This window comes from Acuticoccus sp. I52.16.1, from assembly GCF_022865125.1.
Classification (GTDB): domain Bacteria; phylum Pseudomonadota; class Alphaproteobacteria; order Rhizobiales; family Amorphaceae; genus Acuticoccus.
Window position 1 is genome coordinate 1 of sequence record NZ_CP094829.1, and the last position, 54,979, is coordinate 54,979.

Consider the following 54,979-nt stretch of genomic DNA (forward strand, 5'->3'; position numbering starts at 1 on the left):
GCTCCACCACTCATCTCCACCGCCAAGGCCGCATGACGATGGCCTCCCTCGCTACACCCCAATTCTCCACCTCATTGACGGACGTGACCCTCCAAACAGAAACAAAAGACGGTATGCTATCGAGATCTGGTCCGATCAAGGAATAGACCGGCAATGCCGATACGACGCGAACAACGGGGGTTCTACCCCATCGATTGGCCGGAGCTGAGCCATGTTATTCGCTTCGAGCGTGCGCAGGGATGTTGTGAACGGTGCACGAAACCGCATGGTGCGCGCGTTTGGCATCTTGGCGAGATGCGCATTTCGGGACACGTCGGTCTCTGGTGGACAGGCGAGGCTTGGCGCGACGAGAACGGGAAAAAGGTCAAGTTGGCGCCGCTTTCGGCGCTCCAGAAGCAGGCGCTTCAACAAGTGTGGCTCTGGCCCGAACTGGTCTCTCCGGAGAAGGATGCCGCGATGATCGGTCTGCGTCGCTCGACGGTGTCTCTCGCGTGCTGCCATCTTGACCACGATTCATTCAACAACGCGCCGTCAAACCTCGCCGCACTTTGCCAGCGCTGCCATTTGAAGCACGATGCCAAAGACAACCTGTCCCGCCGGCGCCTGAACCGATGGTCCCGATTGACAAACGGCATGCGTTCATTCGCGTTTGCTTGATCGTTGACCAACAGAGCCAGATTGACGGGACCGCCGGCCTGACATGAAAGCAGGCTCGCTAGTCGATCTCGTCATCATCGCGCATGAAGCGCCCGGCGACGGGAATATCCCCCGCCATCAGCTTCTCTTTGGACAGCAAGCCCGCGTCCTCGAGGGCTTCCATATCCGGCAGGTCCCGCAGAGTGTCGAAGCCAAAATGCGACAGGAACGACGGCGTAGTGACATAGGTGTAGGGGGCGCCTGGAGTCGGACTGCGCGGCCCCGCCGCGATAAAGCCCAGCGAGCGCAGGTGGCCGATGACATCACGGCTGACGTCCTTGCCGAAAAAAACGCTGAGCTCGCCGCGTGTGATCGGTTGGAAATACGCGATGCACATCAAGACCAGCGCATCTGACTGCGATAGCGCCTGCGTCTCGTCACCAAGGCCGGTGGCGGCACGAATGGCGGTAGCAAAACCCGTTCTGGTGCGGAACTGCCAACCGCCGGCGACCGCGACAAGCTCGTAGGCTCGGCCACGCAGCTCGCTGCGGATATCGTCGATGATCAGATCGAGGTTGCACTCGCGGCCGACGACACGTGCCAGAACCTCGCGGCCCACGGGCTCGGGCGAGGCGAAAATCACCGCTTCGACACGGCCCATCCATTCCCGCCAGCGTAGATCTGGCGGCAAATCTGCAAGTTCGACGTCGAGATCCCGTTTGGTCCGCTGGCGGCGCGTCATGATCTACAGCCCATAGAGCCGAAAGGTCGGCCGTCCGGTGAGCTCGCGCACGCCCCCCAGTGCGACCAGACGTTGGAACATCCGTCGGCTTGAGCGAGCGCTCGCCGCCTTGCCGGATCTGGCAGGCTGCGCGTCCTCACTGAGCAGGATCGCCACCATTCTATCGGCATCCCTGCTCCGCAGCTGCGGTGCCACCTGGAGAAGTTGTTCGGCGCGCCGGGCCAGATCGAGATAGCGGTCGGCCGCCGCCGCGGCGCCCCGGGCATAGGCGAGGTTGCAGGCATCGAGCCAGGCGCTATCGCCATCGCCGTGCGCGGCGGCGTTAGGGAAATCGCCGCGCTTCAGGTACGCCGCAAGCAACGGCACGGGCGACGGCCAATTCAGACGATGCGCCAGGACCGCGTCCGCGAGCCAGAGCGCAAGCGGCCGGCTATCGGGCCGAACCCGCAGACTGTTCGCCGCGACCGCGGCCGCGATTCGGACCGCGCTCCCCTGCCCTTTCCGCTGGTCAGAGGCAAAGGCAATGGCGTTCTGGAGCGCATCATCGCAGGTGTGCCCGAGCAACGTCGCGAGCTTCATCTCCCACTCGCTGGGGGACATCGCAGAACGCTCGCCCAGCCAACGCCAGACCTTGAGCAAGCGCCCGGCCGGTCCTGGATCATCGCCAGCACGGCGCAGATACCAGTGGTCGCGCAGAATCGCCTCGTCCTCTGTCCGGCCGCCGAGGTTGGCTAACATCGCTGCACAGGTCAGCGACAAGCGCTGCCGCCATAAAATGCCGAGCGGGTGTTCGTGGCGGGCGACCGGATGCATGGCGGCGAGGGCAGCGCCGCAGAGAAAGCTCGCGTCGTCAACGGCTTCGCCTGACGTCGGCGGGCGCGACCAGTTGGGAACCGGCGGGAAGTGTGGCGGCGGTTCGGGCATGATTCGCGCACGGGCCATCTGTGAGCCTCTCTCATTGCGGCGCTTTGCGCCCTACCGAGTGGCATATAGCGCCGCGTTTGGCCGCGGTCGTTCGTATCAAAAAACAGTCCTGTTGTGATACGAATGGTCCCTTGTCCGGCCCGCCTCATGAGCTAAATCGACTTCGCGTCGCTCTGCAGACTCGCGGGTTAGCGTCCACGGAAGTGGTGGAGTTTCGGGCGTGGGTTGGGGGTGGCCATCGGGACGTGCGGGTACGGTGGAGTTTGCCGACTTCAACCGATCCACAGAGGACCCGATGACCGAGGACAGGATGGCGCTGATGGAGGCGCTGCAAAAGGCCGACGGCGGGCCAACCTAATCTTCGCCCCAGGGGCTGTAGAGCGCGACTCCAAACCCAAGATTGCGGGTCGCCAGCGTCAGACCGTGCACCAGAGCAGTCGCCGCGATCAGCGCATCGGCAAGATGTAACGTGCGCCCACGCTGCGCCTGTCCGGCGCGTAGGGCAGCCGCCGCTCTCGCTTCGGGCACACCGACCGGTAAAACGCGGTCTTGATAAAGCGAAAGGAAACGCTCCACCGTCTCGGTCAGAGTTCGCCGCCTCGTTCCGTCTCCGAGCCGCTCCAGCCCATAGCGCAGTTCATGCAGCGTGATCACGGAAATGAATCCGTCCTCCAGCGTGTCGAGATAAGCAACCACCTGCGGGTTGCGGTTGAGCTTGGTAAGCTCGGAGATCACGTTGGTGTCGAGGAGCACGCCCGTCACGAAGGCTCATCGAAAGGATTGGGACGTGGTGGCTCAATACGCGAGGGGAGTTCGAGTTCGCCCAACTGAGGCCAGTTCTGGACCAACCAGTGGCCGAGCCGCTGACGCGGCGCCTGAAGGCGCTGCCACTCGGCTTCTGAGACTACCATGTAGCCGCGGCGAGTACCGATGCGCTGTGGCCCTTCCTCTCCGGCGCGCCGCAGCACTTCGGACAGACGCGCCTTGGCCTCGGCGATCGTCCAGATATGGGTCATGAATGCCATCCCCGATCTAGTCCATACTAGTCCATATCGCAAGCAAGCCTACACCCGCCCTATGCCGAGCGCCACCTCACCCGCCATTCCGCCGATCTCGTTGCCAAGGGGCGCAGCTCTGGCCGAATAATTGACGAGAAGCATGGCTCACATCAAGCACGACGTTTTGCGCAAGACCTAGCGTCTTCATGTGCCAGACACCGCTTCAAATGCGAATCAGCCAAAGGTCAGCCTGCCCATCGCGGCGCTTTTCGATGCGTTTTCGGACGAAAAGCGCCGCACCTGTCGCCCTCTTCTGAGGAACGATAATGTTGCCTTATCAGTCGTTTCGCTCTTTATAGAGGAGATGACCGATTCGCGCGCCCAAGACCCCGCAAAAGCCCTCCCCGCTCCGTCGGCAACGCAGGGCGCCGGCGCGGCGCCCCCCTCCCCCGCCCGGCATGCGCTACCGCCGGCACACCTCGAGCATCTCGTCGAGCGGGCGCGCGGCTACGTCGAAGCCGCGAGCTCGGCCAACACACGCCGCGCTTACGCCGCCGACTGGAAACATTTTACCGGTTGGTGCCGGCGGCAGGGCCTCGACGTGCTGCCGCCCGATCCGCAAACCGTCGGCCTCTACATCACTGCCTGTGCCTCCGGAACGGTAAGCGGCGACAAGAAACCCAACGCCGTCACGACGATCGAGCGCCGCCTCTCGGCATTGAGCTGGCACTATGCGCAACAGGGACAGCCGCTCGACCGCAAGGACCGCCATATCGCAACCGTGATGGCCGGCGTGCGCAACAAGCACTCCTCCCCTGCCCGCCAGAAGGAGGCGATCCTCCCCGAGGATCTGATCGCCATGCTGGAAACGCTCGATCGCGGCACGCTGCGCGGCCTGCGCGACCGGGCCATGCTCCTGCTCGGCTTCGCCGGAGGTCTGCGCCGCTCCGAAATCGTCGGTCTTGATGTCGGCCGCGACCAGACCGATGACGGCCGTGGCTGGATCGAGATTCTTGACAAGGGGCTGATCGTCACCCTGCGCGGCAAAACCGGATGGCGCGAGGTCGAGATCGGCCGCGGCTCGGCGGAGACCACGTGCCCCGTTGCAGCGATCGAGACCTGGCTGAGACTCGGCCGCATCGCGCACGGGCCGCTGTTTCGTCGCGTCACGGGCCGCGGCAAGCTGCTCGCGAGCGACAGGCTCAACGATCAGGAAGTCGCACGGGTGGTCAAGCGCGCGGCGCTGGCCGCCGGTATCCGTGGCGATCTCTCCGAAGGCGAACGGGCGCAAAAGTTCGCCGGCCATTCCCTGCGCGCCGGCCTCGCCTCCTCCGCCGAAGTCGAGGAGCGCTACGTCCAAAAACACCTCGGCCACGCCTCCGCCGATATGACCCGACGCTACCAACGCCGCCGCGATCGCTTCCGCGTCAACCTTACAAAAGCCGCCGGACTATGACCGACCACCCACCAGCCCAGTGATGCCCGGGCGCTCGCCTGAGGAGATAGTGATCGCATTGGACAACGGATGATCCTGGCTAGCAGCGCAAAGCAATAGCTGGGCAGGTCACATGTTACCTATTGGGTGCTCAGACCTCACCGCCAACTCGACGCACCGTGCCTGCAACGAATGATGCTTTGTCTGACAATAACTAGTGGATTGATCGGATCAAAAGAGTCCGGCTTGTGGATTCCATATTGGATTGCGGCGTGCGAGTCTGGCGCATGCGCACCGGTATCTCCTTCACGTTATCTTCGCGCGACCGCCAGAGATTGCTGGCGATCGTCGCGTCACCGCGGAGCCCGCAGAAGCATGTCTGGCGGTCGCGTATCGTGCTTTTGAGCGGCGACGGTCTCGGCACTTCGGCGATCATGGCTGAGACGGGCAAGTCCAAGACCTGCGTGTGGCGCTGGCAGGAGCGGTTCATGAGCGAAGGCGTCGATGGCCTGCTTCGCGACAAGTCGCGTCCGCCAGGCAAGGCTCCGGTCGCGCCCGATCACGTCGCCGAGATCGTCCGCCTGACGCTTGAGCCGCCGCCGTTCGAGGCCACCCATTGGACGCTGCGGGCGATGGCGAAGGTGGCCGGCGTGGCGGCTTCGACCGTGCAGGGCATCTGGAAGGCGCACGGACTCAGCCCGCACCGCTGGCGGCACTTCAAGCTCTCCAACGACCCGGCCTTCGCCGAGAAGCTCACCGACATTGTCGGCTTGTATGTCGATCCGCCGGCTCATGCGGTGGTGCTGTCGGTCGATGAAAAATCGCAGATCCAGGCGCTCGACCGCACCCAGCCCGGCCTCCCGATGAAGAAGGGCCGCGCCGGCACCATGACCCACGACTATAAACGCCACGGCACCACCACGCTGTTTGCCGCACTCAACGTGCTCGACGGTACGGTCATCGGGCAGAACATGCAGCGCCACCGCCATCAGGAGTTCATCCGCTTCCTCAACCGCATCGAGCGCGAGGTGCCGCCCGATAAGGCCATCCATGTGATCCTCGACAACTACGCCGCGCACAAGAAGGACAAGGTCCGTGCCTGGCTCGACCGCCATCCGCGCTGGACCTTCCACTTCACGCCAACCTCGTGCTCCTGGCTCAATGCCGTCGAAGGCTTCTTCGCCAAGCTCACCCGGCGCAGGCTCAAGCACGGCGTCTTCTATTCCGTCGTCGATCTTCAGGCCGCCATCAACCGCTTCGTGAGCGAATACAATGCGGCGAACCCAAAACCATTCGTCTGGAAAGCCGATCCCGATGATATCATCGCCGCTCGAAACAGAGGGTTCCAAACGTTGGAATCAATCTACTAGATCTAATCTCGGTGGCTGAATGTGAGCATAAACCTAGAAAAACTTTGGTTAACGCTGTCGCCGGCGCTGCAGCGCCAGGTTGCGGCCCGTGCGGGATCTCGATCTCGACGAGGGTCTCGCCCTGCCCGAGTGCCGTTTCCATCAGACCGGTGAAGAAGGCATCGGCCGGAATCTCGCGCCAACCTTTCGGTCCGGTCGCCCGGAGTGTTGCGCAGAGCAGCGTGAGGATCAGCGGCACCTCCGAGGCAGGATCGTGAAATTCATCATCGGAACGAGACTCCGGCCGCCGGCGATCAGCTTCGCCCGGTCGCCATGTTCGCGGAGCGCGGCTTCGACCGTCTCGCTGCAAACGGGAGCGCCACGACGACAGAGGCGATCCGTCGAGCAATACAAAATAGTCAAGAGAGCCTGAGAGTTCTCGCCAGGCGCTACGGCATCAATCAGAAGACCGTCGCCAAATGGAAGAAGCGTGGCTCTGTCACCGACCTGCCGAAGAACCAGCCCGGTGCGCGGCGCGTCGATGATCGCCGCGTGATCTCGGGCATCATCCACGTGCTGAGGAGCGGCTGCCGCTGGCGTGATGTGCCGGCGGTCTACGGCCCGCCAAAGACGATCTACAATCGCTGGCACCGGTGGTCTCAGCGGCGCTTCTGGCAGAGCCTCTTCGAGGCCTTGCGCGAGGTCAGCCCCGACGATGCCCATTGCATCGATAGCACCACGCAATGGCCCACCGCTCTTCCGCCGGCGGAAAAGGGGGGCGTCTTGCCAGGATATCGGCCGCTCGCGCGGCGGTCGCAGCACCAAGATCCACCTACTGACCGACGGTCGCGGTCGGCCGATCGCGTTCCAGCTCACCCCCGGCCAGCGCGGCGATGTGCGCGTCGCAATTCCGCTGCTTGAGAAGGTGCCTGCCGGTCGCATGTGCCTCGCCGAATGGCGAGCGCGCACCGGCGGCGTCGCGGATTGGCTTGGAAACGGGATGATGTCCAGCTGGCTGTGGCGCGGGCTCAATCAGCGCGGCCTTCCGGTGGTCTGCATTGATGCGCGACATGCCCATGTAGTGCTCTCGAACGGCGATCGCTCGCATGGAGGCCGGTAACTTCGGTGACATAAAGTCGGTGGGGGAGGGAGTCTCGGAGCGACGAATCGATTACGGCCCGGGTTATCGACCTATTTCGGACGGGACGGCCAGGACCTCGTCCGCCGGTGGGTCTCAACGTCTACGTCATCAAGGGCGCGCTAGGCGACACGGTCTCGCTGACGACGATCTTCAAGGGAGTGACGTGGTTCATCCTGACCGACCTCGTCACCCTCACGATCATCATCGCCCTCCCCGCTCTCAGCGCCTAACTGCCGAGCCTCATCGACGTCTGAGCGGGCACGCCCCCTCCCCGCCACCGTTTCGCGCGCGAAACGCCACACCTCGCCGCGAATGTCTTTCGACCGCTCACGCCTCGCCGTGATGGCGATACCAGCTGGCGCAGAACTTTGCGAAATGGGGTTTCGGCCGCTTGATGGCGGTGCCTGATTTCGCACACCAGGCCTCCCACTCCTGCCGCAACAGGTAGGGATCCCAGGCTGGCGCATGTTTGCGGGCGATGTCCTGCCATTCGGCGCCGAGATCGATGGGGGGCGCCTCCCCTCCCCTGCCGTGAGCACCCCTCGCGCCCGCCGACTTGCGCGGCATCGTCCCGCGATTGTGGAAGGCGACGGTGTCCTCGGCCTCGTCGAAGACCACCCGGTAGTCGGGCAGGTGATCGCTGCGGGCGAGTTCCTTGATGGCGCGGCGGAACTCCTTCAGGGTGGAGCGTGAGCCGGATTTCTGGTGGAGGCGCGTCAAGGGCCAGGGCTTCCAGCTGTCCTGCTGGCCCACCGCCTTGCGCGCGAGCTCGTAGACCCGGCGCTCAACGGGCCGCTTGAGGCGGAAATAGTCGCGATGAAGGGTCAGCACCGCCCGCCGCTCGATGGCCTCCAGCACCATGTCGGACAAGGTGATGCGCAGGCTTCGCGGCTTGCCGCTGATCTCGTCGGTCTCGAGCGCCGCCCGGTCGATGATGCCCATCCACTCGTCCTTGCGCGTGCCTTCGAAGACGACGTTGGTGCGAAAGCGCGTGCCGTCGAGCCGGTCGAGGCTGTCGCACAGCGCATCGTAGTCGCGCCCGCCGGTGCCGCGCTGGGTGTAGACGAGGAAGGCATAAGGGTCGATCTCCACAGTCTTGGGCAGCGGGTCCCCGTCCTCGTGCTTCGCCATGATCTGGCTGATGGCGTAGATGATGAGGTCTTTGTCGTAGATCGTCGGCAGCCCTTTGACGGACGGGCGGAATTCGATCCACTTGTTGCCGTAGGTGTAGCGGCGCGGCTCGCGGTCGGGCTTCTTGGTGAGCGAATAGAACGGGTGCTCCATCGAGGCCATGTCGTCCTTGAGGATCACGTCGGAAAGATCGCAGACGAACAGATCGCCCTGCGGCGAGCGTGGCGCCTTGAGCGGAGCCGGCCCGTCGCGATCGACGCGCGGGTCGTCTTCCGTCAGCGCCAGCTGTCGGGAATCACCCACCTCGTCATAGAGTGCGCCCATGATCTGCCCTCGCCCCTCTCGCCCTCAATGCCGATTGTGACTTGCCTCGCCGGCGGTACTGCCAGTCCAAAGTGCCGGGCGATCCATCGGGAATCACCCACCGCCAGAATTCGGGAATCACCCCCCACCGGCCCGGCATCGACCGAACCGCCTAGCAAGCCTAGCCTATTTTGTCGGGAAACGCACACCGCTTTATCGGGAATGACCCACCGCCCCTCTGTGCCGGACGATCCCTGCCCGTTTTCGGGCATGCGACAGCCGGTCAAAACTTACCCTGGCGGCGCTCGCACGACCCTTCCTGCCAGTCTAAAGGACGCAATCCCCGTCGGGAATCGCCCACCTCGCGGCGTGGCGGCGCGGCCGAGCGATTCGGGAATCACCCACCGAAATTACCTGAGGCGCGGCCGTTTGTCGGGAATCACCCACCGCCCAGGCGGACCTTCCTATGCAAAACCGGGCACACAGCCGCCATCAGCCGCAAGTTTCGCGATAAATGGCCCCCGAAGGGCTGCAAAATGCACCCGCAGAGACCGCCTTCGCCTCGGGAATCACCCACCTTGCTCCATTTGCGCGCGTCGCGAAGGAATCGGGATTCACCCACCGCGACTCGGGAATAACCCACCCTCATTTCGGGTTTCACCCACCCTGAATCGGGAATCGCCCACCGCAACGCCGCGAGAGAAGCCAAATTCCCGAATTATTTCAGTCAATTGGATTCAACCAGCCGACCCTAAACACTTAAACCCATAGGAAACACAATAAACACAGGAAGGCAAAGCCGCCGGTTCAGCCTTCCTGCCGCAACATCTGGCGCACTTTCTCGCGCAGTTCCTGGGACAGCTCCGGGCCGCGCAGAACCATTTCCTCGGCCGTTTCGCGACAGAGAAGGCCAGGACGGAGATATTCCTGCCGCGGTTTGGACCGAGCGGCCGCCGCTGGACGCGTGGGCGACAGGAGACGAGCCAAAACGTCAGTTTCCTCATCTGCCGTCCGCGGTGCGGCAGTCGCCAGCGCGTCGCGCACGCGATCGATGGCATCGCCATTGCCGTCGAGGAGCTTCACCAACGCGAGGCCCTGCCGCTCCGTAATGGCAGCGGGAAATTTCAGCACGCCGTCGAGCGCCTCCACCAGCAGCATGAAGCTGCCGATCTTGGAGCGGCGGGGACGGCTCGCCGAGGCAAAAAGGTCCGAAAGGGCCGTGCGGGTATCGGGATAGACGCCCGTCTCGGCGGAACGCACCGCGATCCGCGCCCGCTCATAGTAGGAGAGCGCGGCGCGGATTTCGTTTTCCTCCACCATAGCCTGATAGGCCAGCCGGGCCGACTGAGGATGGCGAATGGCGGCCAGAACATCGCTGGCTCCGAGGTTGCGCAGCGCCATCACCCGACGCCAGCCAGAAATGAGGCCCCAGCGTCCGCCCGCCCTCGCCTCACCGAGATCGGCCACCTCGATAGCGGTCTGCTGACCCCGCCGCCGCAAGCTTTCCGTGAGCGTGGCCATCTCCTCATCGTCGAGGACGATGCGGTCGCGCACCAGGTAACCGACGTCGATGTCGTCGAGCGGTATGTTGAGCAACAGGCGGCCTTCGGACCGCGCCGCCTCGAGGCCCTGACCCATCTCGTTGAGGGCAGCAATGGCCGCAGCCTCACCGGCCACACCGGCGATGGGCGGCCGTCGCCGCGGTGTTGCGTTGCTGTCGGTGGCACTGGCGGGGACAACCGGATCGGCGCTCTTGGTCTCCGGGGCGCGTTCGTCCGCAGTCGGAGGTGCCAGACGGGCTGGGGTGAGACGCTTACGCTTGGCCACGACGGCTCCTCCTCAAAACGGCTGGATGGCAGGCAGGCGTTTCGCATGCGAAACGCTTCGGGGTCGCTGAGCGGGTGGAAAGGCTCATTCGGCAGCCTCCCGCCCCGCGACCTCGTCGCGGCGCCAGGCGCCGAGGATGAGGCTCTTCAGCATCGCGTAAGTGGCGTCGAACGTTTCGCGACCGCGGGCGTAGGTCTCGCGGTTGAAGTCGCGATAGTCGGCTTCGTAAATGCCGCGCACCTGCTCGCCCGCCTGGCCGATGAGTGCGGTAAAGTCCTGCCGGTGCGGGCTCAAGGTGCGGCCGAGATAGGCCTGCATCAGCGAGGCGAGCTCGCCCTGCTGTGCCGCGTCGAAACGGGTGACAACGGCGCGCACCGCATCCCACTGGAACATCGTTTCGGGACGCCCCAGCGCTCGGGCCGCGCGGTTCTCGCCGTCCTCGATGGAGCTGAACGTGGAATGCAGCATGTCGAAGAAGCGGCCCGTGGAGTCGAACTCCAGAAACGAGGCACCCAGCGGCACTAGGAGGATGTCCGCCGCCGAGAGGCCGTTGATGGTGAGATAGCCGAGGGCAGGGGGCGTATCGAGGAAGATGATGTCGTAGTCGGTGAGGAGATGATCGTCGGCCAACGTCTCGCCCAGCGCATCCCACAGATTCCAGCCGCCCGCCGCCATGCGCCAGACCGGGATCTGGAACTCAGCCCAGTAGAGGTTTAGCTGCGCACCGATTAGGTCGATGTTGGGCCAGTGGGTCTTGCGCACCAGGTCGGCCGCCTTCACCGTGAGCGCGTCCTTCAGCGTCTCGTCCAGCGTCAGGCGTGCGTCGCCGCGCTTGGCACGCCGCTCGTTCTCGGCCTCCACGAAGCGCGCATAATGGCGTGCCACCAGGGGGAACACCGTGTCCCATTCGTCTGCCACCTCGCCGCCGAAGATGGAGGTCATCGAGCCCTGGCTGTCGAGGTCGATGGCCAGCACGCGGTAGCCGTCGAGTGCGGCCGACATGGCAAGGTGCGCCGCCGTCGAGGTCTTGCCGACGCCACCCTTGAAGTTGGCCACGGTGACCACCTTGGCCGGTAGGCCCTTCGGCCGGTAAGGCAGGTATTTCTTGGCCTTCGACCCTTCTGCGCCGAAGAAGGCGCGCAACTTCAGCACCTCGTCGAGCGAGAACCATTTCGCCCCGCCTTCCGATTCCGAATAGCCTTGCGGCAACTCGGGGTTCGCCCGCAGTACGCGGCGAAAATGCGCCGGCGCCACGGGAATGAGATAGCGTGTGATCTCCCAGGTGGAGAACGGGCGTAGCCGGCGCTCGCCACGCTCGTTGATGCCGCGTGAGATGAGGTCCTTGCGGCCCGCCGCGCAGGCCCGCGCGATGGCAGCGAAACCCTCGGTCGTTGCCGGATCCCCTAGATCACGCAGCGCCGCGTCCGGATCGATCCTGAAATAGGGCGGGGTGTCGGTCATGTCGGGGGCCTCGTGCATGTGCCACGTTTGCGCGCAGATACCGTGTGTCGCGGTACACCGTTAGAAAGCACGAACCTCTTTCCAAGGTGTGAACCGCTGGCGGAGGACGCGCCCCGCCGGCGCAGAAATCGCCGAAGCTTGCAACCGAGTATGACCGGATATATAGCCGGCAGGCACGATGGGGAGGGCTCATGGGCAAGGCACAGCAACGCGCCGTCGAAAGCTATCGCACGCGCCTCGGTGAGCGCGGTCTTATGCGCTTCGAAGTCATCGGCCGCGACACCGATCGCGAGCTCATCCGCAGCCTTGCCCGCCAGCTCTCGGAGGATACCGACGCGGCGGCCCGCCTGCGCGACACGGTGCGTCGCACGGTGCTGGGCGAAACGCCGCAAAAGGGCGGCATCCTGGCAGCGCTGCGACGCTCGCCCCTCGTCGGCGCCGATCTGGACGTCCAGCGTGAGCGCAGCGAAGGTCGCACCGTCGAGATCTGATGCGCTTCCTTCTCGACACCAACATCATCAGCAACGCCGTCAAGCCCCAACCCTCCGAGCCGCTTCTCGCGTGGCTCGGCGATCAGAGCGACCAAGACCTCTTCATCGCAACGCTCACCGTGGCCGAGCTGCGCCGCGGCGTCCTCGAAAAGTCGGCAGGCAAGCGGCGCCGCGCGCTGGAGGCCTGGTTCGACGGACCCGACGGTCCGCGCGCGCTGTTTGCCGGGCGAATCCTCGCCTTCGACGAAGCGGCCGCGTTTGTGTGGGCGGAGTTGATGGCAGAGGCGAGCGCCAGGGGCTGCCCACGCAGCGCGCTCGACACCATGATCGCCGCCATCGCCCTCGCCAACGACTGCACCGTCGTCACCGACAACGAAAAGGATTTCGATGGCATCCCGTTCATCAACCCGCTGCGCCCCGCGCGCTGAGCGGGGAGGGAGGGGAGATCGGAATTAAGCGGTGCTGCGGGGGAGGCCATGATGCGCTCCCGCAGGTGTCACGCTGTGCCATTCCCCCGGCCCTCATGCTCCGGGACACCGGAACAAAGAGACTCAAGCTGAAGGGCCACAGCACCCTCGTCGAGGCGCGCCGCCTCAAGCTCCCTCGAGCGGCGCGGTCGGTCTGCAGACCAAGATTACTGACGAGCAGTTTGAAGTGTCGTCCGGCGCGCGAATTTGCGCAAGCAACTCATAGCAAGGAGGCCCGCAAGGGCTACGCATGTTGTTGACGTTTTCATAATAATTCGACACGTTTATTAAGAAATGCTCGGAGGCTGCTGACCTTTCTCGTGCTGATGGGGGCCGCCATCCTCGCTCGGTACCGGAATCGCTGGTTCGGTCGCTGTCATCGAAAGCGCAATGTTCCGCGCGTCTTGCGCGATACTGACGAGCGTATATCTCCTCAGAAGGGTGGCGGAGCCTGAGGAAATTGTTGGGGTCGTTCTCTAGTAGATTGATTCCAACGTTTGGAACCCTCTGTTTCGAGCGGCGATGATATCATCGGGATCGGCTTTCCAGACGAATGGTTTTGGGTTCGCCGCATTGTATTCGCTCACGAAGCGGTTGATGGCGGCCTGAAGATCGACGACGGAATAGAAGACGCCGTGCTTGAGCCTGCGCCGGGTGAGCTTGGCGAAGAAGCCTTCGACGGCATTGAGCCAGGAGCACGAGGTTGGCGTGAAGTGGAAGGTCCAGCGCGGATGGCGGTCGAACCAGGCACGGACCTTGTCCTTCTTGTGCGCGGCGTAGTTGTCGAGGATCACATGGATGGCCTTATCGGGCGGCACCTCGCGCTCGATGCGGTTGAGGAAGCGGATGAACTCCTGATGGCGGTGGCGCTGCATGTTCTGCCCGATGACCGTACCGTCGAGCACGTTGAGTGCGGCAAACAGCGTGGTGGTGCCGTGGCGTTTATAGTCGTGGGTCATGGTGCCGGCGCGGCCCTTCTTCATCGGGAGGCCGGGCTGGGTGCGGTCGAGCGCCTGGATCTGCGATTTTTCATCGACCGACAGCACCACCGCATGAGCCGGCGGATCGACATACAAGCCGACAATGTCGGTGAGCTTCTCGGCGAAGGCCGGGTCGTTGGAGAGCTTGAAGTGCCGCCAGCGGTGCGGGCTGAGTCCGTGCGCCTTCCAGATGCCCTGCACGGTCGAAGCCGCCACGCCGGCCACCTTCGCCATCGCCCGCAGCGTCCAATGGGTGGCCTCGAACGGCGGCGGCTCAAGCGTCAGGCGGACGATCTCGGCGACGTGATCGGGCGCGACCGGAGCCTTGCCTGGCGGACGCGACTTGTCGCGAAGCAGGCCATCGACGCCTTCGCTCATGAACCGCTCCTGCCAGCGCCACACGCAGGTCTTGGACTTGCCCGTCTCAGCCATGATCGCCGAAGTGCCGAGACCGTCGCCGCTCAAAAGCACGATACGCGACCGCCAGACATGCTTCTGCGGGCTCCGCGGTGACGCGACGATCGCCAGCAATCTCTGGCGGTCGCGCGAAGATAACGTGAAGGAGATACCGGTGCGCATGCGCCAGACTCGCACGCCGCAATCCAATATGGAATCCACAAGCCGGACTCTTTTGATCCGATCAATCCACTAGGAGAACGCTCATGTTCACCCGTTGCGCTCTGATGGGCGCTGTTGCCGCCGTTGCGTTTGCGGTCGCGCCCGTTGCTCACGCGGAGTTCAAGCTCGACAGCCGCTATCAGGATGCTGACGGCGATCTTGTTGCCGACATCCCCACCGATACGACGCAGCTCGTCGATCCCGACACCCTCATCTTTGCGTATACACCCGTCGAGGATCCGGCCGTGTACGCCGAGGCTTCGAAGCCATCGAGGCGACGGGCGCCGGCCCGCTTCAGCGGCTCAACTACGGAACTTGGCCGCAGATCGCGCCCGCCTTCTGGGGCATCTCGGTGTTTCGCTGGGATATCAACATCCGCGAGAGCGCGGTGCTCGGCCTCGTCGGCGCGGGTGGCCTGGGGCTGAAGCTGCAATCCTCGCTGAATGTGCTCGCCTGGCCGCAGGTGACGATGATCCTCCTCGTGATCTTCGCGACCGTGATCGTGAGCGAGTGGGTCAGTGCAGTAGTACGACGGGCGATCACCTGATGGCGACGCCGCTCAACCTCCTCGTCGTAGTCGGCTCGGTCCGGGACAGTGCGCCGCCGCGCCCGGCGCGGCTCGGGCTGCGCGTGGCGCGCGCGATGAGTGCCCACCTCGTTGCCGCCGGGCATTGCCCCGAACTGGTGGACCCTCTCGACATCTCCATCCCGAAGCCGTTCAAGCCGCATTTCGCCTATCCAGCGGGGCAAGCGCCGGCCGCGCTCGAGACGCTGGCTGGGCGGATAGGGCATGCCGACGGCTATGTCATGGTGAGCCCCGAGTACAACCACTCGATGAGTCCGGCACTCGCGGATCTCCTCAATCATTTCGGCAGCTCGCTCTTCTCGTTCAAGCCGAGCGCGATCGTGACCTATTCCGCCGGGCAATGGGGTGGCACGCGGGCGGCCGTCGTCATGCGGACGTTCTTGTCGGAGCTCGGCTGTCTGCCGGTCTCCGCCATGGTGCACGTTCCCTTCGTCCAGGACGTGTTCGACGAGGAGGGGCTTGCGAAGGAGGGCGTGGACGGCGCCCGATGGGATAGCTATTTCGGCCGCGTCTCGTCCCAGCTCGCCTGGTGGGCCATCGCCGCGAAGCACATGCGGCAGGAGCCCGGCGACGCCGTCGCGACGCCCGCATTCACGACCTCGCCGAGCCAGCGCAACGCGCCGCCGTCATGACCGAATTCGAAGCGCTGGTCGGATCGCGCCGGCGACTGCGTCGCCGCAATCAGATCGAGCGCTGATTGACCCGTTTCGACAGCGCCTCGGCGGTTTCGACCCGCTCCGAATAGCGGTCTGTGAGGGTGGCCGAGCGGCCGCGGGTCAGGACGGTGAACTTGAAGAGCTCCTCCATCACGTCGACGATCCGGTTGTAGTAGGGTGAGGCTCGCATCCGGCCCGCCTCGTCGAACTCGTTGAACGCCTTGGTGACGGAGGACTGGTTCGGGATCGTCACCATGCGCATCCAGCGGCCGAGAATGCGCATCTGGTTGACGGCGTTGAAGCTCCGGGAGCCGCCGCAGATAATTTCGATCGCGGTCACCTCCGCGTTCGTACGAACGTAGATGCCGAGCTGGTTGAACTTGTCGATCAGCCATCCGAAGAGGTCATGATCGAAATGCTTCAGCATGCGCTCGCCATGCTGCAGGATCGTCACCTTTGCGCCGGCACGTGCCGCGACATGCGAGAACTCGGCCGCAATGTAGCCGCCGACAAGCACGATCCGCTTCGGCAACGTCTCGAGCCCCAGGAAGCCCGCGTTGTCGATCGGGTTGCTCCTCGCCGGGGATACCGAGCCCGCACTGGCTCCGCCTGCCGCGATCAGGATGTGGCGCGCCTCGACCGCCTCACCGCCGATCTCAAGCGCGTTGCGGCCGGTGAAACGGAGGCGCCCGTGAAAGGCGTCGACCCCTTCTCGGTGAATGCCTTCTCGCGCTTGTCCGGCACCGGACCGGTGAAGCCGCGCTTGAAGGTCATTAGACCCGGCCAGTCGAGATCGGCCGCGCCTTCGACGTCGCGGCCCTTCATGCGCCGGGTGTGATCCGCCGCCTCGGCGTCGCCGATCATCATCTTCTTGGGGTCGCAACCGCGCAGGGCGCAGGTGCCGCCGTAGGGCCGGAAATCGTCCGACGCTCCATCCCGCCGCGCGCACTCGGTTCGCTGCCACCATGGCGGCCGTTCCAGTTCCGATGATCGCAAGGTCGTATCTCTCCGTCATCTCGTCTCCTCGGATCGCGGGCTCGGGGCTCATCCGGCGCAGCAGGAAAGCCTCGCAACATCCTTACCGAAGCTCTGGGCGGCGAGCTTCAGCCCCTCGACGGTGGTGAGATAGGGGAAGATTGTCTCGCCGAGCGCCTGCGTCGTCATCCCGGCCTTCACGGCCATGGCCAGCGTCTGTACGCTGTCGGCACCCTCGGGCGCGAGGATCTGCCCACCGAGGATGCGGTCGGTCTCGGAATCCGCCACCAGCTTGATGAGCCCGCGCGTGTTCCGGGCGGCGAGCGCCCGCGGCACCTGATCGAGCGGCACGATCGAGGTCTTGACCCGATGGCCCGCGGCGCGCCCCTGCGCCTCCGTCAGCCCAACGCCCGCCACCTGCGGATCGGTGAACACAACCCACGGCATCGCACTGTTGTCGTAGGTAAGACTGTCCCCGTTCAACGCGTTCTTCGCCGCGAGCTTCCCGCCATAGGCCGCCATGTAGACGAACTGGTCGCGCCCGGTGACGTCGCCCGCGGCGTAGACGCCGGATCGCGTCGTCCGCATGCGGTCGTCGATGACCACCGCGCCGCGGCCGTCGCGCTCGATACCAGCCTCTGCCAGGTTCAGATCGACGGTGTTGTGGCGCCGGCCGGTCGTCGAAAGGACCTGCGCTGCTGTCAGAGCTTCATCCCGGCCGCGGGCGAGGACGGTGAGCGTGACGCCGTCACCGCCGCGGGCGATGCGACGGTAAGAAAGGCCGGTGCGAACCACGACGCCCTCGTCGCGCAGATACCCTGTCAGCGCCTCCGAGATCTCGGGCTCTACTTCGGGCAGGAGGCGCGAGCGCGCCACGAGCGTCACCGCCGTTCCCATACGCGCGAACATCTGCGCGAGCTCGCAACCGATGTAGCCCCCGCCGATCACGAGGAGGGATCGAGGAAGCTCGGCGAGCTCAAGCGCCGTTGTGCTGGTCAGGACCGGCACGTCCTCGAGGCCGGCGATGTCCGGCATCGCCGGAGACGCGCCGGTGGCGATGATCGCCTTGCCGGCGCGGAGCGGCGCGCCGTCGACCAGGAGAGCGCCGCCATTGAAACGCGCCTGACCTTCAATGTAGTCTATCGTCTCGTAGTTCGGCAGCAGGTCCGCGTACTTCTTCTGTCGTAGCGTCGTGACGAGATCGTCCTTCGCCGCGATGAGCGACAACCAGTCGGTCACGCGGGCTTCGGCCGAAAGTCCGGGGAAACGTGCGGCGGCTCCGGCGCCGTGCAGTGCCTCGGCGGCCCGGATCATCGTCTTCGACGGCACGCAGCCGACATTCACGCAGGTGCCGCCGATCGTGCCGTGGCCGATCAAGGCGACCCGCGCACCGAGTTCCGCGGCGGTGATGGCGGCGGAAAACCCGGCTGATCCCGCGCCGACCACTGCGAGGTCGTAGCCGCCCTTGCGCGGCGTCGAGCAGCAATCTTCCATGTCAGCGTCCTTCGTTCTTCGACTGAGCGATGGGCGCGCAGCAATCGGCCGCTCGGCGCTGCCGCCATATCCCGTAGCCGATCGGCCCAATCGACAGGACCAGCGCCGGCAGCAACACGTAATCGAGCCAGGCAGACAGGCCCACGACCCCGAGACCGATCACGAGGACGGGCGTGAAGCAGCAGATGGCCGCGATGACTACCCCGACGACGCCGGTCCTGATGAGCGTCCGATCCTTCATGTCGACGTCAGACCTTTACGCTGGCGGGATAGCCGGCGCCGGCCGAGGCGGCGCCGATCGCCTCGGGGGTGGCGACGGCAGGATCGAACACGACGGTGGCGGTCCTGGCTTCGAAATCGATCTGCACCGATTGGACGCCCTCGACGCCTTCCATGGCCCGCTTCACCGTCACCGGACAGAGCTCGCAGGTCATGTTCTCGACGGTGAACGTGGCGCTCCGGAGTTCCGCCTGTGCCGACGCCGTCTGGGCGGAAGCAGACGTGCCGAATGGCGCGACGAGCGGCGCGACGCCGAGGATAAGCGCCACCGCGGCGCGGACGAGATGGGATTTCATATCGAATCCTCCTGGTTCAGTAGAGAAAGGGGGCCCACCAGCCGATCGTGATTGCGGCCAGCACCAGAGCGGTGGCAAACCACAGCGCCGTCTTGGTGAAGAGCGCCGAGCCGGGACGCGCACAGTAGGAGCCGGGCTCGCACGCCATCCTCGGCCGGACGTAGACCTGCCAGAACCCGAGCCCGATGAAGACGAGTGCGATGGCCGCAAAGACGGGCTTGTAAGGCTCCAGGGCCGTCAGATTGCCGATCCACGCGCCCGAGATCCCGAGCGACAGGAGCACGAGCGGCCCGATACAGCAGGTGGACGCCAACACCGCGCCGAGGACGCCTCCGGCCGCGAGCCAGCCCTTCCGCCGATCCGGGACATCGCCCGCCAGTGCTGCGCTCTGCTGCTTCGTCATGGCCATCGCTGCGCCCTCTCGATCCGGTGCTCGTCCTTGTGTAAGGTCTGTACCAACTACAGACTCAAGAGGGTTTTTCAGAATTGTCCGATCACGTGTCCGGGAGGGGATTACAGCGCGCTGAGCTGGCCCGGCGAACCGGCTGCAACCTCGAGACCATCCGCTACTACGAGAAGATCGGCATGATACCCGACCCGCCGCGCACGCCGGCGGGGTACCGCGTCTATGACACGAGCCATGTCTCGCGGCTGAAGTTCATCCTGCGCGCCCGGGAGCTTGGCTTCTCGATCGATGAGACACGTGGGCTTCTCGACCTCGTGGATGGCGGCGACCAGACCTGTGCGGAGGTCAAGGAACGCACCGAGCGCCACCTCGCCGATGTGCGTGCGAAGATCGCGGATCTGAAGCGGATTGAGAAAGTGCTATCGGCGACCGCGAAACGCTGCTCCGGCGAGGACGTGCCGGAATGCGCCGTGCTCGAGACGCTCGACGGCTCATGAAGCGCAGCGTTGCGGCCCAAAACGTCGGCCTTGGCGAGCCGCGGCCGTAGGTGGCGACACCTGCTCCCGCATCGCAGCGTAGTCACCAACCAATTCGGCCAGGGCCGACCCTCGGGATCAGCTCAATCTCGGCTGCGCCCGTCTGCCGAAGCTGCCGAAATACCTGATTGCAGATACGCACGCCCCGGTGGGCTCTGCGCCAGCAATTACAGGCCGCCGAGGACCCGCTAGATCGAGCGCTGGTTGACGCGCTTTGACAGCTGCTCTGCGCTTTCCACCCGCTCCGAGTAGCGATCGGTCAGATAAGCCGAGCGGTCGCGGGTGAGATGGGTGAACTTCACGAGTTCCTCCATCACGTCGACGATGCGGTTGTAGTAGGGCGACGGCCGCATGCGGCCGTTCTCGTCGAACTCGTTGAAGGCCTTCGCCACGGAGGACTGGTTCGGGATCGTTACCATGCGCATCCAGCGGCCGAGGATGCGCATCTGGTTGACGGCGTTGAAGCTCTGGGAGCCGCCGCAGACCTGCATCACCGCGAGCGTCTTTCCCTGGGTGGGCCGGATCCCGCCCAGGGACAGCGGCAGCCAGTCGATCTGCGCCTTCATCAGTCCGGTCATCGCCCCGTGCCGTTCCGGCGAGGACCAGACCATTCCTTCCGACCACATGGCGAGCTCGCGCAGCTCCCGGACCTTCGGGTGGTCGGGCTCCTCGGCGTCGGGAAGCGGCAACCCGCGCGGGTCGAACGTGCGCGTCTCGGCGCCGAACCAGCGCAAGAGCCGCCCCGCCTCCTCGGCGGCGAAGCGCGAGAAGGAGCGCTCCCGCAGCGAGCCGTAGAGGAGGAGGACGCGGGGCGGATGGGCCGGCGCCCCTTCGCCCGCGAGCGCGGCGACATCGATCGGCTGCAGCGCGTCCGGGTCGATGTTCGGCAGATCCTCGATCGGCACGGCGTGGTCCGTCATGCGCCGGCCGGGAAGTGGTGGCGCGTGCGATTGGCGAAGGCGACGAGGGACAGCATCACCGGCACCTCGACGAGGACACCGACGACCGTCGCGAGCGCCGCACCCGAGGAGAGGCCGAACAGGCTGATCGCGACCGCGACCGCGAGCTCGAAGAAGTTCGACGTGCCGATCAGGGCGCAGGGGGCCGCCACGTTGAACGGCACCCGCCAGGCCCAGGCCGCGGCATAGGCGATGGCGAAGATGCCGTAGGACTGGATAAGGAGCGGTAGGGCGATCAGCGCGATCAGCACGGGCTGCTCCAGGATCACCTGACCTTGAAAGCCGAAGAGGAGCACCACGGTGGCGAGGAGACCGATCACCGAGAAAGGTTTCACGGCGGCCGTGAAACGCGTAACGGCAGCCTCTGGGTCACGGCTTCCCCGCGCCAGCCAGCGCCGTGTCAGCGCGCCGGCGGCGAGCGGGATCAGGATGTAGAGGCCGACCGAGAGGAGCAGCGTTTCCCATGGCACCGAAAGGTCGGTGACGCCCAGCAGCAGCGCCACGATCGGCGCAAAGGCGAAGATCATGATGATGTCGTTCACCGACACCTGCATCAGCGTGTAGGTGGCATCGCCGCGGGTGAGCTGCGACCAGACGAACACCATCGCCGTGCACGGTGCCGCGCCGAGCAGGATGAGGCCGGCGATATATTGCTGCGCGTCGGCCGGTGCGATCCAGTCGGCGAACAGGACCTCGAAGAAGAGGACGGCGAGGCCGGCCATGGTGAAGGGTTTTATCAGCCAGTTGACGATGATCGTCAGCACGAGCCCCTTCGGCCGGTCGCCGATATGGGAGAGGCTGGCGAAGTCGACCGCCACCATCATCGGGTAGACCATCGCCCAGATCAGCACCGCGACGACGAGGTTGACCGACGCGACCTCGAATCCGGCGAGGGTCTGGAACAGGCCGGGCAGCGTATTGCCGAGGATCAGCCCGGCGGTGATCGCCAGCGCGACCCAGATGGAGAGCCATTTCTCGAAGATGCCGATGCAGCCGGGCGCCTCGCCGAGCGCCGGGGCCGTCGTCTCGGAGGCGCTCATCGGGCAGCCTCAGCCGGCGTGATGCGATGCCCCTCGGCATCGACGACCGGCTCGCCGTCTTCCTTCGTGAAGGCCCCGTGTTGCGGGCTCGGCAAAATGTCGAGCACCGTTTCCGATGGCCGGCAGAGGCGCGTGCCGATCTCCGTCTCCACGATCGGCCGGTTGATCAGGATCGGATGCTCGAGCATCAGGTCGATCAGTTCGTCGTCGGAGAATTTGGGGTCGTCGAGCCCGAGCGCGTCGTACGGCGTTCCCTTGCGACGCAGGAGATCGCGCACGGGAATGCCCATTGCGCCGATCAGCGCCACCAGCCGCTCCCGGCTCGGCGGCGTCTTGAGATACTCGATGATCTGCGGCTCCTCGCCGCTGTTGCGGATCAGCGCGAGGACGTTGCGGGACGTCCCGCAGGCGGGGTTGTGATAGATCGTGATGGTCATGTCGTCTCTCTGCGCGCGCGGATCTCGGTGAGATCGCACGCCGTCATGTCGCCCCCGCAACAGTTGCGGGTGAGGAAGCCGATGAGGTCGTTCATGGTGGCGAAGCTGGCGCTGTAGATCAGCGAGCGACTTTCGCGCCGCACGGCAACGAGGCCCGCGTTCTTCAGCTCCTTCAGGTGGAAGGACAGCGTCGCCGAGGGGAGGCCGAGGGCCTCGCCGATCGAGCCCACGGCCCGTCCCTCCGCGCCTGCCTCGACGAGCAAGCGAAAGATCGCAAGTCGTGTCTCCTGAGCGAGAGCGGACAAAGCCGCCAGGGCGTCTTCATTCTCCATATCTCGATAAATATAGAGATATGGAGAATGTCAATGCCATTCGTCGACCTGACAGCTCAGTCGGTCGGCGGGCTCATTTGCCTGTTGTCGATCGCATCGCCGGCAACTTGCTCGAAATCGACCTGCTCGAAATATGGCACCAGACCGTGTGTGAAGAGGTATCCGCCCACCGGGTTCATGCCGCGCACATATTCCTGGACGAACTCCGACATTCCGGGGACGAGTTTCTCGTGCCGGTTCTTCAGGTAGATGAAGAGCGGTCGCGCGAGAGGGTACTCCAGCCTCGAGATTGTCAGGAAGGCGGGTGCGATGCCGTTGATCGTCGCGGCACGGAGCGTCGCTTCGTGCTCGAACAGATACCCGTAACCCATGATGCCAAGCTTGTGCGGGTCTTTCTCGATGTCGGCGACGATCGCCTCATCATCCTCGCCTGGACAAGCGCTGGACCCTAGGGATGAACGTCGAGAGAAGAGGGGCGACGCGCTCCGGGTTCACCCGTCGCGCGGTGCTCGGCAGCCTATCTGCGCTTCTGGTTCCTTTGCCGGCCCTGAAGGCGGCGGAGACGCTCCGCTTCGGGCTGACGCCGGTCTTCTTGAGCGACGACCTGCAGCTCCTGGCGGACCTCAAAGCCTATCTTGAAACCGCCACAGGCTCTCCCGTCGAGCTCGTCACCCGCCGGACTTATCAGGAGATCACCGCGCTTCTCGTCGCCGGTCAGCTCGATGCGGCATGGATCTGCGGCTTTCCCTACGTGGCCTTTCGCGATCGGCTGACGCTGGCAGCGGTCCCGCTCTGGAGGGGGAAGCCGCTCTACCAGTCCTACCTCATCGCGGAAGTCGGGCGGTCCGTTGCCGGCATCGGCGACCTCGCCGGCGACCTCCACGCCTATTCCGATCCGGACTCGAACTCAGGATTCCTCGTCACCCAGGCGCTCTTTGCCGAACGCGGGTTCGACCGGGGGACGTTCTTCCGTCGCGCGATCTTCACCTAAGGCCATCGCAACGTCGTGCGCGCAGTGGCCGCCGGGCTCGCCCAGTCGGGCTCGGTCGACGGCTATGTGCTCGAGGTCCTCACGAACGTGGAGCCGGAACTCACGCGCCGGGTGGAGATCGTCCGGCGCTCCGAGTGGCTCGGGTTCCCTCCGATCGCTGCCCCGCGCGCGCTGGAGGGAACGGACCGCCTGGTTCGGGTCCGCGAGGCCTTCACCACGATGGCGTCCGCAGAGCTCGGCCGGCGGGTCCTCGCGACGCTCCAACTCGACGGCTTCGTCATGGCCGCGGACGCGCTGTTCGACCCGATCGCGGAAAAGGTCGCTCTCGTCGGCTCGCATTCATGAACTGGCTCCGGCGAATTCCCCTCACGATCAAAGTGCCGCTCCTCGTTGTCGCGCTGATGATCGCGATCAGTGCGGCGATCTCCGAGCGCGTGATGAGCCGTCTCGCTGAGACCCAGGAGCGCCACCTCGGCGAACTCGCCTCGGCCTATCTCGACGGCCTCGCCGGCTCTCTCGTTCCCCATGTTCTCAGAGACGACATCTGGGAGGTGTTCGACACCATCGATCGCTCGCTGGCGCTCTACGAGAGCGTGCGCCCGGTGGAGACAATCGTCACTGGGCGGGACGGCATCGTCCTCGCGGCGACGGATCCTCGCCGGGTGCCGTCCCTTGGGCCGCTGCCGGCGGCGTTCCAAGCGCTTTCCGAGGGCGGTGCGGAGATCGACGAGACGACCGGGCACGCGCGGCTGCGTCGGACGATCCGCTATCAGGGGACAGAGATCGGCGACATCTACACGCTCGTCGATATCGCGCCTCTCCTTGCCGAGCGCGGCAGGGTCGCCCGGATGCTCGTTGCGACCAATGCCGTCCTCACCCTCCTCTTCGCGGCGTTCGGCTATTTCGCTGTCACCCGCATGATCGCGCCGATGCGCATCCTGACGCGGCATATGGCCGGCAGCGCCGGCGCCCCGCCGTCGCCCATCGCGCCGCAGCACATGCCGACTGAGGGGACGGAAGGCCATCGCCTGATGACCGCCTACAACAGCCTCGTCGCCGCCGAGCGCGATCGCACGCGTCTCGCGGCACGCCTGGCGACGGAAGAGCGTCTGACCAGCCTCGGTCGGCTCGCTTCCGGGATGGCGCACGAGATCAACAACCCGCTGGGCGGGCTGTTCAATGCGCTCGACACCGTGAAGCGGCATGGTGACAAGCCGGCGGCGCGGACGCGGGCCGTGGCGCTGATCGAGCGAGGACTCTCCGGCATCCGCGACATCGTCACCGCAACGCTGGAGACCTACCGCCCGGACCGCGCCAGCCGTCCGTTCGGGGCCCGTGATCTTGACGATATCCGTCTCCTGACCGAGGCCGCCACGCGGCGGCGGCAGATCCGCGCCGAGTGGTGCTCGCAGCTCAGTGGCGACGTCCACCTCGCAACCCCTTTCGTCCGGCAGGCGGTTCTGAATCTCGTCCTCAACGCCATCGAAGCATCGCCACCCGGCGGACGGATCGCCGTCACGACGAGCGCTTCCAATGCGGCTCTTTGCATTGCCGTGGCCGACAGCGGGCCTGGCCTCTCGGCAGCTGCCGAACGGATCCTCGCCGACGCGAAAGCTGTGGCGCCGATCGGCGAGCCGGGCGGACTCGGCCTCTGGATGGTGCGGCGCGTGGTCAGCGAGGCCGGCGGCACGATCGGTTGCGGCACCGGCGCCTTGGGCGGCGCCGTCGTCACACTCACCCTTCCCATCAGAACGACTGGCGTGCGGGAGCCGAGCGATGAAGCGGCATGACGCGACGAAGGTTTGGGTGATCGAGGATGATCCCATCATGGGGCAGTCGCTGGTCGACGCGCTGGAGCTGGAAGACTTTGCCGTCGAATTGTTCGAGGACGGGGAGACGGCGCTCCGAGCCTGGGCCGCAGGGGCGGCCCCCGACATCGTCGCCTGCGACATACGCTTGCCCGGATCCTCGGGCGAGGAGGTCTACACCGCGCTCAGATCGGCGGGGTTCGCCGGGCCGGTTCTCTTCATGACGGCCTACGGCGAGATCGACCAGGCCGTCCGCCTGATCCGCGGCGGCGCCAGCGACTATGTCACGAAGCCGTTCGAGATGAAGCTGTTCCTGGAGCGGCTCGCGGGTCTCGCCCCGCAGGCTCGTGGCGCGACGCCGCTCGGTGTCTCGGAGGCGATGCTGGAGATCGACGATCTGATCCATCGCATCGCCGATCAGGACGGCCCGGTGCTCATCACCGGAGAGACCGGCGTTGGCAAGGAAGTCGCCGCCAGACGCCTGCACGAGGTATCGCGGGCGGACAAGCCGTTCGTCGCCGTGAACTGCGCAGCAATCCCGGCGGAACTCCTCGAGAGCGAGCTGTTCGGCTACGAGCGAGGCGCTTTCACCGGTGCGAGCGCTCGCCATGCCGGCTACGCCGAGCGAGCCCGTGACGGCGTCCTGTTCCTCGACGAGATCGCTGAGATGCCGCTGGCGCTGCAGCCCAAGCTGCTCCGCCTCCTCGAGGCGAAGAGCTTCCATCGCCTCGGCAGCGAGAAGGCGACGCCATTCAAAGCCCGGGTGGTCGCAGCCACGAACCGGAACGTCCGCCACGCGGCGCAGGCCGGCCAGTTCCGCGAGGATCTCCTCTACCGCCTCGACATGTTCGCGATCGACATCCCGCCGCTGCGCGAGCGTCCCGACGATGTCGAGTGGCTGCTCGAGGAACTCGTCGGCCCCGCCAGCGCAAACGCCCGCCGCGCCATTCGCCCGCTGAGCGCCCTCGCGATCGAGGCGGCGCGGTCCTATTCGTGGCCGGGCAACGTGCGCGAGCTGCGCTTCAAGCTCGAACGGGCGGTGGTGTTCGCGCAAGGACCGGCGCTGATGCCGGCGGATCTGTTCCCGCCCGCTCGCATAGCTCCCCGCGCGCCGAGTGGGCCGCTCGCCAACATCCGCGACGCGGCGGAGCGCCGCGCGATCGACGGGGCCCTGCGCGATGCCGGCGGCGAGATGCAGGAGGCGGCGAGGCTCCTCGGCATCTCCCGGACGACGCTGTGGGAGAAGATCCGCCGGTTGGGATCGGGCGAATAAACGGCGGGAAGCTGCGCCCGACAGTAAACGACTTGAATGTTCGGAAATCCGAACATCGCCCGCATGATTTCGGGAATTCGAACGAGCGAAGATTGTCGAAAATTACGATTCGGAAGCTATTACAAGAGCTTGCCGAACCTTTTGGTGTTGGCCCGCGGCTCGCAGAAGAGCGGGAAAACGGCAACACAGGAGGGAACGCATGACGCATTGCCATCGAATGGTCGACCTCGGGCGCCGGCAGTTCTTGCGAGGCGGCGCGGTCGCGGCGGTCGCTGGGGCCACGGCGACCATCGCCGGCCCGGCACGGGCGCAGGGGCAAACCGCCGCGAGGGTGGCCTATCCGGAGAACCGCCTCGCCAACCTCTCCGACCTCACCGTCAACGAGCCGCCCTACGTTGCTTATCCGGACGACAATGCTCCGGGCGTCCTCTTCAAGCTCGGCACCAAAGTCGCCGGCGGGGTGGGGCCGGACGGCGACATCGTCGGATTCTCCGCCACATGCCCGCACAAAGGCTTTCCGCTCATCTATTCCGGCCAGAGTCGCACGTTCAATTGCCCGGGCCATTTCTCGGTCTTCGACGCCGAGAAGGGGGGGCAGCAGACCTGGGGGCAGGCGACGCAGAACCTGCCGCAGTACGTGCTCAGGATCGACGATGCCGGCGATATTTTCGCCGAAGGCCTCGACGAGCTTCTCTACGGCCGCACCTCGAACGTTCTGGAGGGCTGAACATGGCGTTCAAGCGCAACATCGACCGCCTGCCGATCCCGCCCGCCAACGCCAAGAAGCACAACGTCGTCTGCCACTACTGCATCGTCGGGTGCGGATATCACGCCTACACCTGGCCAGCGAACAAGCAGGGAGGCACGGGCCCAGACGAGAACGCCTTCGGCGTCGACCTCGCCGTGCAGCAGCCGGCGGAGAGCGAGGCCTGGTACGCCCCCTCGATGTACAACCTCGTCAAGCAGGACGGAAAGGACGTCCACCTCGTCATCAAGCCGGACCACGCTTGCGAGGTGAACTCCGGCCTCGCCTCGCCGCGCGGCGGGCGCATGGCCGAAATGAGCTATTCCGAGCAGCGCAACACTGAGCTGCAGCGCCTCACCGATCCACTGGTCTGGCGCTACGGCCAGCTCCAGCCGACAGCCTGGGACGACGCGCTCGACCTCGTCGCCCGTGTCACCGTGGCCACGATCGCGGAATATGGCGAGGATGGGCTGTTCGTTTCCGCGGCCGACCATGGCGGCGCCGGCGGGGGCTACGAGTTCACCTGGGGCACGGGCAAGCTCTATTTCGACGCGATGAAGATCCGCAACATCCGGATCCACAACCGTCCTGCCTATAACTCCGAGGTCCATGCCACCCGCGACATGGGCATCGGCGAGCTCAACAATTGCTACGAGGACGCCGAGCTCGCCGATACAATCTTCGTCGTCGGCGCCAATCCGCTCGAGGCGCAGACCAACTACTTCCTGAACCACTGGGTCCCGAACCTCAGGGGCATGTCCGGCGGCAAGAAGACCGAGCAGCTCCCGGACGAGCCGCACGCCCCGGGTCGTATCGTCTTCGTCGATCCGCGGCGCACCGTGTCGGTCAACGCGTCGGAGCTCGTGGCCGGTGCGAGCAACGTCCTCCACCTCGCGGTAAACCCTGGCACCGACATGGTGCTGTTCAACGCGCTCTTCACCCTCGTCGCCGACAAGGGTTGGGTCGATCAGGCGTTCATCGACGCCCACACGGCCGAGGCGTCCAGGACGCAAGGCGCGCCCGAGCTTCCGCGAAAGCCCTCGACCAAGGGCGAGGTCGCCGAACTCACCGATTTCCGGCGGGCGCTGGAGGCCAATCGCACCACGCTCGAGAGGGCCGCCGAGATCACCGGCCTCAGCCCCGAGGACATCGAGAAGGCGGCCGCATGGATCGCCGAGCAGAAGGAGGGCGGTGCGCGGCGGCGGACGATGTTCGCCTACGAGAAGGGCCTCATCTGGGGCAACGACAATTACCGAACCAATGGCGCTCTGGTTAACCTCGCCCTCGCTACCGGCAATATCGGCCGGCCCGGCGGCGGTTGCGTGCGTCTCGGCGGCCACCAGGAGGGCTACGTGCGCCCGTCCGACGGCTTCATCGGCTGTCCGGCGCCCTATGTCGACCGCCTGCTCATCGAGGGGCAGGGCGGCGTCCACCACGTCTGGGCGTGCGATCACTACAAGACGACGCTCAACGCCTTCGAGTTCAAGCGCGTCTACAAGGAGCGCACGGACAAGGTGAAGGACGCCATGAGCAGCGTCCCCTACGGCGATCGCGAGGCGATGGTGGAGGCCATCATGGGCGCGATCCGCGATGGCGGCCTCTTCGTCGCCGACGTCGACATCGTGCCGACGAAGATTGGCGAGGCGGCGCACGTCGTGCTCCCCGCCGCGACGTCGGGCGAGATCAACCTCACCTCGATGAACGGTGAGCGGCGGATGCGCCTCACCGAGCGCTACATGGACCCACCCGGCCAGGCGATGGGCGACGGCATCATCGCCGCCCGCCTCGCCAACGCCATGGAGCGCGTCTTCCGCGAGAAGGGTATGTCGGAGGCAGCCGACAAGTTCGCCGGCAAGTTCGACTGGCAGACGGAGGAAGACGTCTTCATGGACGGCTATCACCAGAACGCCGAGGGCGGCGAGCACGTCACCTACGAACGGCTGCGCGCGATGGGCACCAACGGATTCCAAGAGCCGGCCACCGGGTTCGAGGGTGGCCAGATCGTCGGCACCAAACGGCTCTACGAGGACGGCAAGTTCTCGACGGACGAAGGCCGCGCCCGCTTCTGCGTCGCCGAATGGGGCGGGCTCCGCGCGCCGGGCAAGGAGGAGGAGAAGGCGAAGTTCGACTACCTCATCAACAACGGCCGCGCCAACCTCGTCTGGCAGTCGGCCTATCTCGACACCGGCAACGAACTCGTCATGGACCGCTGGCCCTATCCGTTCATCGAGATGAACCCCGGCGACATGGAGAAGGTCGGCGTGAAAGAGGGGGACCTCGTCGAGGTCTGGAACGACGCCGGCTCGACGCAGGCGATGGTCTATCCGACTCCGACGGCCCGTTCCGGTGAGACGTTCATGCTGTTCGCCTACCCAACCGGGGTACAGGGCAACGTCGTGAACGACGGCGTCAACGAGCTGGTGATCCCCAACTACAAGAAGACCTGGGGCAACATCCGCAAGATCGCCGATGCGCCGCGCGGCGTCGCGCACGTGTCGTTCAAGCCGAAGGAAGCCTCCTTCAGCTGATGTGCGGCAGGGCGCTCGGCCTCCGGGCGCCCCTTTCTTGAGGACGCGTCCCATGCTTCTCGACCACACGGCAGGATCCGTCCGCGCCGTTCGCCAACCTCTTCTCGATGTCGCCGCGGTGTCCAGTTTCATTTGCGCGCAGGTCCCGCGGATGGGCGGCCGCGAGATCGTCTCCCTTGCGCGAGCACGGGGGCGCGTCGCCGCGGCCGATATTGCGGCGCCGATGGCCTTGCCACTGTTCGACCACGCGGCGGTCGATGGCTACGGCCTCGGCGCGGCGAGCCTGAGCGCGGTCGCCACGCCCATCCCCGTCGATCGCCCGATCCGCGCCGGCGATCCGCCCGGAGGTCCCGTTCTCGGATGCGTGCGCATCCTGACCGGCGCGCCGGTGCCACCCGGAATGTCGGCCGTCGTCATGCAGGAGCACGTGGAGCGCTCCGGCGGTGCGATCAGCCTCTCGCAGCCGGTTCGGCCCGGGGCGAACATCCGCCGGGTCGGCGAGGACCTCGCGTCGGGTGACGTCGTCGTTCGCGCCGGTCAGGTCCTCGATGTCCGGCACGTGGCCTTGCTCGCAGCTCTCGGCCTCGACGAAGTCGCGGTCGCAAGGCGCCCGTCGGTCGCGATCGTGGCCCTCGGGAACGAGATCATCGAGCCCGGTCGCCCGCGAGCCGACAATCAGATCTACGATTTGAACTCGTCCATGGCGGCCGCCTTCTTCGAGCGTCATGGTTGCGAGGTCCGGACGATCGCGCGGGTGCCGGACGACCCGGGTCGGATCGAAAAGGCGCTGGCGGCGGTCGCGGGGACGACCAATCTCCTCATCACCAGTGGCGGAATGGCCGACGGCGACGAGGACCATACCCGCACCGCTCTGACCACTCTCGGAGGTACTTGGCGGACGCTCGGGATCAAGATGAAGCCGGGCAAGCCGGCTGCGCTCGGCGAGGTGTCCGGGACCACGGTTCTCGGGCTCCCTGGCAATCCATTTGCGGCCCTTGTCGGTCTGGTCGTCGTCGGCTTACCGATCCTGGAAGCGCTCGACGGGCGCAATCCGTTGCCACCGATGGTGCCTGCGAGATCAGCGTTCGAGCTCGACAGGCTGCCTGGCCGCGCCGAGTTCTTCCCTGCGTGCCGCCTCACTGCAGCCTCCGGATTGACGATGATCGACCGGCTCGGCAAAGGCGGATCGGCTCGGCTCAGCCCCCTCATCGAGGCGGACGCTCTCGGCTACATCGAAACCAGCACCGGGGACATTCGCCGCGGGAGCCGCCTCGGATACGTGCCGTTCGAGAACCTCTTCCATTGAAGAGGGCCTCCGTGCCGCATCGACCGGTGTTGGGGGGCCGGCCCCCGTGTGTCAGATCGGGGTCCTGCGGCAGGATCATCGATCGCCGCCAAGGAAGTTGGCAGCGAGGCGGTCGTAGCGGGTGGCAATGCGACGGAAGTCCTTGAGCCGGCACCACATCCGCTCGACGACGTTGCGAAGGCGGTAGGTGGCACGGTCGTAAGGCAGCGGCGAGCGGCGGGACGTGGTCGAGGGAATGACCGCCTCGGCCCCACTGTCGGCAAGGCGGTGGCGCAGGTGGTTGGCGTCGTAACCACGGTCTGCGATCAGCCGCTCGACCGGTCCGGCGAGGTCGACGAGCCGGGCCGCGAGCGTGATGTCCTCGACGTTGCCGGCCGTCAGCAGAAGGACGCGCGAGCGTCCCGTCGCGTCGGTCAGGGCATGCAGCTTCGAGGTTCTGCCGCCGCGGGAGCGGCCGATGGCCTGTCCCCTCTTCCGCCGGCGGCGGAGCGGTGCGCCCGCACGTGGGTCGCGTCGATCGCCGCCGTCTCGGCCGCGGGAGCTCGCGAGACCAAGGCGTCGAAGATCGCCTGCCAGACGCCCTGCTGGCTCCAGCGGTGGAAACGGGTGTAGACCGTGGTCGGCGGGGCCGTACGGCGCCGGCGTGTCTCGCCAGCGCGCCCGCGGCAGCATGTGCACGATCCCTGACAGCACCCGCCGGTCGTCGACCCGTCGCGCACCGCAACGCCCCAGCGGAAGGTGCGGTTCGATCCGCTCCACCTGCACGTCGCTCAACCAGAATAAATCCGCCATGTCCGATCCCTCGTTGGGATCGGTACATTGCCGGCGAACCCGTTGGATTGGATTCGGAGTCTAGCGAACATATCTCTACCCGCCGCATCTTCGCGGCTTTAGACGTACTCGGCCACACGACATACGCAGAAAACCATCACGATCGGCGACCCATTTCAGCTCATGAAAGGACGCAGTCGTGCAACGTTGATTGCGCGCAATAGGAATCAAACACCTGCTATTGACAGTTCGCGGAAGCAGAGCCATCAACATCAGATGCGTCTGTTCGCCGTCATACTCCACGCGTTGATCGTAGCGGGGCTCCTTCTGAGCAATCCCGCCTCCGTCCGCGCGGCTCCCGCGATGTCGGGATCGCCAAACGACACGGTGATGACGATTGCGAAGAGTGACGCCAGTTCAATGTCGCCATGCTTCGACGGTCACTGTCCCGACGGGAAGACCTCCATGCCGGAGTGCCCCGCCAACCTCACGTCTTGCGGCGGCTCCGCGATGCTCGCTGTTGATCCGTTCGTTCCGGGTTTCATCCGTACGTCAGGGGGTATTCCCTGCAGCGTGGTGTGGAATGCGACCGTTGTGCCGCCTCGGCACGATCCACCACCTCCGAGATTTTCCGCAAACACGGTCTGAGCGCTGCGCGCCGTCTTCTCGGCGAACGGTGTGACTCCGACCCAACGCCCATCGACTTGTCGCCGGTGAGAGCGTGTGTCCGCCCAAACAAGGGCGGTGTTGCGGGTCACTTCCCCGCTTGTCTCGCCATTCACGCATAAAGTGATGGCTGCGGAAGATCACCATGAGACCCTTTTCCGGCGTTGCGATCACGCGGCGCACGATCCTCGCTGGCGCCGCCGCCAGCCTCGCGAGCTTGTCCACCACGCACCAAACACTCGCAGCGGGCATACCCGCGCGACTTATCGCTGCCCCAGGCCGCCAAGCGCTCGAGTTCGGCAAAGCCACCCGACTGGTGGACACCTGGAGCTACAACGGCACAGTTCCAGGCCCGCTCCTTCGATATCACGTAGGCGATCGGCTGGAGGTCCTGTTCGAGAACCGCCTCGATGAGCCAACCTCGGTCCACTGGCACGGACTCAGGCCACCGAACGCGATGGACGGCGCCGCACCCCTGACACAGGCTCCCGTGGAGCCGGGCGGTTCAATGAACTACGCCTTCGACCTCGCCGACGCCGGCACCTACTGGTACCACACCCATTTCCGCGGCTGGAACCAGCAGGACCGCGGACTCTATGGCATCCTGATCGTCGATGAGCGCAAACCGTTTAAGGTCGACCGAGACGTTCTTCTCGTTCTCGACGACTGGGTGATCGACCGTGGCGGTCGCCTCGACACCGACCTCGGTCAGATGCACGAGTGGGCGCACGCCGGGCGCCTCGGCAACCTAGCGACGATCAACGGCAGCGCTAACGCAGCGGTACCTTTGACGCCTGGCGAGCGTGTGCGATTCCGGCTCGTCAACGTCGCCAACGCGCAGATCTTTGCGCTTCTGTTCCCCGGCCACGCCCCCGTCGTTATCGCTGAGGACGGCAATCCGGTGGCGCCAAGAGCCGTCGGTGAAGAGCCGCTCATTCTCGGCCCCGGTCAGCGCGTCGACTTGGTCCTCGACGCAACAGGCAAGGCAGGATCGATGTACCCCATCAAGGCCTACACGCTGACCGATGAGGTCACGCTCGGCCAGTTCGCATACCGCGATGAGCCGGGCGGCAGCGGCCTTATCGGTACCGAGGTCACGCCCCTGGAGGCGAACGCGCGGCCGGCCCTCGCAATCGCCGAGGCCCAGCGGATCGAACTTCGTATGGAAGGCGGTGCGATGGGCCGCATGCGCGGTGCGATGATGGGGGGACGCATGATGGGAATGCGCGACCTTGTCGCCAACGGCCGCGTTTGGGCATTCAACGGCGTCGCAGGGGACATGGAGACGCCGCTCGTTTCGCTGAAGCGTGGCGAGTCCGTCGTCGTCGACTTGATCAACGACACCGCGTTTCCGCACGCGATGCACCTCCACGGGATGCACTTCCGCGAGATCGAGCGGAACGGCGTGCCGGTAGACGGACCGTGGCGGGACACCACCGTCATGGCGCCGGACGATCGCGTCTCGATTGCCTTCGCCGCCGAAACAGCCGGCAAGTGGATGCTTCACTGCCACATGATCGAACATCAGGCCGGCGGGATGATGACGTTCGTCGACGTCAAAGGGGACGCCGCATGAGCGCACCTTCGCGTCGCGAGGTTTTCGCCGGCCTTGCAGCGAGTGTTTTCGCCGTGGCGCTACCGTCTGGTGCGGAGGCGCATCCCCGTCCGGTCACGCCACCTACCATCGTCGGCTTTCGCACGCGCGCACCCGCTGGGGCGATCGTGGTGCACACAGGCGAACGGCGTCTCTACTTGATTCTGGGTCGAGGCCGGGCGCTCGAATACGTAATCGGCGTCGGTGGCGCAGGGCGATCGTTTCGCGGCTCGGGGCGCATCGGGCGCAAAGTGACCTGGCCGAGCTGGACACCGACGGAGAACATGATCCGCCGCGAGCCGCAAAAGTACGCGAGGTTCGCAGGCGGGGTTCCGGGTGGACTTGGCAACCCGCTCGGCGCCCGTGCGCTCTACCTCTACCGCGGCGGTCGCGATACGATGTACCGCATACACGGCACCAACGATCCGACGAGCGTCGGTCGCGCGGTCTCGAACGGCTGTATCCGCCTCCTCAATGCTCACGTCGAAGACCTCTACACCCGCGTCTCGATCGGCGCGCCGGTGTACGTCCAGTAAAGTTCGGAGTTTTCCATGTTCAGTGCAAAGTACGTCGCCGCAGCGCTCTTCGCCGGAACGATCGCCGGATGGGCGCAGCCTGCTGCTGCCGGCGATCCGTCTGCCTACACCATGCACGTCTACAAGACGCCTTGGTGCAGCTGCTGCGGCGCGTGGACGGACCACATGAAACGCCTTGGCTACAAGGTCGAGGTGACGGAGCTGAACGACCTCGCTCAGTTGCGCAAGCAGGCCGGTGTCCCCGACGAGGTCCAGGGCTGCCACACCGCGGCCATCCAGGATTATGTCTTGGAGGGCCACGTGCCGCCAGAGGCGATCGCCAAGCTCCTCGACGAGCGGCCGAAGGTCCATGGGATCTCTGTCCCCGGCATGCCGCAGGGCTCCGTTGGCATGGGCGACGATCCGCGCGCGCAGTACGATGTCGTGACGTTCGACGCCGGTCCAGCCTCGAACAGCCGGGTTTTCTACCGTGCAGGGCATTAATCTGATCGGCCGCCGCGCGTTTCTCGTCGGAGGCGGCGCCGCGCTGCTCGGTGGCTGTACCGTTGCGCAAGCACCCGCGCCGCAGGTAGCTGCCACCTCACGCGTGCCCCCGCTGTACCGCGAGATGTACGGCGCCCGGCCGGACGAGCGGTTTGCCATTCCGGCGGTTGATCTCTCCAAGGTCGATCCGCGGTTCTGGCGGCGGGAGGTGGCTGATCCGACGGGAGAGCGCGCCGGTACAGTCGTCGTCGATACCGGGAGCTATTTCCTTTATTGGACGATGGAAGGCGGCAGGGCGATGCGCTATGGCGTCGGCCTCGGTCGCGAGGGGTTCGGCTGGAACGGCACCGCGACGATCGAGCGGAAGGCACAGTGGCCGACTTGGACGCCACCGGCCGAGATGATCGCGCGCGAACCAGAGCTCGAGGAATATCGAAACGGGATGCCGCCGGGTCTCGGCAACCCGCTGGGCGCACGGGCGCTCTATCTCTACCAGAACGGCCGCGACACGCTCTACCGCCTGCACGGCACGCAGGAAGCCTACTCGATCGGCCGCGCGGTATCCTCCGGCTGCGTCCGCCTTCTGAATCAGGACATCATCGACCTGCACATGCGCGTGCCCACCGGGTCGCGTGTCGTGGTGCGGCCGCCCAGCCAGTCGCTGCTCGGGTGAACGCCATGACCAAGAAACGTCCCTTCATCATGCTTGGCGTCGGGTTGCTCGTCGGCGCGACCGCCATCGCCGCGGTAGCGTTCTGGCTGCAGACTCAGACGGCGCCGGCGATCGCACTCGCTCCGGACGATGCGACCGTGGTCGCACAAGGTGCAAACGTCTATGAGGCGCAGTGCGCCTCGTGCCACGGCCCGAACCTCCAGGGCCAGCTGAATTGGCGTGAGCGCGGCGCGGACGGCCGGCTTCCGGCCCCTCCGCACGACGAGACCGGGCACACCTGGCACCACCCTGACGTGCTGCTCTTCAAGCTGACCAAAGAAGGGCCGCCGAAGGAGATGGGCAACGGCGAGCCCTACTACTCGAACATGCCGGCGTTCGGGGGCGTCCTGAGCGACGACGAGATCGTTGCAGTCCTTTCCTACATCAAGAGCCGCTGGCCGGAGGACGTTCGGCGACGGCATGACGAGCTCAACCGCCAGATGGCGGGGATGCAATGACGATCGCCACCCGCATCGCCTGTGCGCTGATCCTGCTGGCGCCGTTCAGCGCATCGGCCGTCGCCGCAACGCCGTGGCAGGAGGGGGCAAACAGTGCGGCCCGTCTCCACATCGCACGAGATGCATCGGGCGACATCGTCGCCGGGCTTGAGGTGCGTCTCGACGATGGTTGGAAGACGTACTGGCGCTCCGCCGGATCAACGGGCCTTCCCCCTCGTATCCAGACGGAGGGCTCGCAGAATGTCGGCGAAGCCCGCGTCGTCTTCCCGGCACCGGAGCGGTTCGTGGCCTTCGGCATCGAGGCCCTGGGCTACGAGCACGGAGTCACACTGCCGCTTCGGATCAATCTGGCGGACCCGGCTCGAGGCGCGCGGCTGGACGTTCAGGCAGACTTCCTTGTCTGCGGCAAGGTGTGCATCCCGACGCATTTTTCATTCGCGGCGACGATTCCCGCCGATTCATCATTCCTGCCAGCGATCGCCGACACACCCATCGCGGCCGCGCTGGCGCGTGTGCCTCGTCCCGCTCTCGATGAGAATGTCGCGCTGGCACAACTTGTCCCGGCTGCCGAAGGTCTTAAGGTTGAACTGAAGTCGTTCGGCGAAGGTGGCGACCTCACCGGTGCGCTGATCGTGGCGGAGGTCGAGGGCGCCAACCCGTTGATCGGCAAGCTTGGCGCCAGGGGAGGCGGCCGTTTCACGGCGACGCTCATAGGCGTGCCGCCCCCGCCGGGCACTGCCGTGCGTCTCACCGTTGCGGATGAAGACCTGGCGCTCGACCTTTCGGGCACGGTGACGGATGCTGTCGCGGCGGAGCCGACGACGGGCGGCTACAGCCTTGCCGCGATCCTCGCAATCGCGTTCCTCGGCGGTCTCATCCTCAACGTCATGCCCTGCGTCCTGCCGGTGCTGTCGATCAAGGTGGCGGCGCTTTCTCGCGCAGCGGCTCTCGATAGGGGACAGCAACGTCTCGCATTTCTGGCAACGGCAGGTGGTATTGTCACCTTCATCGCAGTCCTCGCAGTGGCGCTCGGGACGCTCAAAGCGTTCGGCCGGGACGTGTTCTGGGGAATGCAGTTTCAAGAGCCGCTCTTCGTCGGGTTTCTCTTCGCGCTCTTCGCGCTGATGACGCTGAACCTTGCCGGCGTCTTCGAGATCCGCCTGCCCGACGGTATGCAGAACCGGCTTGGCCGACTCGGCCGAACCGGCGATTTCGCCGACGGCTTCGTGATCGCGCTCCTCGCAACGCCGTGCAGCGCGCCGTTTCTCGGAACCGCCATCGCCTTCGGGCTCGCCGGGGGAGCTAGCGCGCTCGCGGCGACGTTCGCGGCGCTCGCTGCTGGCTTTGCGTTTCCCTACGTCCTCGTTGCCGCTGTGCCGGGAGCCACGAGGCTTCTGCCGAAGCCGGGGCGGTGGATGGCACGGCTCCAGCGCGCACTCGTCGTGCCGATGCTGGCGGTCGTCGCCTGGCTTGGGTCGATCCTCTTTGCTCAGGTGGGCGTCGGTGTCCTGATCGCCCTCGCAACCGGGAGCCTCGCCGTTGCAGCGGTCCTACGCCGTCCGCGCCCGGCGACGGTCGGATTGGGTGGCGCTGTGATCGCCGCGTGCGTCCTGGTCGTCGTCGCGAATGTCGGCTCGGCCTCGGTCGGCGGACCTTCCGAGAACGCGGGGCACTGGCAGCCGTTCGACAGGGAGGCGATCGAGGGACATGTCGCACGCGGTCACGTCGTCTTCGTCGACGTGACCGCCGACTGGTGCATCACCTGCGTCTACAACAAGGCGGCCGCGCTCGACCGGGAACCCGTCGAGGCCCTTCTCGCCCGGCCGGACACGGTCGCGATGCGGGCCGACTGGACGCGGCCCGACGACGCGATCGCGGCGTTCGTGAAGGACCACGGCCGCTACGGCATTCCGCTCGACGTCGCATACGGCCCAGCTGCGCCGAACGGCATACTTCTTCCAGAAATCTTGACTATCGACGCCGTCCGGAACGCGATCGCCGCCGCGCGCGGGCGAACCGGCACCATGGCAAAGACCGGAGAATAGACCATGCTGAGACTGTTCATCGCCGCTGCAGCGGTCGGCCTGTCTGTCGTGAGCGCATTGGCCGACGGGTTGAGCGCCGGGGAGAAGGATGAGGTCCGTGCGCTCATCCGCGACCACCTTCTCGAAAATCCCGAGATTCTCGCCGAGGCGTTTGAAGCCCTGCAGGCGAAGCAGAGGGCCGCGGATGAGGAGGCGGTGAAGGGCGCTCTCGCCGACCTCGGTGAGACGTTGCGCAACGCGGGAGACGATCCTGTGGGCGGGAATCCGGACGGAACGATCACGGTCGTAGAATTCTTCGACTACAACTGTCCGTACTGCCGGAAGGTGAAACCCGAGGTAATAGAGTTCCTCGAGAACGACGACCGGATCCGGTACGTATTCAAGGAATTTCCGATCCTGTCGGCGTCGTCAGCCCAGGCCGCGCGGGCTGCGCTTGCCGTGTGGGCGAGCGCTCCGGACAGGTACTGGGACGTGCATCAGGCGCTTATGGGCCATGAAGGAACGCTGACCGAGGCCCAGATCCAGGCGGCCATCGAAGGAGCAGGACTCGACTGGAGCGAGATCGTAGCGCGCGGCGATGCCGACGACATCACCGCCAAGATTCGCGAGACGATGCAGGTCGCCGGGCGCCTCAACATCAACGGGACGCCGAGCTTCGTGATCGGGAACGAGGTGATTCCGGGCTTCGTGGACGCGAAGCAGCTGGAGGCAGCTGTCGCCGCCTCCGGCGAATGAGCAAGGTACGCCAGCGCCCGGCTCCCGGACATGCCTTACCGGACGATGGCCGGGAAGCCCGCCTTTTCGAGCGAGGCGAGGATGTCGGCCTCGCTGGCGCGCGTCTCGACGACCGCCTCGTGCGTCGCGAGATCGGTCCTGACGGTCGCATCCTTGTCGACCTTTTCGACGGCGCGGGTGACGCCGTTCACGCAGCCGCCGCAGCGCATCGTTGGGATCGAGATCGAGAGTTTCATGACGACATCTCCAGTTCATCTCTCGCCGGGAAGTGGGGCTTCCCACCGTGGGAAGGTCAAGATGACGGCGGCATACATTCTTTCGAGGACCGCGCTTGACCTTCCCATCATGGGAAGCCCCATCTCGCGTTGACGTGCCAAGGGAGGTTCTCATGGATGCATCGGTCGGCCGGCTTCAGCGAACGGGAATGGCGGCGTCGAGTATCGAATTCGGCGTTGAGGGGATGACCTGCGCGTCCTGCGTCGGCCGCGTGGAAAGAGCTTTGAGGGCGATCCCCGGTGCTACGGATACTAGCGTGAACCTCGCCACCGAGCGAGCCCGAGTGACCTTTACGGGACCTGCCGACGCCGCTGTGGTGCGCGAGGCGATCGAGGGCGCCGGATACGACGTCGCCGAGGCGACGACCGAGCTCGCCGTCGACGGTATGACATGCGCGTCCTGCGTCGGCCGGGTGGAGCGCGCGCTCGCCGCCGTCCCGGGAGTTAAGTCTGTCAACGTCAACCTCGCGACTGAGCGGGCGACCGTGCGTCACGCGGACGGGGTGGTGACGACGGCCGCGCTTGTCGAAGCGGTGGAAGACGTCGGGTACCAAGCGAAGCTCGCGAGCGCGGCCGATGCAGGCGACGAGGCGGACGCAAAGAAAGCAGGCGAGCTCAAGGCGCTTCAGCGCGACGTCGCCATCGCCGCGATGCTGACGCTGCCGGTGTTCGTGCTGGAGATGGGCGCGCACCTCGTCCCCGCGTTCCACCACGCCATCGACGTCGCGATCGGGCGCGAGACGAGCTGGCTCATTCAGTTCGCGCTGACGACGCTGGTGCTATTCGGTCCGGGTCTGCGCTTCTTCCGAAAGGGTATTCCGGCGCTCCTGCATGGCGGGCCGGACATGAACTCGCTGGTCGCTTTGGGCTCGGGCGCGGCCTGGGCCTATTCGGTGGTGGCGACCTTCGCAGCTGGTAGCCTGCCCGCGGAAACGCAGAATGTATATTACGAGGCCGCGGCCGTGATCGTCACTCTGATCCTCCTCGGCCGCTTCATGGAGGCCCGCGCAAAGGGGCAGACCGGCGAGGCGATCAAGCGCCTGATGGGTCTGAGGGCGAAGACCGCGCGCGTCGTGCGCGGCGACGAGACCGTGGACGTGCTGATCGAGGAGGTCACGGCCGGCGACGTGATCGCGGTGCGCCCGGGAGACAAGATCCCCGTCGACGGCGTGGTGCTCGACGGATCGAGCTTCGTGGATCAGTCCATGATCACGGGCGAGCCGGTTCCCGTGTCGCGCGGCGAGGGGGACGAGGTTGTCGGCGGCACCCTCAACAAGACCGGCGCGTTCACCTTCCGCGCCACCAAGGTCGGCGCCGACACCGTGCTGTCGCAGATCATCCGCATGGTGGAGACGGCGCAGGGTGCGAAGCTTCCGATCCAGGCGCTGGTCGACCGCGTGACGTTCGTCTTCGTACCGGTCGTGATGGCGGTCGCGGCCGTCACGTTCCTCGTCTGGCTGACGTTCGGGCCGGATCCTGCGCTCACCTTCGCCCTCGTCAACGGCGTTGCGGTGCTCATCATTGCGTGCCCATGCGCGATGGGGCTCGCGACACCCACCTCTATCATGGTCGGTACCGGTCGTGGGGCGGAGTTGGGCGTCCTTATGCGCAAGGGAGAGGCGCTCCAGTCGCTGCGGGACGTCACCATCGTGGCGCTCGACAAGACTGGCACACTCACAAAGGGGCGTCCGGAGCTCACCGACTTCTCCGTGGCGGAAGGCTTCACCGAGGATGAGGTGCTGGCGCTCGTCGCGGCCGTTGAGGCGAAGTCCGAGCACCCGATTGCTGAAGCTATCGTACAGGCGGCACGGGCGCGCGGACTCTCAGCGGGGGAGGTTGCCAGGTTTGACGCCGTCCCGGGCTTCGGCGTCGGCGCGAACGTCGCGGGCCGGCGCATCGACGTCGGTGCGGACCGCTACATGACGCGGTTGGGTCTCGAGCCGGCCGCCTTCGCTGATGAGAGCGCGAGGCTGGGCGGGGAGGGTAAGTCGCCGCTCTACGCCGCCGTCGATGGTCGCCTCGCCGCGGTCATCGCTGTGGCCGACCCGGTGAAGCCGACGACGGCCGCCGCGCTCGCCGCGTTGCATGATCTCGGCCTGTCGGTCGCGATGATCACCGGTGACAACCGCCGCACGGCCGAGGCCATCGCCGCGCGGCTAGGCATCGACGAGGTCATCGCCGAGGTGTTGCCGGATGGCAAGGTAGACGCGGTAAAGACACTGGGCGCGCGCGGCCGGGTGGCGTTTGTCGGCGACGGGATCAACGACGCGCCGGCGCTCGCCGAGGCGGACGTGGGCCTTGCCATCGGCACGGGCACCGACGTCGCCATTGAAGCGGCGGACGTGGTGCTGATGTCCGGCGATCTCAACGGCGTGCCGAACGCCATCGCGCTGTCGCGGGCGACGATGCGCAACATCCGCCAGAACCTCTTCTGGGCGTTCGCGTACAATACCGCGCTGATTCCGGTGGCGGCGGGGGCTCTCTATCCGGCGTTTGGGTTGCTGCTTTCGCCCATCCTCGCGGCGGGAGCGATGGCGTTGTCGAGCATCTTTGTGCTCACGAATGCCCTGCGACTGAAAGGCTTCCGGCCACCCATGGCCCGTGACGGTCGTGTGGTGGCTGCGGTCGCCGCCTCTCCCGCGGAGTGAACCCGCAGAGTTTCGGCGGCGCTCGTCGCCGCTGGGAAAACCGGGCGGAACTCGCCCGCCTCGATATCTCACGAGCATTGGAGGAAATGGTGATGAAACGAAGAGCAACAGCAATCGCCACGCTTGCCGGAGCGGCGTTCTTCACAGTCGCTCCCGCACTGGCCCAGGATAGCAGCCAGAGGCATGCGTCCACGACCGAGACAACGTCGCCAGAGACGCCCGGCAGTAGCCCGCGCGACGGCGCCATGATGCAACGTATGAGCTCCGGTACGATGCCGGGATCGGGAATGAACCAAGTCGGGCAGGGCAAGAACGTGCGTGATGCCCAGCATGGCGGGGACCGGAGAATGGGCCATTCGATGATGATGCGGATGTTGTTCATCGCGGTGGACACAGACGGCAGCGGAACCCTGTCCCTTCCTGAGGTTCAGGAGTTTCATGCACGTATGTTCAAGGCCGCCGATGCGGACGATGACGGCGAACTAACCCCTGCGGAAATGCGCGCAATCATGATGGGCGGAATGGGCGGCTGATCCGCCTTTCCGACGGACCTCACGATCTTGTTCGGAGACGCAAACGCAAGGGAGGACCGCATGTTCGGTCACATGGACGGGTGGGGCATGAATCTTATGGGCGGCGGAATGCTGATCGGCGCGGCCGGCATCCTTCTTGCCGGCATCCTAATCGGCTTTCTGTTCGCCAGACGATAACGGACGGTCCTTCCGCACACGGCCAAGCCGGCGATCGCGCGCCAGACACGGCACGGCGGTCCCGGTGCGAGGACATTGGCCTGTATCATAGCAAGATGAGAGAGCCTTGAGTTCAAGCTACGCAAAGAACAGCCTATCGTTTCTCGATGCGGTCGCGATGGGAACAGGCGTCATGATCGGTGCGGGCATTCTCGCGCTGACAGGGCAGATCGCGGAAGTGGCGGGGTCACTGTTTCCGCTTTCCTTCCTAGTAGGCGCGGTCATAACCGCCTTCAGCGCCTACACATACGTCAAGATGTCGAACGCCTACCCGTCCGCCGGGGGGATCGGGATGATCTTGCAGAAGGCCTATGGGCCGACGACGGTGGCAGCGGGCGCGGCGCTCCTGATGGCTCTCTCGATGGTGATCAATGAGAGCCTCGTGGCGCGGACATTCGCCAACTATCTCTTGCGCGGCCTCGGAATGCCCGCTGAGGGCTGGTTGGTGCCGGCGATCGGCGTTGCGCTCATCGTGTTCGCCTATCTGGTCAACGCGGCGGGCAATCGTTCAGTTGGGCTGCTTTCGCAGATCATGGCGGCGCTCAAGGTTGGCGGGATCGCGCTCTTCGGGATCGCCGCGCTGTGGGCGGGGGGCATCTCCTTCGAAGCTGGCAGCAGCGACGCGGGAGCCGTTGGGTTCGTCGCATCGGTCGCACTGGCGATTCTCGCGTTCAAGGGCTTTACGACAATCACCAACAGCGGGGCCGAAATCACCGACCCCCATCGAAACGTCGGCCGTGCGATCGTGATCTCCATTGGCCTATGTACTGTCATCTACCTCCTTGTCGCGCTCGGCGTTGGGTCGAGCCTGCCGCTCGACCAGATCGTTGCAGCGAAGGACTACGCGCTCGCGGAAGCGGCCAAGCCCGCGCTCGGACAGGCAGGGTTCTATCTTACCGTCGCGCTGGCGCTCGTTGCGACAGCATCTGGGGTCGTCGCCAGTATCTTTGCCGTGTCGCGCATGCTCGCAATGCTGACTGACATGAAGCTCGTTCCGCACAGTCATTTCAGGATGCGCGGCACAATTCGCGACCACACGCTCGTCTACACCGTTGTTATTGCGGGTGGCCTTACGGTTTTCTTCGATCTGAGCCGCATCGCGTCATTAGGGGCGTTCTTCTACCTCGTGATGGACATGCTGATCCATTGGGGCGTCTTCAGGAATCAGCGCAAGACGATCGCCGCGCGCGGCTGGGTTATGCTGACAGCCATCGGGCTGGACGCTTTGGTTCTGGGGGCATTTGCCTTGTTGAAGTGGCAGACCGATCGTCCAATCGTCTTCATCGCGCTCGCCGGGATCCTCTCGGTCTTCGCGTTCGAGCGCATCTTCCTGGCCGCGAGACAGTCGCGGTCCGCGCACCACCACGAGAGTAACGAAGGGGGTTGAAATGCGCGTCCGAGTGCGAGGGCTGCGGCCGGCGAGACGCGCCAACGGCCGTTTCTCCCGCGACGCGAGGGCCTTTCGGATAACCAATTCCACCGAAACTTTAACCCCCTTCCGGGGTTGAGGTTTGATCAGCCTACATGTGATCTCAACGGAGAAGCCTGTGTCTTATTTGCGTTTCGCTGCGATGATCCTGACGTCGACAGCCGTCATGTTCGTCCTCATGTATCTGAACACGTATCTCTTCAGTCACGTCTTCTTCTCGGAGACGCGGACGTACATGGCGATCATGATGGGCGCGGTCATGACGCTGATCATGCTGGCCTTCATGCTGGCAATGTACAAGAACACCCGCCTCAATTTTGCGATCTTCGCCGGCGCGGTAGTCGTTTTCGGTGTGTCGCTCTGGCTCGTACGCAGTCAGGTCACGGTCGGCGACACATCCTACATGCGCGCGATGATCCCGCATCACTCGATCGCCATCATGACTTCGAGCCGAGCGGATATCTCCGACCCGCGCGTGCGCAAGCTCGCCGACGAGATCATCTACGCGCAGGACAAGGAGATCGCCGAGATGCGCTTCCTCATCGACGACATCGACCGGAACGGTGACGGCACCGGGACGGCTGCGCCGTCCGCGTCGGCAATGACGCTCGACGAGGCGCTCGCCACGGCGGACCTTCCCTCGCTCGACCCGCAGTTTATGACGGACGATGAGATCGCGCTGGGTCTTTCGGGCGGAACGACATGCCGGTTCACCTATACCGAAGGAAGCCGTCCAGTGCTGGCGCTTGCCAGCGACGGCGCAGCGCTAATGAAGATCAGCGGGGACCTCGTGCAACTGCAGGCCGACCCGGCCTCACTTGCCAGAGGCCCGACGGCTGCCGCAGCGGGTGTGTCGATGGCTGTCAACGGACCGACCGGCGATCTCCTCGCGGGTGATGGCGAGCGTGACGCTGTGCTGACGATGAGCCTCGATCGCGGGATGACCGTTGGCTACAGCGGCTTCTACGACTGCCGCACCTAACGCTCGCTCGGGAGGCGGAGAATGAACATCGGGCAGGCTGCGAAGGAGTCTGGTGTCAACGCCAAGATGATCCGATACTATGAAAGTATTGGCCTCATAGGCGCGGTCGAACGATCTGCTGCGGGGTACCGAAGCTACGCACCAGCCGATATCCAGACCCTTCGCTTCGTCAGGCGGGCGCGTGATCTCGGCTTTTCGATCAATCAGATTGCGGAGCTGTTGAAACTCTGGGGGGACGGGTCGAGAGCGAGCGCGGACGTGAAGTCCGTTGCGCTGGCCCACATCGCAGAGCTGGAAGGCAAGATCGCGGACATGCAGGCGATGGTCTCGTCGCTGCGAAACCTCGCCTCCCACTGCTCCGGCGACGAACGCCCGGAGTGTCCGATCATCGACGACCTTGCTGAAGCAGGGGGCGGAGCGGGCCGGCCGAATTCCCAACGCCGTGCATCGGCGTCGAAAGGCGGCCCCGCAACGAGACCCGCTACTACGAGCGCGTGAGTAGATCGTGGCTATGGCTTTGGCGATACTCTTGTCCGTCGTGCTGTTTGCCGTCTCGACGAGCATCCACTACGCAACCTTGTGTTCAATTTCGGGTGTACTCTCCAGGATGCCCCCGCGCCCGCACCTCGGACTGACAATCGCCATGATGGCGATCGCGTTGGCGCATGTCGTGGAGGCGACCCTCTACGCTGTCGGGTTCTGGTTAGGTGATACGGCGCTCGGCTTAGGATCCTTCAAGTCGGAAAGCGAGCTGGACTGGATGGACCACTTCTACTTCTCGCTGGTCAACTTCACGACTCTCGGTCGTGGTGACCTGACGCCGACCGGACATCTCCGCTTCATGGCGGGCATCGAAGCCCTGCAGGGCTTCTTGTTGATCACCGCGTCAGGCTCGTTTCTATTCCAGGTAATGCGAGGCTCTGTTCCCCTCTCCCGCCGTTGAACGCGGCTCCATGTTTCACGTCCGGTTGATCGCCTGAGATCCAAGAGTCAGTATTGACCTTACCATGCTGGAAGGTTGTAGCTGATTCTGGAAGTCATCTTCTAAAGGATGAGCCCTATGCGCGGCGCGCCATCGTCTAATAAAATTAATATTGACCCAGAACCTGGGTATCAAAGGACTTCGAAGTCCGCAGGTAATATCGGGATGTGGGCGTGCTGCGTTGCGATGCTCGTGCCCATCGGCATATACTTCGCCTCCGGCGGAAGCCTGACCAGTGTGACCTCTGCGATTGGTCTGCTTGCTCCGCTGGCCCTTTGCGGTGGCATGCACTTCGTCATGCATCGCTGGCTTGGCCGCTCCTGCCACGGCGCCGCGCAGGGCGTTCCGACCGCCGAGCCTTCCCGGCGACGAGCTTAAGCCATGACCCGCATCGTTTGCACCGGCGAGTGACCCACCCGGCGCCGTCTCGCGATCTCGCTCAATGGTTGGATAAGATTTGGAAGCGCTCCTCACCGCCCTCGTTCTGACCGGCATCTTCGTCGCGCTCGTCCTGGCGGCGTACCGGGCGGCCGGCCCGCGATGTTCGCCCTGGCCGCAGCGGCTTCCCTTCCTTGGCGGCGGTGAAGCCGACACGCACGCCTGGCAGCGCTACCATGTGCGCTTCTACACGATGACGCTCGTCTTCATCGCCTTCGAGATGGAGATGATGTTCATGTACCCGTGGGCGGTCGTGTTCGTCGAAGAGGGCCTGAAGGCGCTCGCCGAGATGGGGATGTTCCTGGCCATTCTCTCCCTCGGCATCCTCTATGGTTGGCGCGAAGGGATCTTCCGGTGGCAGTAGGAGGCACCCCGGTCTTCGTCGCCGCGGGTGGCGGTGTCCTCGGCGCAGTCGAGGCACTGCGGCTGGAGCCAGCGCTGACGCTGGTCGCGACCCCACGGGCTGCGCAGGTGCTCGTTGTGGCGGGCGAGCAGCGACCAAGCGACCGTATCGCCCTCGCGCGGATCCACGCCCAGCTTTTTGAGCCCCGCGCGACCGTGTGGTGGCGCGCCGACCGGCCGTCAGGATTCGACTTCGGCACCGGCGCGCCGGAGAGTGTGTCCGACGCTGCGGCCTTCATCAGTGCGCAGGCGACGCAGTCCGAGGGTGAGGCGATCCTGCTCGACGATGGGCCACCCAACCCGTGGGAGGGCGTCGGACCTTACGGTCAGGGCGGCAATGGCATGATGGGCGGGACACCCTACGGCCGACCGATGGCGATGACGACCGACGACCTGCGAGATGGTTTGGCGCTCGACGCATACAGCGCGACATTCGGCCCGTATCTGACACAATGGCCGCCCGGTCTCATCATGGAGACGACGCTCCAGGGCGATGTGATCCAGTCCGTCCGCATCGTCGAAGCGCCGCTCGCGCAGGACCTTCTCGCGGCGACGCCTCATTTGGAGCTCGCACGCCTCCTGCGGCTCCTCGAGCTTCCTGCGCTCGCCGATCGGCTCGTGCGGGCGGCGCTTGCCGATCCCGCGCGCGCCGCAGCCGGGCTGGCCCGCGCGGTCCGGTGGACAGGCCTTCTCGCCGCGATCCCGTCCGCGCTCGCCCGCGACGAGAGCGGCGGCGACGTGCGCAGTCGGACGGCGGGCCGGCTCGACGCGCTGAGCGCCGGCCGACCCGCCGACCCGGCCGCACCCGGCGATCTCGCCGCGATGCTCATCGGCCTCGAATGGCACGAGGCGGCGCTGGTCCTGGCGAGCTTTTCCATCGACGAACTGCGCGGAGCGATCGCGTCGCCGGCCGTCCGAATGGCGAAGGGCGCCGCATGAGCCTCGCAGCATTCCCGTTCCTAGTGTTCTTCCTGGCGCTGGGCGCCGTGCTCGTGGTCGTCCTCGACGCCGTCGCGCGGGCGGCGCTCGCAGGCGCGCCGGCGGGGCCATACCTCGCTGGCACCTTCCGCCATGCCGCGATGCGTCTCTCCGGTCAGTTGGTGACAACCGAGGCGCCCGACCGTGCCAACTGGCGCCTCGCCCCGGCGTGGTACGGGGCGCTCGCGGCGGCGGGTCTCGCCGTCGTCCCGTTCGGCGAGGGCATGGCCCTCATCCAGCTACCCACGAGCATCGTTCTCTGGGGCGCGGTCGAGGCGCTGGTGGTGGTCGTCGTCTTCCTCCACGGGTGGTCGCCGAACGCGCCGTTCCCGCTGATCGGCGCCTACCGCTACGTCGCCACCGGCCTGCCGGTCATGCTGCCGTCGATGTTCGTTCTCATCGGCGCCGCCCTTCCGGCCCGCTCGCTCGACGTACTCGCCATCGTCGAAAGTCAGCGTGAGATGTGGAATGTCGTACGCCAGCCGCTGGGGCTGCCGCTCTTCCTCATCGTCGGCCTGTCGCTCACCTTGCGCGGGCCGATGGACTACGCCGATTCCGCCGACCTTGCCGGCGGTAGCAGCGCCGAGGACTCCGGCCCCGCGCGGGCCATGTGGCAGGCGGCGCGGCTCGCGATGCTGGTCGCATTCTCGGCGATGGCGGCGACCGTCTTCCTCGGCGGCTACCTCGGCCCGCTGCTGCCTGGACCGCTTTGGCTCGCGCTCAAGACTGCGCTCGTCCTCGTGCTGATGGTGGCGGCAACGCACCTCCTACCAAGAATGCCGGTATCGCGGATGGTGACATTCTTGTGGGTGGTCCTCCTGCCGGTCTCCTTCCTCCACCTCCTTGCCGCGGGGCTCGTCGCGCTATGATCGATGCGCTGTTCACCGGTCTCTCCGCTCTGGCGCTCTACGCCGGTTGGCGCGTCTTCCGCGTCGATTCCATGGTGCGGGCTAGCTTCTGGCTGATGATCTCGTTCATCGCCGTCGGCGGGATCGGGCTCCTCCTGTCGGCGCCATACATCGGCGTCGCGACGGTATTCATGATGGCCGTGGAGATGACCGTCATGGTGCTCTTCATGGTCATGTTCATGATGAACCCGGCCGGCCTCAACCCGATGATGATGGTCCATCAGCACCGCTTCTCCATCGGCGCCGGGGTCGTCGCTTTCGCCGGAATGACGGCTGCGACGCTCCTCACCGACCTCCCATCGAACCCTGTCGCGGCGGGCAAGGCGATTGTCCACGACCTGGGGATCGAGCTTCTGGGGGACTCGATGCTGATCTTCGAGACCGCCGGCGTCACGTTGCTCGCGACGATGATGGCCGCCGTCATCCTCTCCGCGCGCACGGGTCGCTTCGGCGACGCCGTCGAGGGCTCGGTCCCGCCGGGCCTCGAGCCGGGAGGGACGCCCGCGGGCCGCGTGCCGGAGAAGAGCGGCGGCCACCACCACGGCCACGGCGGACACGACCACGGCTCCCACGGCGACGGTAGGAGCGATCACGCACACCATCACGAAGGGCATGACCACGACAGCGGCGGGCACGATCATGCCGGCGACAAGGAGAAGCACGCATGACGCTCGCCTCGGTTCTCATCGTTGCCGCGGGGCTCATCGGCATCGGCCTCTACGGCGCACTATCGCAGCAGTCCTTCGTCATGCTGATGATGGGGCTCGAGCTGATCATGAACGGGGCGCTTCTGGCGGTGCTCGGCTTCTGGTCGTTCGCGCTCGGCGGGATGCCGGAGGGGCAGCTCCTCGCGATCGTCATCATGGCCGTCATGGCGGTGGAGATGGCGGCCGGGTTCGCGCTCGTCGTCGCCGTTTACCGCAACCGGCAGGCGGACGTCACCGAAAGCCTCACGACGCTGAAACAATGATCCTCGCCCTCGTCGTCCTCCTGCCGACGCTAGCCGGATTTGCCCTCATTGCCGCCGCGCCGGACCGGCGGGGTGAGCTCGCATTGGCCGCCGGGTTCATCCTCGGCGCCACGCTGGCGCTCGCCGTGGCGGCGATCCTCACCGGCGATACGCTCCTCATCGCCTGGGGCAGCGGCATCGAGCTCGCCGGGCGGCTGACGCCGCTTTCGGCGATCATGCTCATCCTCCCGCCGCTCGTCGCGCTCCCCGTCGTGGTACGCGGCGCGCTGACGGAGGAAGGGCCAGGCTTGCCGCGCATGGTCGGCCTCCTTCTCGTGTTCGTCGGCGGGATGGAGCTCGTCGTCATTGCGGACGATCTCGTCACGCTACTCGTCGGATGGGAGGTGATCGGCGCGGCCTCGTGGGCGCTGGTCGCCCATCGCTGGCGTGATCCGGACGCCGTGACGTCCGGCATCTGGGCGTTTGTCGTCACGCGCACGGGCGACCTCGGCCTGTTCCTCGCGCTGATGGCGACTGTCGCCGCCACCGGCTCGACCCGGCTCAATGCTCTCGGTGAGCTGACCGGCATGCCTCTCGTGCTGGTGTCAGCGGGCCTTCTGGTTTCGGCGGCGGCTAAGGCGGCGCAAGCGCCGTTCTCGCCGTGGCTGTTCCGGGCGATGGATGGACCGACTCCGGTCTCCGCGCTGCTCCACAGCGCCACGCTGGTCGCCGCCGGCGCCTACCTCGTCCTGCGCGCCGGGCCCATGCTGGGCGACGGGTTCGGGGCAGGCGCGATGGCGGTCGGCGCTACCACCGCGGTTGCCGGCGGAATCGTCGCGCTCCTCAACCTGCACGCCAAGCGGCTCCTCGCCGGATCGACCTCGGCGCATCTCGGGCTCATGTTCGTGGCGGCGGGCGCCGGATATCCGGGTGTCGCGCTCGCCCACCTCGTCACCCACGCAGCAATGAAATCGGCGCTCTTTATCGAGGCCGGCACCGCGCACGAGCTTCGCGGCACCTACGCGCTGGACCGCCTCGCCATCGGTCGTGCCGTACCGGTCCTCACCTGGATGACGCTCTTGCCCACGCTGGCGCTCGCCGGCATCCCGCCACTCGGCGCGGCGTGGAGCAAGGAGAAGATCGCTGGCGCCGCGCACGATGCCTCGACGCTCGCTACCATAGCGGTCGTCGTGGCGGGGGCACTTAGCGCCGCCTACGCGATGCGTTTCTATGTCGCCGTCTTCTCCCCCGGCCCGGACGTCGACCCCGGCCGTATCCCATCTCGTGCGGTACTAATCCTCCCGTCGGCCTTCCTCGCCGTGGTGACGCTGGCCCTATCGGTGCTGTGGATCCCCGCGGTTCCCAACACCATCGCCGATCGTCTCGGGGTTGCCCTGCCGCCCGGCTCGCTCGGCCTGTTCGCCGCCTCCATCGCGGCGATCGCGGCCGGGGCCGTCCTCGGCATCGTCATCGCCCGGCGACGCGCGGATCTAGGCAGCAATGACACTGCAGCGGCGCTCGGCGACTGGCTCGGTCTTCCGTGGCTCTTGGAGAACGCGGTGGCGCGGCCGGCCGTCGCGCTTGCCCGCGTCCTCGCCCGCATCGACGATGTCCTCGTCGACCGCGGTGTGCACCTTGGCGCAGCGCTGTCGCGGACGATTGCCCACGTCCTTGCCCGCATCGACGACACTGTCGTCGACCGCGGCGTGCGCCTCGTCGCTGCGTTGTCACGGTGGCTCGCCAACGCGGGGGACCGCTTTGGCGAGTGGGCTACCGATGGCCTGCCCCGGTTGACCGCCTATCTCGTCGGCGCAGCCGGCGGCGGCGTGCGGCGCACGCAGACCGGGCTTTCCCACCATTATTTCGCGATCCTCGTGGCGGGCCTCGCCGTCGCGGTCGCCGTCCTCTCCTACGGAGCGTGACCCGATGCTGACCCTTGCGATCCTCGTCCCGTTCGTCGGGGCCTTGGTCCTCGTGACCGCCCCCGGTTTGAGGGCAACGACCGCGCGTGCGCTCGCCGTCGCCACCGCCGCGGTGCCGCTGGCGCTCCTGTGCTTTGCATGGTCGCGCTTCAGCCTAGGCGGCACCGACTTCCAGCTCGTCGAGGAGATGGCATGGGTGCCGGCGCTCGGCGTCGCCTGGCGCGTCGGCGTTGACGGCGTGTCGCTGGCGCTGTCCCTGATGACGGGGGTCCTCTTCGTCGCCACGATCGCCTGGCCGATGGAGCAGCGCGAGCGGGAGCGCCAGTACTATGCCTGGTTCCTGTTCCTGGAAGCCGCGTCGCTTGGCCTCTTCCTCACGCTCGACCTTCTCGTCTTCTACGTGTTCTTCGACCTCTCGCTGGTCGGCATGTTCTTCCTGATCGGCCGCTGGGGGCACGGAGAGCGGCAGGCTGCGGCGCTGAAGTTCTTCATCTACACCTTCGTCGGCTCACTCGCGATTCTGCTCGCGATCATCGTGCTCGTCCTTCGCACTGATCCGATGACGTTCGATATGCGCGTGCTGATCGCACAGCAGCCGCTCGCCGGGGCGGGGCCGGTCGCGACGCTCGTCTTTCTCGGCTTCGTCGTGGGCTTCGCGATCAAGGCGCCGCTGTTTCCGGTCCACACATGGCTACCACCGGCGCACGTCAACGCGCCTGGGCCGGCGTCCGCCATCCTCGCCGGCGTTCTCCTCAAGATGGGCACCTACGGCATGGTCCGGATGCCGCTCCAGATGATGCGCGAAACGTTCGCGGCCTATGCGCTGCCCCTGGCTGTCGTCGCCCTCGCGTCGATCCTTTGGGGCGCGTTCGTGGCGCTCGGCCAGACCTCGATCAAGCGGCGCATCGCTTACACGTCGGTCAACCACATGGGCTACGCGGTGCTCGGCATCGCGGCGGCGGGCGCGCTCGTCGCCGGTGAGGAGCACGCGCGCCAGCTCGCCCTCACCGGCGCGGTGGTGGAAATGGTGGCGCACGGGCTCATCACCGGCACGCTGTTCCTCCTTGCCGGCAGTATCTGGGCGCGGGCGGATACTTACGAGATGGACCGCTTCGGCGGTCTCGCCGGCGTCGCGCCGAAGCTGACGGCGGCGACGGTGGTGGCGGCCTTCGCGAGCCTTGGCCTGCCGGGCCTCGCCGGCTTTGTCGCCGAGGTGCAGATCTTCATCGGCGCCTTCGCGGTGTTCCCGTGGGTTGCGGCCGTCGGCCTCGTCGGCATCCTCATCACCGCCGCGCTGTTCCTCACGATGCTGCGGCAGGTCTTCTTCGGCGAGCGACCGGTGGAGCGGAACGCCTTTGCGGACGTCGGCCGGGTGGAGGGGGCGGTCCTCCTCGCCATCCTCGCCCTCGTCGTCGTGATCGGCGTCTATCCCGCTTGGCTCCTCGACCTCGTCAACGCCGCCACGGATAGCGCCGTCGTCGGGACCGCCACCGTCGCGCCCGGGGGCTGAGGCGATGCCGATCGGCGACCTTGCACCAGAGATCGCGGTTCTCTTCACCGCGGTTGCAACGCTCCTCTTTGCGATGTTCGCGCCGCGTCGGCTGCATGTCGTCGGCGTGATCATCGCGCTCTCCGGCCTCACTGTGGCGGGTGTTCTCCTCGCCGACCAGCTCGGTCGCACAGGCACCACCTTCTCCGGCACCTTCGCGATCGATGGCGTCGGTGTCTGGGCTCGCTTCCTGATCCTCGTCGCGACAGGCGTGTGCGTGATGATCTCACCGGGCTGGTTTGCAACGGACCGCCGCCACGGCGAGGTCTACGCGGTGTTTCTTCTGTCGGCGGTTGGGGCGATGGCGCTCGCTGGCGCCGCCGACCTGATGCAGCTCGTCGTTGCCGTGCTCCTGTCGTCCGTCACCGGCTACACGCTGGCCGCCTACCATCGCGGCTGGGCAATCTCGGTGGAAGCGGGGATGAAGTATTTCCTCATCGGCGCGCTCGCCAACGCCGTCCTCGTCACCGGCGTCGTATTCGTGACCGGTATGGCCGGGGTTACCGGCTACGAGCCGCTCGCGAACGCCTTTGCCGATGGGCTCATCGCCTCGCCGCTCCTTGTTGCCGGTCTTGCGATGGTCGCCGTCGGGATCGCCTACAAGCTTGGTGCTGCACCGGCGCATACTTGGGTACCAGACGTCGCGGAAGGCGCGCCAGTTCCATCGGCGGCGTTCCTCACGGTGGTCCCGAAGATCGGCGCCGCGGTAGCATTCGCGCGGTTGGTCACCGCTGTTCCTCCAGATGCTCTCGCGTTGCGTCCCCTCGTCGCGACAATAGCGGCTGTGACGATGACGATTGGCAACCTAGCTGCGCTCCGGCAGCAAGATGTGCGGCGGCTGCTCGGCTGGTCGTCCGTCAGCCAGGCTGGGTACGTGCTGATGGCGGTTGTCGTCATCGACCTCGATACCGGTGCGCCGACAGCACTTGTCGCGATGCTCGGAGCGTATACCGTCGGCAACATCGCCGCGTTCGCCGTCGTCGCGGACCTTCGCGGTCGAACGGCGCTTTCGGACTATAGCGGCCTCGCGGCGCGCCGGCCGCTTGACGCCGTGGTGTTGGCGCTTGCGTTTCTTTCCCTCGTTGGCATCCCGCCCACAGTCGGCTTCTTCGGAAAGTTCACAGTGTTCGAGGTTACAATCGCGGGCGGTTACGGTTGGCTCGCCCTCGTGGCGGCGACAAATACGGTTGTGTCGCTCATCTACTACGCCCGCGTGCTGTCGCGGATGGTCTTCGATGCATCAACCAATGGCGCCGTAGCCCAACTCGACAAAATGACTTGGGCGGCGGCGGTCGCAACGGGATCGGCCATTATAGCACTTGGGCTCACCGCCGGGCTCCTGCTGGATCAGCTCGCCGACATCAGCCTCCTGTAATGCTACCCGTTCCAAAAGGGTCGGCTCACTGATGGATTCCAGAAGCACCGGCTCGGGCCGAGGCTATGAGCATGACGGGCGGCACGCGAGTTTGCCGCTCTCGGGGTATCGGCGCGGAGGGCCCCACCGGACTGATTTGTCGAAGCGCGCGGTAAGCCGGGCAGGCGATCCACGAATGCACTTCGCAGCTATAGGATCGAGCCCGATCCGCCGGAGCTATCCCGAGTTCTCCGCTGATAGCAA

At 65.8% G+C, this 54,979-nt stretch carries 56 protein-coding genes and 7 pseudogenes; 41 read left to right on the forward strand and 22 right to left on the reverse strand.

Annotation, left to right across the window (positions count from 1 at the left end):
- Positions 1-369 precede the first annotated feature (369 nt).
- On the forward strand, positions 370-657 hold the full coding sequence (locus tag MRB58_RS22970; RefSeq protein ID WP_244782151.1) for a hypothetical protein: 288 nt from the start codon (positions 370-372) through the stop codon (positions 655-657).
- Between the two features lie 58 nt (positions 658-715).
- Here the strand turns inward: MRB58_RS22970 and MRB58_RS22975 are convergent, their stop codons facing one another.
- From MRB58_RS22975 to MRB58_RS22990, 4 genes are all read right to left on the reverse strand, one after another.
- Entirely contained in the window at positions 716-1,378 is a 663-nt protein-coding gene (locus MRB58_RS22975; protein WP_244782152.1) for an SMC-Scp complex subunit ScpB, read from the reverse strand.
- A 3-nt stretch (positions 1,379-1,381) separates the two neighbouring features.
- Complete coding sequence (locus MRB58_RS22980; RefSeq protein ID WP_244782153.1) at positions 1,382-2,320, reverse strand: DUF1403 family protein; 939 nt, start codon at positions 2,318-2,320, stop codon at positions 1,382-1,384.
- Between the two features lie 336 nt (positions 2,321-2,656).
- Positions 2,657-3,064 (reverse strand): type II toxin-antitoxin system VapC family toxin, encoded by a 408-nt coding sequence (locus MRB58_RS22985; RefSeq protein ID WP_244782154.1) that lies wholly within the window; start codon positions 3,062-3,064, stop codon positions 2,657-2,659.
- Positions 3,061-3,318, reverse strand: a complete 258-nt coding sequence (locus MRB58_RS22990) for a type II toxin-antitoxin system Phd/YefM family antitoxin (RefSeq protein ID WP_244782155.1) — start codon at positions 3,316-3,318, stop codon at positions 3,061-3,063. The genes MRB58_RS22985 and MRB58_RS22990 overlap by 4 nt, the downstream gene beginning before the upstream one ends.
- A 346-nt stretch (positions 3,319-3,664) precedes the next feature.
- Here MRB58_RS22990 and MRB58_RS22995 point away from each other — a divergent pair, with 346 nt between their 5' ends.
- Positions 3,665-4,756, forward strand: a complete 1,092-nt coding sequence (locus tag MRB58_RS22995) for a tyrosine-type recombinase/integrase (RefSeq protein ID WP_244782156.1) — start codon at positions 3,665-3,667, stop codon at positions 4,754-4,756.
- Between the two features lie 266 nt (positions 4,757-5,022).
- Positions 5,023-6,105, forward strand: coding sequence for an IS630 family transposase (locus tag MRB58_RS23000; RefSeq protein WP_244782157.1), 1,083 nt, complete (start codon positions 5,023-5,025; stop codon positions 6,103-6,105).
- Here the strand turns inward: MRB58_RS23000 and MRB58_RS24990 are convergent.
- On the reverse strand, positions 6,056-6,343 hold the full coding sequence (locus MRB58_RS24990) for an FAD binding domain-containing protein (RefSeq protein WP_371747316.1): 288 nt from the start codon (positions 6,341-6,343) through the stop codon (positions 6,056-6,058). The two genes, MRB58_RS23000 and MRB58_RS24990, sit on opposite strands and share 50 nt — an antisense overlap.
- Positions 6,344-6,417: 74 nt before the next feature.
- On the opposite strand from MRB58_RS24990, the pseudogene MRB58_RS24995 reads away from it, so the two are divergent.
- From MRB58_RS24995 to MRB58_RS23020, 4 genes and pseudogenes are all read left to right on the forward strand, one after another.
- Positions 6,418-6,597, forward strand: a pseudogene (locus tag MRB58_RS24995) (helix-turn-helix domain-containing protein); the annotation flags it as partial.
- A 39-nt stretch (positions 6,598-6,636) separates the two neighbouring features.
- Positions 6,637-7,005, forward strand: coding sequence for a transposase (locus MRB58_RS25000; RefSeq protein WP_371747317.1), 369 nt, complete (start codon positions 6,637-6,639; stop codon positions 7,003-7,005).
- Positions 6,920-7,204: a hypothetical protein gene (locus tag MRB58_RS25005; RefSeq protein WP_371747318.1), complete on the forward strand. Its 285-nt coding sequence runs from the start codon at positions 6,920-6,922 to the stop codon at positions 7,202-7,204. Before MRB58_RS25000 ends, MRB58_RS25005 begins: the two co-directional genes overlap by 86 nt.
- 101 nt (positions 7,205-7,305) lie before the next feature.
- Positions 7,306-7,455, forward strand: a pseudogene (locus MRB58_RS23020) (TRAP transporter large permease); the annotation flags it as partial.
- 97 nt (positions 7,456-7,552) lie between these two features.
- Here the strand turns inward: MRB58_RS23020 and MRB58_RS23025 are convergent.
- The 3 genes from MRB58_RS23025 to MRB58_RS23035 all read right to left on the reverse strand — a co-directional run bounded on the left by MRB58_RS23025 (position 7,553) and on the right by MRB58_RS23035 (position 11,947).
- Positions 7,553-8,680 carry a replication initiator protein A gene (locus tag MRB58_RS23025; protein WP_244782158.1) on the reverse strand — a complete coding sequence of 376 codons (1,128 nt, stop codon included), beginning with the start codon at positions 8,678-8,680 and terminating at the stop codon, positions 7,553-7,555.
- A 786-nt stretch (positions 8,681-9,466) separates the two neighbouring features.
- Positions 9,467-10,486, reverse strand: a complete 1,020-nt coding sequence (locus tag MRB58_RS23030; protein ID WP_244782159.1) for a ParB N-terminal domain-containing protein — start codon at positions 10,484-10,486, stop codon at positions 9,467-9,469.
- An 84-nt stretch (positions 10,487-10,570) separates the two neighbouring features.
- Positions 10,571-11,947: an AAA family ATPase gene (locus MRB58_RS23035; protein ID WP_244782160.1), complete on the reverse strand. Its 1,377-nt coding sequence runs from the start codon at positions 11,945-11,947 to the stop codon at positions 10,571-10,573.
- A gap of 191 nt (positions 11,948-12,138) precedes the next feature.
- Here MRB58_RS23035 and MRB58_RS23040 point away from each other — a divergent pair, with 191 nt between their 5' ends.
- Together MRB58_RS23040 and MRB58_RS23045 are read left to right on the forward strand one after the other, a co-directional pair.
- The gene (locus MRB58_RS23040; protein ID WP_244782161.1) at positions 12,139-12,438 is read left to right on the forward strand and encodes a hypothetical protein; all 300 of its coding nucleotides are present in this window, start codon (positions 12,139-12,141) and stop codon (positions 12,436-12,438) included.
- Positions 12,438-12,866: a type II toxin-antitoxin system VapC family toxin gene (locus MRB58_RS23045; RefSeq protein ID WP_244782162.1), complete on the forward strand. Its 429-nt coding sequence runs from the start codon at positions 12,438-12,440 to the stop codon at positions 12,864-12,866. Before MRB58_RS23040 ends, MRB58_RS23045 begins: the two co-directional genes overlap by 1 nt.
- 515 nt (positions 12,867-13,381) lie before the next feature.
- Here MRB58_RS23045 and MRB58_RS23050 read toward each other — a convergent pair.
- A complete protein-coding gene (locus MRB58_RS23050; protein WP_244782163.1) occupies positions 13,382-14,464 on the reverse strand; it encodes an IS630 family transposase in 1,083 nt (360 codons plus the stop codon).
- 104 nt (positions 14,465-14,568) lie between these two features.
- On the opposite strand from MRB58_RS23050, the pseudogene MRB58_RS23055 reads away from it, so the two are divergent.
- From MRB58_RS23055 to MRB58_RS23065, 3 genes and pseudogenes are all read left to right on the forward strand, one after another.
- Positions 14,569-14,769: pseudogene (locus MRB58_RS23055) on the forward strand (phosphate/phosphite/phosphonate ABC transporter substrate-binding protein); the annotation flags it as partial.
- Positions 14,766-15,050: pseudogene (locus MRB58_RS23060) on the forward strand (PhnE/PtxC family ABC transporter permease); the annotation flags it as partial. The pseudogenes MRB58_RS23055 and MRB58_RS23060, both read left to right, overlap by 4 nt.
- Positions 15,050-15,721 carry an NADPH-dependent FMN reductase gene (locus tag MRB58_RS23065; RefSeq protein ID WP_244782164.1) on the forward strand — a complete coding sequence of 224 codons (672 nt, stop codon included), beginning with the start codon at positions 15,050-15,052 and terminating at the stop codon, positions 15,719-15,721. The pseudogene MRB58_RS23060 and the gene MRB58_RS23065, both read left to right, overlap by 1 nt.
- A 49-nt stretch (positions 15,722-15,770) precedes the next feature.
- Here MRB58_RS23065 and MRB58_RS23070 read toward each other — a convergent pair.
- From MRB58_RS23070 to MRB58_RS23095, 6 genes and pseudogenes are all read right to left on the reverse strand, one after another.
- Positions 15,771-16,070: pseudogene (locus MRB58_RS23070) on the reverse strand (arsenical resistance protein ArsH); the annotation flags it as partial.
- 60 nt (positions 16,071-16,130) lie between these two features.
- A pseudogene (locus MRB58_RS23075) lies at positions 16,131-16,793 on the reverse strand (FAD-dependent oxidoreductase); the annotation flags it as partial.
- Entirely contained in the window at positions 16,790-18,214 is a 1,425-nt protein-coding gene (gene merA, locus MRB58_RS23080; RefSeq protein WP_305853230.1) for a mercury(II) reductase, read from the reverse strand. The gene merA and the pseudogene MRB58_RS23075, both read right to left, overlap by 4 nt.
- A 1-nt stretch (position 18,215) precedes the next feature.
- On the reverse strand, positions 18,216-18,455 hold the full coding sequence (gene merF, locus MRB58_RS23085) for a mercury resistance system transport protein MerF (protein WP_244782165.1): 240 nt from the start codon (positions 18,453-18,455) through the stop codon (positions 18,216-18,218).
- A gap of 7 nt (positions 18,456-18,462) precedes the next feature.
- The gene (locus MRB58_RS23090; RefSeq protein ID WP_244782166.1) at positions 18,463-18,789 is read right to left on the reverse strand and encodes a heavy-metal-associated domain-containing protein; all 327 of its coding nucleotides are present in this window, start codon (positions 18,787-18,789) and stop codon (positions 18,463-18,465) included.
- Between the two features lie 16 nt (positions 18,790-18,805).
- Complete coding sequence (locus MRB58_RS23095) at positions 18,806-19,198, reverse strand: mercuric transporter MerT family protein (protein WP_083551893.1); 393 nt, start codon at positions 19,196-19,198, stop codon at positions 18,806-18,808.
- 77 nt (positions 19,199-19,275) lie between these two features.
- Between MRB58_RS23095 and MRB58_RS23100 the strand changes: the two genes are divergently transcribed.
- The gene (locus MRB58_RS23100) at positions 19,276-19,692 is read left to right on the forward strand and encodes a helix-turn-helix domain-containing protein (protein ID WP_244782167.1); all 417 of its coding nucleotides are present in this window, start codon (positions 19,276-19,278) and stop codon (positions 19,690-19,692) included.
- A gap of 227 nt (positions 19,693-19,919) precedes the next feature.
- Here MRB58_RS23100 and arsH read toward each other — a convergent pair whose 3' ends face one another.
- From arsH to MRB58_RS23125, 5 genes are read right to left on the reverse strand one after another with little or no spacing between them, the layout of a single operon-like run.
- Positions 19,920-20,651, reverse strand: a complete 732-nt coding sequence (gene arsH / locus MRB58_RS23105) for an arsenical resistance protein ArsH (RefSeq protein ID WP_244782168.1) — start codon at positions 20,649-20,651, stop codon at positions 19,920-19,922.
- On the reverse strand, positions 20,648-21,730 hold the full coding sequence (gene arsB, locus MRB58_RS23110; protein ID WP_244782169.1) for an ACR3 family arsenite efflux transporter: 1,083 nt from the start codon (positions 21,728-21,730) through the stop codon (positions 20,648-20,650). Before arsB ends, arsH begins: the two co-directional genes overlap by 4 nt.
- Complete coding sequence (gene arsC, locus MRB58_RS23115; RefSeq protein ID WP_244782170.1) at positions 21,727-22,167, reverse strand: arsenate reductase (glutaredoxin); 441 nt, start codon at positions 22,165-22,167, stop codon at positions 21,727-21,729. The genes arsB and arsC overlap by 4 nt, the downstream gene beginning before the upstream one ends.
- Positions 22,164-22,499 (reverse strand): helix-turn-helix transcriptional regulator, encoded by a 336-nt coding sequence (locus tag MRB58_RS23120; RefSeq protein ID WP_244782171.1) that lies wholly within the window; start codon positions 22,497-22,499, stop codon positions 22,164-22,166. The genes arsC and MRB58_RS23120 overlap by 4 nt, the downstream gene beginning before the upstream one ends.
- 56 nt (positions 22,500-22,555) lie before the next feature.
- Positions 22,556-22,870: a hypothetical protein gene (locus tag MRB58_RS23125; protein WP_244782172.1), complete on the reverse strand. Its 315-nt coding sequence runs from the start codon at positions 22,868-22,870 to the stop codon at positions 22,556-22,558.
- An 83-nt stretch (positions 22,871-22,953) separates the two neighbouring features.
- Here MRB58_RS23125 and MRB58_RS23130 point away from each other — a divergent pair.
- The 6 genes and pseudogenes from MRB58_RS23130 to glp all read left to right on the forward strand — a co-directional run bounded on the left by MRB58_RS23130 (position 22,954) and on the right by glp (position 31,150).
- A pseudogene (locus MRB58_RS23130) lies at positions 22,954-23,835 on the forward strand (PhnD/SsuA/transferrin family substrate-binding protein).
- On the forward strand, positions 23,832-25,280 hold the full coding sequence (locus MRB58_RS23135) for a sensor histidine kinase (protein ID WP_244782173.1): 1,449 nt from the start codon (positions 23,832-23,834) through the stop codon (positions 25,278-25,280). Before MRB58_RS23130 ends, MRB58_RS23135 begins: the two are co-directional and overlap by 4 nt.
- Positions 25,267-26,571, forward strand: coding sequence for a sigma-54 dependent transcriptional regulator (locus tag MRB58_RS23140; protein WP_244782174.1), 1,305 nt, complete (start codon positions 25,267-25,269; stop codon positions 26,569-26,571). Before MRB58_RS23135 ends, MRB58_RS23140 begins: the two co-directional genes overlap by 14 nt.
- Before the next feature lie 199 nt (positions 26,572-26,770).
- Positions 26,771-27,298 carry an arsenate reductase (azurin) small subunit gene (locus MRB58_RS23145; RefSeq protein WP_244782175.1) on the forward strand — a complete coding sequence of 176 codons (528 nt, stop codon included), beginning with the start codon at positions 26,771-26,773 and terminating at the stop codon, positions 27,296-27,298.
- 2 nt (positions 27,299-27,300) lie between these two features.
- A complete protein-coding gene (locus MRB58_RS23150; RefSeq protein WP_244782176.1) occupies positions 27,301-29,844 on the forward strand; it encodes an arsenate reductase (azurin) large subunit in 2,544 nt (847 codons plus the stop codon).
- 52 nt (positions 29,845-29,896) lie between these two features.
- Positions 29,897-31,150 carry a gephyrin-like molybdotransferase Glp gene (glp, locus tag MRB58_RS23155; protein ID WP_244782177.1) on the forward strand — a complete coding sequence of 418 codons (1,254 nt, stop codon included), beginning with the start codon at positions 29,897-29,899 and terminating at the stop codon, positions 31,148-31,150.
- 75 nt (positions 31,151-31,225) lie between these two features.
- Here glp and MRB58_RS23160 read toward each other — a convergent pair whose 3' ends face one another.
- A complete protein-coding gene (locus MRB58_RS23160) occupies positions 31,226-31,942 on the reverse strand; it encodes an IS5 family transposase (RefSeq protein ID WP_244782178.1) in 717 nt (238 codons plus the stop codon).
- A 790-nt stretch (positions 31,943-32,732) separates the two neighbouring features.
- Here MRB58_RS23160 and MRB58_RS23165 point away from each other — a divergent pair.
- The 7 genes from MRB58_RS23165 to MRB58_RS23195 are packed head-to-tail and all read left to right on the forward strand — an operon-like array spanning position 32,733 to position 39,150.
- Positions 32,733-34,163 carry a multicopper oxidase family protein gene (locus MRB58_RS23165; RefSeq protein WP_244782179.1) on the forward strand — a complete coding sequence of 477 codons (1,431 nt, stop codon included), beginning with the start codon at positions 32,733-32,735 and terminating at the stop codon, positions 34,161-34,163.
- Positions 34,160-34,717, forward strand: a complete 558-nt coding sequence (locus MRB58_RS23170; protein ID WP_244782180.1) for a L,D-transpeptidase — start codon at positions 34,160-34,162, stop codon at positions 34,715-34,717. Before MRB58_RS23165 ends, MRB58_RS23170 begins: the two co-directional genes overlap by 4 nt.
- 15 nt (positions 34,718-34,732) lie before the next feature.
- Positions 34,733-35,200, forward strand: a complete 468-nt coding sequence (locus MRB58_RS23175; protein ID WP_244782181.1) for a DUF411 domain-containing protein — start codon at positions 34,733-34,735, stop codon at positions 35,198-35,200.
- Positions 35,187-35,873, forward strand: a complete 687-nt coding sequence (locus MRB58_RS23180) for a L,D-transpeptidase (protein ID WP_244782182.1) — start codon at positions 35,187-35,189, stop codon at positions 35,871-35,873. Before MRB58_RS23175 ends, MRB58_RS23180 begins: the two co-directional genes overlap by 14 nt.
- 5 nt (positions 35,874-35,878) lie before the next feature.
- Positions 35,879-36,370, forward strand: coding sequence for a cytochrome c (locus MRB58_RS23185; RefSeq protein ID WP_244782183.1), 492 nt, complete (start codon positions 35,879-35,881; stop codon positions 36,368-36,370).
- On the forward strand, positions 36,367-38,415 hold the full coding sequence (locus tag MRB58_RS23190) for a protein-disulfide reductase DsbD (RefSeq protein ID WP_244782184.1): 2,049 nt from the start codon (positions 36,367-36,369) through the stop codon (positions 38,413-38,415). Before MRB58_RS23185 ends, MRB58_RS23190 begins: the two co-directional genes overlap by 4 nt.
- A 3-nt stretch (positions 38,416-38,418) precedes the next feature.
- Positions 38,419-39,150, forward strand: a complete 732-nt coding sequence (locus MRB58_RS23195; RefSeq protein WP_244782185.1) for a DsbA family protein — start codon at positions 38,419-38,421, stop codon at positions 39,148-39,150.
- A gap of 35 nt (positions 39,151-39,185) precedes the next feature.
- Here the strand turns inward: MRB58_RS23195 and MRB58_RS23200 are convergent, their stop codons facing one another.
- Positions 39,186-39,386: a heavy-metal-associated domain-containing protein gene (locus tag MRB58_RS23200; RefSeq protein ID WP_244782186.1), complete on the reverse strand. Its 201-nt coding sequence runs from the start codon at positions 39,384-39,386 to the stop codon at positions 39,186-39,188.
- A gap of 188 nt (positions 39,387-39,574) precedes the next feature.
- On the opposite strand from MRB58_RS23200, the gene MRB58_RS23205 reads away from it, so the two are divergent.
- From MRB58_RS23205 to MRB58_RS23270, 15 genes are all read left to right on the forward strand, one after another.
- On the forward strand, positions 39,575-42,073 hold the full coding sequence (locus MRB58_RS23205; RefSeq protein WP_244782204.1) for a heavy metal translocating P-type ATPase: 2,499 nt from the start codon (positions 39,575-39,577) through the stop codon (positions 42,071-42,073).
- A 92-nt stretch (positions 42,074-42,165) separates the two neighbouring features.
- Complete coding sequence (locus MRB58_RS23210) at positions 42,166-42,606, forward strand: EF-hand domain-containing protein (protein ID WP_244782187.1); 441 nt, start codon at positions 42,166-42,168, stop codon at positions 42,604-42,606.
- 283 nt (positions 42,607-42,889) lie between these two features.
- Positions 42,890-44,209 (forward strand): APC family permease, encoded by a 1,320-nt coding sequence (locus tag MRB58_RS23215; RefSeq protein WP_244782188.1) that lies wholly within the window; start codon positions 42,890-42,892, stop codon positions 44,207-44,209.
- 160 nt (positions 44,210-44,369) lie between these two features.
- Complete coding sequence (locus MRB58_RS23220; protein WP_244782189.1) at positions 44,370-45,233, forward strand: DUF6692 family protein; 864 nt, start codon at positions 44,370-44,372, stop codon at positions 45,231-45,233.
- Positions 45,234-45,254: 21 nt separating this feature from the next.
- The gene (gene cueR / locus MRB58_RS23225; RefSeq protein WP_083551919.1) at positions 45,255-45,731 is read left to right on the forward strand and encodes a Cu(I)-responsive transcriptional regulator; all 477 of its coding nucleotides are present in this window, start codon (positions 45,255-45,257) and stop codon (positions 45,729-45,731) included.
- Between the two features lie 40 nt (positions 45,732-45,771).
- The gene (locus MRB58_RS23230) at positions 45,772-46,176 is read left to right on the forward strand and encodes a potassium channel family protein (RefSeq protein ID WP_244782205.1); all 405 of its coding nucleotides are present in this window, start codon (positions 45,772-45,774) and stop codon (positions 46,174-46,176) included.
- Positions 46,177-46,401: 225 nt separating this feature from the next.
- Complete coding sequence (locus tag MRB58_RS25010; protein ID WP_371747319.1) at positions 46,402-46,593, forward strand: DUF2933 domain-containing protein; 192 nt, start codon at positions 46,402-46,404, stop codon at positions 46,591-46,593.
- Between the two features lie 115 nt (positions 46,594-46,708).
- A complete protein-coding gene (locus MRB58_RS23235) occupies positions 46,709-47,017 on the forward strand; it encodes an NADH-quinone oxidoreductase subunit A (RefSeq protein ID WP_371747320.1) in 309 nt (102 codons plus the stop codon).
- 107 nt (positions 47,018-47,124) lie between these two features.
- The gene (locus MRB58_RS23240; protein ID WP_075223109.1) at positions 47,125-47,994 is read left to right on the forward strand and encodes a hypothetical protein; all 870 of its coding nucleotides are present in this window, start codon (positions 47,125-47,127) and stop codon (positions 47,992-47,994) included.
- Positions 47,991-48,902, forward strand: a complete 912-nt coding sequence (locus MRB58_RS23245; RefSeq protein ID WP_244782190.1) for a complex I subunit 1 family protein — start codon at positions 47,991-47,993, stop codon at positions 48,900-48,902. Before MRB58_RS23240 ends, MRB58_RS23245 begins: the two co-directional genes overlap by 4 nt.
- The gene (locus MRB58_RS23250) at positions 48,899-49,609 is read left to right on the forward strand and encodes an NADH-quinone oxidoreductase subunit J (protein ID WP_244782191.1); all 711 of its coding nucleotides are present in this window, start codon (positions 48,899-48,901) and stop codon (positions 49,607-49,609) included. The genes MRB58_RS23245 and MRB58_RS23250 overlap by 4 nt, the downstream gene beginning before the upstream one ends.
- Positions 49,606-49,911, forward strand: a complete 306-nt coding sequence (nuoK, locus tag MRB58_RS23255; RefSeq protein ID WP_244782192.1) for an NADH-quinone oxidoreductase subunit NuoK — start codon at positions 49,606-49,608, stop codon at positions 49,909-49,911. The genes MRB58_RS23250 and nuoK overlap by 4 nt, the downstream gene beginning before the upstream one ends.
- Positions 49,908-51,812 (forward strand): NADH-quinone oxidoreductase subunit L, encoded by a 1,905-nt coding sequence (locus MRB58_RS23260; RefSeq protein WP_244782193.1) that lies wholly within the window; start codon positions 49,908-49,910, stop codon positions 51,810-51,812. The genes nuoK and MRB58_RS23260 overlap by 4 nt, the downstream gene beginning before the upstream one ends.
- 4 nt (positions 51,813-51,816) lie before the next feature.
- Positions 51,817-53,322 carry a NuoM family protein gene (locus MRB58_RS23265; RefSeq protein WP_244782194.1) on the forward strand — a complete coding sequence of 502 codons (1,506 nt, stop codon included), beginning with the start codon at positions 51,817-51,819 and terminating at the stop codon, positions 53,320-53,322.
- 4 nt (positions 53,323-53,326) lie between these two features.
- Positions 53,327-54,736 carry an NADH-quinone oxidoreductase subunit N gene (locus MRB58_RS23270; RefSeq protein ID WP_244782195.1) on the forward strand — a complete coding sequence of 470 codons (1,410 nt, stop codon included), beginning with the start codon at positions 53,327-53,329 and terminating at the stop codon, positions 54,734-54,736.
- Positions 54,737-54,979 lie beyond the last annotated feature (243 nt).

Excerpts from the sequence above, each read along its gene's own strand:
- MRB58_RS23245 (WP_244782190.1), top strand. The coding sequence starts at position 47,991 with ATGAGCCTCGCAGCATTCCCGTTCCTAGTGTTCTTCCTGGCGCTGGGC.
- MRB58_RS23200 (WP_244782186.1), bottom strand. The coding sequence starts at position 39,386 with ATGAAACTCTCGATCTCGATCCCAACGATGCGCTGCGGCGGCTGCGTG.
- arsC (WP_244782170.1), bottom strand. The coding sequence starts at position 22,167 with ATGACCATCACGATCTATCACAACCCCGCCTGCGGGACGTCCCGCAAC.
- MRB58_RS23125 (WP_244782172.1), bottom strand. The coding sequence starts at position 22,870 with ATGGGTTACGGGTATCTGTTCGAGCACGAAGCGACGCTCCGTGCCGCG.
- MRB58_RS23025 (WP_244782158.1), bottom strand. The coding sequence starts at position 8,680 with ATGGGCGCACTCTATGACGAGGTGGGTGATTCCCGACAGCTGGCGCTG.
- MRB58_RS23165 (WP_244782179.1), top strand. The coding sequence starts at position 32,733 with ATGAGACCCTTTTCCGGCGTTGCGATCACGCGGCGCACGATCCTCGCT.
- MRB58_RS23145 (WP_244782175.1), top strand. The coding sequence starts at position 26,771 with ATGACGCATTGCCATCGAATGGTCGACCTCGGGCGCCGGCAGTTCTTG.
- MRB58_RS22980 (WP_244782153.1), bottom strand. The coding sequence starts at position 2,320 with ATGGCCCGTGCGCGAATCATGCCCGAACCGCCGCCACACTTCCCGCCG.
- MRB58_RS25010 (WP_371747319.1), top strand. The coding sequence starts at position 46,402 with ATGCTCGTGCCCATCGGCATATACTTCGCCTCCGGCGGAAGCCTGACC.
- MRB58_RS23175 (WP_244782181.1), top strand. The coding sequence starts at position 34,733 with ATGTTCAGTGCAAAGTACGTCGCCGCAGCGCTCTTCGCCGGAACGATC.
- MRB58_RS23185 (WP_244782183.1), top strand. The coding sequence starts at position 35,879 with ATGACCAAGAAACGTCCCTTCATCATGCTTGGCGTCGGGTTGCTCGTC.
- MRB58_RS23195 (WP_244782185.1), top strand. The coding sequence starts at position 38,419 with ATGCTGAGACTGTTCATCGCCGCTGCAGCGGTCGGCCTGTCTGTCGTG.
- MRB58_RS23000 (WP_244782157.1), top strand. The coding sequence starts at position 5,023 with ATGCGCACCGGTATCTCCTTCACGTTATCTTCGCGCGACCGCCAGAGA.
- MRB58_RS23135 (WP_244782173.1), top strand. The coding sequence starts at position 23,832 with ATGAACTGGCTCCGGCGAATTCCCCTCACGATCAAAGTGCCGCTCCTC.
- MRB58_RS23150 (WP_244782176.1), top strand. The coding sequence starts at position 27,301 with ATGGCGTTCAAGCGCAACATCGACCGCCTGCCGATCCCGCCCGCCAAC.
- arsH (WP_244782168.1), bottom strand. The coding sequence starts at position 20,651 with ATGACGGACCACGCCGTGCCGATCGAGGATCTGCCGAACATCGACCCG.
- MRB58_RS23090 (WP_244782166.1), bottom strand. The coding sequence starts at position 18,789 with ATGAAATCCCATCTCGTCCGCGCCGCGGTGGCGCTTATCCTCGGCGTC.
- MRB58_RS23210 (WP_244782187.1), top strand. The coding sequence starts at position 42,166 with ATGAAACGAAGAGCAACAGCAATCGCCACGCTTGCCGGAGCGGCGTTC.
- MRB58_RS23260 (WP_244782193.1), top strand. The coding sequence starts at position 49,908 with ATGATCCTCGCCCTCGTCGTCCTCCTGCCGACGCTAGCCGGATTTGCC.
- MRB58_RS23270 (WP_244782195.1), top strand. The coding sequence starts at position 53,327 with ATGCCGATCGGCGACCTTGCACCAGAGATCGCGGTTCTCTTCACCGCG.
- arsB (WP_244782169.1), bottom strand. The coding sequence starts at position 21,730 with ATGAGCGCCTCCGAGACGACGGCCCCGGCGCTCGGCGAGGCGCCCGGC.
- MRB58_RS22975 (WP_244782152.1), bottom strand. The coding sequence starts at position 1,378 with ATGACGCGCCGCCAGCGGACCAAACGGGATCTCGACGTCGAACTTGCA.
- MRB58_RS23040 (WP_244782161.1), top strand. The coding sequence starts at position 12,139 with ATGGGCAAGGCACAGCAACGCGCCGTCGAAAGCTATCGCACGCGCCTC.
- merA (WP_305853230.1), bottom strand. The coding sequence starts at position 18,214 with ATGGAAGATTGCTGCTCGACGCCGCGCAAGGGCGGCTACGACCTCGCA.
- MRB58_RS23050 (WP_244782163.1), bottom strand. The coding sequence starts at position 14,464 with ATGCGCACCGGTATCTCCTTCACGTTATCTTCGCGCGACCGCCAGAGA.
- MRB58_RS23250 (WP_244782191.1), top strand. The coding sequence starts at position 48,899 with ATGATCGATGCGCTGTTCACCGGTCTCTCCGCTCTGGCGCTCTACGCC.
- MRB58_RS23265 (WP_244782194.1), top strand. The coding sequence starts at position 51,817 with ATGCTGACCCTTGCGATCCTCGTCCCGTTCGTCGGGGCCTTGGTCCTC.
- MRB58_RS23120 (WP_244782171.1), bottom strand. The coding sequence starts at position 22,499 with ATGGAGAATGAAGACGCCCTGGCGGCTTTGTCCGCTCTCGCTCAGGAG.
- MRB58_RS23170 (WP_244782180.1), top strand. The coding sequence starts at position 34,160 with ATGAGCGCACCTTCGCGTCGCGAGGTTTTCGCCGGCCTTGCAGCGAGT.
- MRB58_RS23190 (WP_244782184.1), top strand. The coding sequence starts at position 36,367 with ATGACGATCGCCACCCGCATCGCCTGTGCGCTGATCCTGCTGGCGCCG.
- MRB58_RS23140 (WP_244782174.1), top strand. The coding sequence starts at position 25,267 with ATGAAGCGGCATGACGCGACGAAGGTTTGGGTGATCGAGGATGATCCC.
- cueR (WP_083551919.1), top strand. The coding sequence starts at position 45,255 with ATGAACATCGGGCAGGCTGCGAAGGAGTCTGGTGTCAACGCCAAGATG.
- MRB58_RS23065 (WP_244782164.1), top strand. The coding sequence starts at position 15,050 with ATGGCGACGCCGCTCAACCTCCTCGTCGTAGTCGGCTCGGTCCGGGAC.
- MRB58_RS23205 (WP_244782204.1), top strand. The coding sequence starts at position 39,575 with ATGGCGGCGTCGAGTATCGAATTCGGCGTTGAGGGGATGACCTGCGCG.
- MRB58_RS23045 (WP_244782162.1), top strand. The coding sequence starts at position 12,438 with ATGCGCTTCCTTCTCGACACCAACATCATCAGCAACGCCGTCAAGCCC.
- MRB58_RS22990 (WP_244782155.1), bottom strand. The coding sequence starts at position 3,318 with ATGACCCATATCTGGACGATCGCCGAGGCCAAGGCGCGTCTGTCCGAA.
- MRB58_RS22995 (WP_244782156.1), top strand. The coding sequence starts at position 3,665 with ATGACCGATTCGCGCGCCCAAGACCCCGCAAAAGCCCTCCCCGCTCCG.
- MRB58_RS23035 (WP_244782160.1), bottom strand. The coding sequence starts at position 11,947 with ATGACCGACACCCCGCCCTATTTCAGGATCGATCCGGACGCGGCGCTG.
- MRB58_RS23160 (WP_244782178.1), bottom strand. The coding sequence starts at position 31,942 with ATGGCGGATTTATTCTGGTTGAGCGACGTGCAGGTGGAGCGGATCGAA.
- MRB58_RS23095 (WP_083551893.1), bottom strand. The coding sequence starts at position 19,198 with ATGGCCATGACGAAGCAGCAGAGCGCAGCACTGGCGGGCGATGTCCCG.
- glp (WP_244782177.1), top strand. The coding sequence starts at position 29,897 with ATGCTTCTCGACCACACGGCAGGATCCGTCCGCGCCGTTCGCCAACCT.
- merF (WP_244782165.1), bottom strand. The coding sequence starts at position 18,455 with ATGAAGGATCGGACGCTCATCAGGACCGGCGTCGTCGGGGTAGTCATC.
- nuoK (WP_244782192.1), top strand. The coding sequence starts at position 49,606 with ATGACGCTCGCCTCGGTTCTCATCGTTGCCGCGGGGCTCATCGGCATC.